Raw genomic sequence first — 49,607 nt, 5'->3', positions numbered from 1 at the left:
GGCGCCATGGATGGCGCCATCGAGCCCCCATGGACGGGTTTACGGCGTGTCCTGCCGGCCCACACCGCCCCGCCCAACCAGCAGAAAGCCAGAGCCGCTTTTGACGTTGCCGTTGCTGTTGCATTGAGCAGGTGCAGGGCTGCAAGCCCTGCCGAACCCCCCACTACGGTAGGGTGGGCCGATGCCGCGCTGCAGCTTGGCGTCGCCGCAGATTTGATTACACTTGAAACTTGTTTGCCCACGACTCCGGACACCCACCCATGAAGCTTGGTTCTTTGAAGGAAGGCGGCCGCGACGGCACCCTGATCGTCGTCTCGCGTGACCTGCGCCACGGCGTGCGCGCCACCGGCATTGCCGCCACCCTGCAGCAGGCTCTGGAAGACTGGAGCCACATCGCGCCGCGCCTGAACGCCCTGTACGAATCGCTCAATGCCGGCGACGCCGACGGCGTGTTCGACCTCGACCCGCAGGCCCTGGCCGCGCCGATGCCGCGCGCCTATGAATTCGTCGACGGCAGTGCCTACCTGCCGCACGTCGAGCGCGTGCGCCGCGCCCGTGGCGCCGAGGTGCCGGAGAGCTTCTACACCGATCCGCTGATGTACCAGGCCACCAGTGCCGGCTTCTACGGCCCGCGCGATGCGGTCAAGGTGGTCAGCGAGGAGTACGGTATCGACCTGGAAGCGGAGATCGTGGTGATCACCGACGACGTGCCGATGGCGGCCACCCCGGAACAGGCGGCGGGCCACATCCAGCTGGTCGGCCTGGTCAACGATGTCTCGCTGCGCAACCTGATTCCGGGCGAGCTGGCCAAGGGCTTCGGCTTCCTGCAGTCCAAGCCGCGCTCGGCGCTGTCGCCGGTGTTCGTCACCCCCGACGAACTGGGCGCTGCGTGGCAGGACAGCAAGGTGCACCTGCCGCTGCTGACCCACATCAACGGCAAGTGGTTCGGTGCACCGGAAGCGGGCGTGGACATGCAGTTCAATTTCGCCCAGTTGGTCGCGCATGCGGCCAAGACCCGTCCGTTGGGCGCCGGCACCATCGTCGGCTCGGGCACCATCGCCAATGAAGACACCAGCAAGGGTGCGTCGTGCTTCGCCGAGCAGCGCGTGGTCGAAACCCTGCGCGACGGCAAGCCGAGCACGCCCTTCATGTCGTTCGGCGACGTGGTCCGCATCGAGATGCTCGATGCCGCCGGTAACAGCATCTTCGGTGCGATCGAGCAGCGCATCGAACAGGCCGCCAAGCCCTGAGCATGGAGGCGGCCATGGAGATTCCGGTCGACGACGGCATCGTGCTGTACACCTACTGGCGATCCAGCGCCGCCTACCGCGTGCGCATCGGTCTGGAGCTGAAGGGCTTGGCCTGGGAGGCGCGGCCGGTGCATCTGGTGCGCGACGGCGGCGAACAACACCTGGACGCCTATCGCAGGCTCAATCCGCAGCAGCTGGTGCCGACGCTGCTGCACGAAGGGCATGCGCTGACGCAGTCGCTGGCGATCGTCGAGTACCTGGACGAGCGCTTCCCGCAGGTGCCGCTGCTGCCGGCCGATGCCGCCGGCCGTGCGCGGGTGCGGGCACTGGCCCAGCTGGTGGCCTGCGACATCCACCCGATCAACAACCTGCGGGTGATGCAGTACCTGGAGCGCAGTCTGCAGCTGCCGGCCGATGCACGCACGCAGTGGACGCTGCACTGGATTGCCGAGGGCTTTGCGGCGATGGAAGCGCTGTTGGCCAACAGCCGTGACACCGGCACCTTCTGCCACGGTGACCGCCCCGGGCTGGCCGACCTCTGCCTGCTGCCGCAGCTGTACAACGCCCATCGTTTCGGCCTCGACCTTGCGCCGTACCCGACCCTTCGCCGCATCGAGGCCGCCTGTCAGGCGCTGGACGCTTTCGACCGCGCGCGCCCGGAAAACCAGCCCGACGCAGCCTGAAAGTAGAGGGACGGAGGGGATCAAGTCGCAAGTGCATTCACGACTTAATCCCCTCCGTCCCCTTTTTGCAGCAGTTGCGCGAGATCATCGCGGAACAGTGCATAGGCCCGTTCGCGGCGCGCGCCATCGCCTTGCCGCAGCACCCACGCCGGGTGCACGGTGGCGTAGCCGCGGGTGCCTTCCTCCAGCGTGTGCCAGCGTCCACGGTCGCGCGACAGATTGAAATCACGGCCAAATACCGAGGCTGCCGCGGTTGCGCCCAGGCAGACGATGAGCTGCGGCCGCACGCGCGCGATCTCGCCCATCAGCCACGGCCGGCAGGCCTGGATGTGGCGGCTTTCCGGCCGCTTGTGCAGCCGCACCTTGCCACGCCGCTCATGGTGAAAGTGCTTCACCGCGTTGGTCAGGTACAGCGTGGCGCGATCGATTCCCAGCTCGGCCAATGCGCGGTCCAGCAACTGGCCGGCAGGGCCGGCGAACGGCTGGCCGCGCAGATCCTCGGTATCGCCAGGCTGCTCGCCGATCACCATCACCCGCGCATCGGCCGGCCCCTGGCCGAACACCGTCTGCGTGGCGGTCTCCCACAGCGGGCACTGGCGGCAGGCGCTGGCCTGCTGTCGCAGCGTCTGCAGGCTGGCGGTATCTGGGCGCGCTGTCGCAGCGTCCCCTCGCATGGGAATTCTGCGCTGGGGTGCCTGCGCGGGCCGGTCATGCATTTCCTGCACGCGATCGCCCGCATCGCGCACCAGGCGCGGCAGCAGCTGCGCCTCGGGCAGGTGGCGCCAGTATCTGGCCGGCATCTCCTGCATCATCATCCGGGTGTTGAGCCGGGCCGGATTGAAGATGCTGGCGTAATAGGTTTGCCACAGGGCCTCGCGCGCATCCTCGGCCGGAGCGTCCTCGCGGCGTGCGCCGGGGCCGAAGGCCAGCGCCTGTCCATCCCAGGCGACGCTGCGCGAAGGAGTGAGGATCGCCCAGCGCATGCCGGTGAAGCGGCGTGCGAAGAACGGCGCGACCCGGTCGACGATGTGGTGCTGTGGCTCGAACCAGGCGATGAACGCATCAGGTTGGCCGGGCAGCTCGCGGAAGCGCACGAATGCCTTCATCTTGTGCGTGTCACGGCGGACGGCCTGGGCCAATGTCATCGCACGCAGCACATCGGCATCGGCGGGATTGGTCAGCACCGTGCGTTCGCCATGGGTGATCCGCCACAGCAGCCGGTACAGCAGTGACAGGCGCTGCGGTTCGCCATGGCACAGGCAGGTGGCGGCCAGCTCCAGGAATTCGCGCGGGACGCCGGGAACGCTTGCCTGTGCCGCCACCGGTGCCTGCTGCACCGGCGGCGCATCCAGCAGCGATGCCTCGCCGCCTTCGAGCCAGTCCAATTGCTCGGGCCGCACGCCCCGCAGCAGCGCATCACGCGCGCCGTCGCGCCAGGCCTGCAGCGACCACGGCGGATCCACCCGCTGCGACCAGCGCGGCGCGTCAGGCTGCCGGCGGTGCATCGAACAGTGATCCCTGGCGCGGCGGCGGGGCCAGTTGTGCTCGCAGCGCGGCCGGGTCATCCAGTGCCTTGCGCGGGTGATGGTCGGCCAACAGCACGAACGGTAGCAGTTTGCTCATCGGCGCCTTCAGGCGGGCGATATCCGCCACGCGCAGGCGCCCGTGCCGGCGCGCCATCAGCAAGCGCTCTGCATTGCGCACGCCCAGGCCGGGCACCCGCAGCAGCATTTCCTTCGGTGCACGGTTCAGATCGACCGGGAAGCGTTCGGGATGGCGGATCGCCCAGGCCATCTTCGGATCGATGTCCAGATCGAGCATTCCGCCCTGGGTGGTGTCGGTGATCTCGTCCACGCCGTAGCCATAGAAACGCAACAGCCAGTCGGCCTGGTACAGCCGGTGCTCGCGTTGCAGGGGTGGGGGCTGCAGCGGCAGCTGCCGGCTGGCATCGGGAATCGGGCTGAACGCAGAGTAGTAGACCCGGCGCATCCGGTAACTGCCGTACAGGCTGTCGGCGCTGGCCAGGATCTGCTGGTCGTTGGCCCCGTCCGCGCCGACGATCATCTGCGTGCTCTGCCCGGCCGGGGCGAAACGGGGAGGGCGCGGGCGTGCGCTGCGGCTGGCCGTCGGCGCCACCGCTGCGGGGGCCTTGCGCGCCTCCTTGGCTTCCTCGATGCGCCAACGCAGTTCGCCCATCGCGCCGCGTATCGAATGCACCGTCTTCTCCGGCGCCAAGGCGCTCAGCCCGGCTTCGGTCGGCAGTTCGACGTTGATCGACAGGCGGTCGGCGTAACGCCCGGCGCTGGCCAGCAGTTCCGGCGAGGCCTCGGGAATGGTCTTGAGGTGGATGTAGCCGGCGTAGCGGTGTTCTTCGCGCAGTTGCCGGGCCACCTCCACCATCTGCTCCATGGTGTAGTCCGCATTGCGGATGATGCCGCTGGAGAGGAACAGGCCCTCGATGTAGTTGCGCTTGTAGAAGTCCAGGGTGAGCGTGACCACCTCGTCCACGCTGAAGCGCGCGCGTGGCACATTGCTGGACACGCGATTGACGCAATAGGCGCAGTCGTAGACGCAGAAGTTGGTCAGCAGGATCTTCAGCAGCGATACGCAGCGGCCATCGGGCGTATAGCTGTGGCAGATGCCCATGCCCTCGGTGCTGCCGATACCGCCGCTGGCGCGCGAATCGCGCTTGCCCGAGCCGCTGGAGGCGCAGGAGGCGTCGTATTTGGCGGCATCGGCCAGAATGGCCAGCTTGCGGATGGTTTCCATTGAGGAAACCTACGGATGAGGGGTCTCATTGGATGAGACGGCCCCTGAATTCTTCAGGAAAATGGGACGGAGGGGATTAAGTCGTAAGTGCATATACGATTTAATCCCCTCCGTCCCCTTTTTCGTGCGGTCAGAAGCCGTGGGTGATGCTGGGTGCGCCGGCCGAGAAATCCGCGTATGGGTCATGCTCGCCGCTGCTGCCTTCGGACAAGCGGAACTTCAGTGCCAGGCCATCGCGCGAGTCGGCCGCGCGCAGCGCTTCCTCCTGCTCGATGGTGCCGGCCTTGGCCAGCCGGAACAGGCACTGGTCGAAACTCTCCATGCCCTCTTCCAGCGATGCTTCCATCGCCGCCTTGATCTCGTGCACCTGGCCGCGACGCAGCAGGTCGCGGATCATCGGCGTGTTGAGCAGCACTTCGGTGGCCGGCAGGCGACGGCCTTCCTTGTTCTTCACCAGGCGCTGGCTGATCACCGCACGCAGGTTCAGCGCCAGGTTCATCAGCACGTTCTTGTGCGCGCTTTCCGGGAAGAAGTTGAGGATGCGCTCGATGGTCTGGTCGGCGTTGTTGGAGTGCAGGGTGGCCAGGCACAGGTGACCGGTTTCGGCGAAGGCGATCGCCGCTTCCATCGTCTCTGCGTCCAGGATCTCGCCGATCAGGATCACGTCCGGCGCCTCACGCATGGCGTTCTTCAGCGCGTTGTGGAAGGCATGGGTATCCAGCCCGACCTCGCGCTGGTTGACGATCGACATCTTGTGCTTGTGCAGGTACTCGATCGGGTCTTCGATGGTGAGGATGTGACCGGTGGTGGTGCTGTTGCGGTGGTCGATCATCGACGCCAGCGAGGTGGACTTGCCGGAACCGGTGGACCCCACCACCAGTACCAGCCCGCGTGGGGTCATGATGACGTCCTTCAGCACCTGCGGCAGGTTCAGCTCCTCGATGCTCGGAATCCGGCTGCGGATGGCACGGATGACCATGCCCACTTCGCCGCGCTGCTTGAACACATTGACGCGGAAGCGACCGGCATCGGGCAGGGCGATGGCCATGTTGAGTTCCAGCTCGCGCTCGAACTGCGGCACCTGGCCTTCGTCCATCAGCGAGTAGGCGATCTTCTTGACCATGCCCGGCGGCAGGCCGGTGTTGCCCAGCGGATAGAGCTTCCCCTCGATCTTGATGTAGACCGGTGCCCCGGTGGTCAGAAACATGTCCGAAGCGTTCTTTTCGGTCATCAGCTTCAGGAAGTAGCCGATATCCATTGCGAATTTTCCCCAACGAAACGGCCGACGCCCGTTGCCAGCACGGTGTCGGCTTGACGACAATGGCCGTGAACCGACAACCGGTACGGCCTCCCCAATGAAACGACTTAGCTTCGCACGAATGCGCCACAGCCTGTATGTGATGGCGTTTGCATTCGCACTGTCTGCCCCCGCCTGGGCGCAGGATGGCGCGATGGAACTGGCCCAGGCCCGGCAGGCGGTCGACAAGGCCACCCAGGCCGATGCCGACCAGTACGCCCCGGACCTGATCGGGCTGGCCCGGCAGGGGCTGGAGCAGGCCCAGCGCGCCGCCGGCGACCGCCGCGAGCGCAAGAATGCCCCGGCCATGGCCCTGCGTGCCGCCGCCGATGCCGACCTGGCCCGCGTGCGCAGCGAGGAAGCCACCGTGACCGCCCAGCTGCAGCTGCGCCGCAACGAGGTCAACCAGCTGCAACGCCAGCTGTCGACCGGGGAGGATCGCCGGTGAAGCCGATGACTGGCGCAACCCTGGCCGCGCTGCTGGCGCTGCCGACCCTGGCCGTGGCCGCCGACAACCCGATGGTGGCGCAGCTGAGCCAGCGCCTGATGGCCATCCAGGCCAACCCGGATACCGCTGAGCTGGGCGCCTTCGAGCGCATGCAGGCCCAGCAGGCCATCGCCACCCTGGACAAGGCCAAGCGCCGCGACCAGGAGCTGGCCACCTACCTGGCCGAGCGCCGGGTGGAGATCGCCGAGACGGCGGTGCGTACCGCGCTGGCCGCCCGCGAGGTCGACCGCCTGGAGCGGACCCGCAGCGACCTGCTGATCGAGGCCAGCCGCCGCGATGCCGCGCGTGCCCGGCAGGAAGCCGAACAGCTGCGCATGCAGGCGCAGATGCAGGCCGAGGAGGCTGAACGCCTGCGCCAGGCCGCCGAGGCCGAGACCCTGGCCCGCCAGGACGCCGAGAACGCCCTGACCAGCGTCGCCGGCAAGCAGCAGCAGCGCCTCAGCGCCGCCCAGCAGAACGCCGCCAAGCTCGCCCGCGAGGAAGCCGAGCTGGTGTCCGGTCAGAAGCTGCCGGGCTCGAAGTTCGATGGCCGCGGCGAGGTCTTCACCTTCCGTGGCGATGCGTTTGCCGCCGGCGCCTCCAGCCTGTCCGGCGGCGCCCGCAACCAGGCCAAGGCGTTGGCCGAATACCTGAACATCGGCAAGAAGGGCCGCCTGCGCATCGAGGCTTACGACAGTGCCAACGGCGTAGGCCAGAAGCGTGCCGAGGCCCTGCGCGATGCCCTGGTTGCGGCGGGTGTCGCGAGCAACCGGATCCAGCTTGCCGGCAAGAAGGCGGCCTCCACCCAGGCACGTTCGGCCGAGGTCATCATCGCCCCGTAATTGCTTGATATTGTTTGTTTTTCGTTGTGATGAGCATTCAGCCTGAACCCCGCCTCGGCGCGGTTCGGTCTTTTTGACGCAGGGGTCTTGTACCCCGCCTTTAGCAGGCGTAGGGTCAATCGTCCGGGACGCAATGCCGCGGACCGGACGATGGGAGGGCCGGGCCGATGCAAGCAGGGCGCGAACCGCAGCAGATCGACGTGCGCAGGCCAGTGCTGCAGGTCGTTGCAGGCGTCCAGGTGGCCATCGACCGGCGCTCCTCCATGAACAACGCCCCGTGCCTTGCGGCCGGGGCGTTCGTGTATCTGTCGAAGGAGGTCCATCATGTTTGAAGATCAGCCCCAGAGCGAGATCGACGCACGTCGCGCGCGTGATCCGGAGTTCAGGGCACTCCATGACCAGCACCGCAAGTTGAACAAGAAGTGCATGGACGCGGAGTTGGGTGTACTCCCGATCGATGATGTCACCCTGGGTCGCATGAAGCGCGAGAAGCTGCTGGCCAAGCAACGACTTCTGCGAATGTACGAAACACCGCTCCCAACGACGTCCCCCACGCTTTGACGCACCCCGTCACGCCTGGAACGGCGTGACCCGGCCATCGATGGCCCCGCCGGGCGCTCCTGCCCCGGCATCGCGGCACCGCCGATGAGGCGGCCGCGCCAAGGCACCACAGGCGGTGGTGCCTTGGCCTGCAGGCACAACTCACCGATGCGGGCGGTACCGGTCTCCTCGTCGATCCGGGGCCGTCCGCATCTCTTTCTGCGGGCTTGCGGCCCGTCTCCGCGCCGACCTGACATTCATCGCCATCCGACGGATAATCATCGGTCCGGCCCCCTGCGGCGCGAACCGAAAGTCCTCCGAATGCCCATTCATTCTTCCGTCCTCGAACTCATCGGCCAGACCCCGATCGTCAAGGCCCAGCGCCTGGACACCGGCGTCTGCGAGCTCTACCTGAAGCTCGAAAGCGCCAACCCGGGTGGATCGATCAAGGATCGCATCGGCCTGTCGATGATCGAGGCGGCGGAGCAGCGCGGCGACCTGAAGCCGGGTGCGACCCTGGTCGAGGGTACCGCCGGCAACACCGGGCTGGGCCTGGCCCTGGTCGCGCAGCAGAAGGGTTACAAGCTGATCCTGGTCGTTCCCGACAAGATGAGCCGCGAGAAGATCTTCAACCTGAAGGCGATGGGCGCCGAAGTCCGCCTGACCCGCTCGGACGTGGCCAAGGGCCATCCGGAGTACTACCAGGACCTGGCCAAGACCATCGCCGAGCAGACCCCGGGCGCCTACTTCATCAACCAGTTCGGCAACCCGGACAACCCGGCCGCGCATGAATTCGGTACCGGCCCGGAGATCCTGGAGCAGATGGGCGGCGACCTCGACGCCATCGTGTTCGGCTGCGGCAGCTCCGGCACCATGACCGGCCTGTCGCGTGCCTTCGCCAAGCTGTCGCCGAAGACCGAGCTGGTGCTGGCCGATCCGGTCGGCTCGATCCTGGCCGAATACATCAATGACGGCGTGCTCAACGACAAGTCGGGCAGCTGGCTGGTGGAGGGCATCGGCGAGGACTTCCTGCCGTCGATCTCCGACTTCAGCCGCGTCAAGAAGGCTTACGCCATCAGCGATGCCGAGAGCTTCCACACCGCGCGCGAGCTGCTGGGCAAGGAAGGCATCCTCGGCGGTTCGTCCACCGGCACCCTGCTGGCCGCTGCGCTGAAGTACTGCAAGGAGCAGACCACGCCGAAGAAGGTGCTGGTGCTGGTCTGCGATACCGGCAACAAGTACCTGTCGAAGATGTACAACGACTACTGGATGCTGGACAACGGCTTCCTGGAGCGCCCGCAGCACGGCGACCTGCGCGACCTGATCCTGCGCCCGTACGGCCAGCGCGACACCGTGGTGATCGGCCCGAACGACCTGCTGACCACCGCCTACCAGCGCATGAAGCTGTACGACGTGTCGCAGCTGCCGGTGATGGACGGTGACCAGCTGGTCGGCATCGTCGACGAAAGCGACGTGCTGCTGCACGTCTATGGTGACGAAGCGCGCTTCCGCGACACCGTCGCCACGGCGATGGTCAGCAAGCTGGACCGGCTGGACGTGAAGTCGCCGATCGAGGCGCTGCTGCCGGTGTTCGACCGCGGCCAGGTGGCGATCGTGATGGACGGCAACGCCTTCCTGGGCCTGATCACCCGTATCGACCTGCTGAACTATCTGCGCCGTCGCGTGCAGTAAGCCGTTGATCGCCGACGTTCGCTGCTGAATCCCGGTTTATCCGCGTCAAAGGTCGTTAAGGCCGCGCTGGTAGACTTCCGCACCTTCGATGGCGCCGCGTGTCGGCGCCCCTCAGGAAAGAACATGTCCAACGCTACTTCCCAGGATCGCGCCCTGGCCTTGGCCACGCTGGCCATCCACGGCGGCCAATCGCCCGACCCCAGCACCGGCGCGGTGATGCCGCCGATCTACGCCACCTCGACCTATGCGCAGTCCAGCCCGGGCGAGCACCAGGGCTTCGAGTACTCGCGTACCCACAACCCGACCCGCTTCGCCTACGAGCGCTGCGTAGCGTCGCTGGAAGGTGGCACCCGCGGCTTCGCCTTCGCCTCGGGCATGGCGGCCAGCTCGACCGTGATCGAACTATTGGACGCCGGCAGCCACGTGGTGGCGATGGACGATATCTATGGCGGCAGCTTCCGCCTGTTCGAGCGCGTGCGTCGCCGCACCGCCGGGCTGGAGTTCAGCTTCGTCGACCTGACCGACCTGGCTGCGTTCGAGGCAGCCATCACGTCGAAGACGAAGATGGTCTGGATCGAGACCCCGACCAACCCGATGCTGAAGATCGTCGACATCGCCGCGGTGGCCGCCATCGCCAAGCGCCATGGCCTGATCGTGGTGGTCGACAACACCTTCGCCTCGCCGATGCTGCAGCGCCCGCTGGAACTGGGCGCGGACTTGGTCCTGCACTCGGCCACCAAGTACCTCAACGGCCACTCGGACATGGTCGGCGGCATGGTGGTGGTGGGCGACAACGCCGAGCTGGCCGAGCAGATGGCTTTCCTGCAGAACTCGGTGGGTGGTGTGCAGGGCCCGTTCGACAGCTTCCTGGCTCTGCGCGGCCTGAAGACCCTGCCGCTGCGCATGAAGGCGCATTGCGCCAACGCGCTGGCCCTGGCCCAGTGGCTGGACAAGCACCCGGCGGTGGAGAAGGTGATCTACCCGGGCCTGCCGTCGCACCCGCAGCATGAGCTGGCGGGCAGGCAGATGGCCGGCTACGGCGGCATCGTCTCGATCGTGCTCAAGGGCGGTTTCGAGGCGGCCAAGCGCTTCTGCGAGAAGACCGAGCTGTTCACCTTGGCCGAATCGCTGGGCGGTGTGGAGAGCCTGGTGAACCATCCGGCGGTGATGACGCATGCCTCGATTCCGGTCGCGCGGCGGGAACAGCTGGGGATCAGTGATGCGCTGGTGCGGCTGAGCGTGGGTGTGGAGGATCTGGGGGATCTGCAGGTGGATCTAGAGAGGGCGTTGGCTGCCAGCGGCGGGGACGTCCGCTGAAATGACGCAGACCACTGTAAGCGTGTCGTTGCGCTACCGCGTGCTGCGTTGGTTGGCCAGCCTGGCCTGGTTGAAGTCGATCTACCACCTTCTGCCGGCGCGCCTGCGCAATCGGCTGACAGGGCGTCTGGTTGCGCTGCCGGGGCCGATCTACTGCCGTTTCGAGAACGAAGCGCAATGGGCCGAGCGCAGGCTGCCTGTGACCGACGCGCCGGTGCACTTCTTCGGCCAGCCCGATCCGTCCTGGCAGGGGCACGGCGTCAACGTGTTCGCCTACCTGCGTGGCCAGTTCGGCCTGGCCGAGTGCGCGCGCATGTACGCACGTGCGCTGCTGGGCACGCATTACCCGGCGGCCCTGGTGGATGTGGACATCAACCTGCCGCATGGTTGGGATGACCGCAGCCTGGACCAGTACATCGGCGATGACGCGCCGCATCGCGTGCATCTGGTGTTCATCAATCCGGACTTTCTGGAAGCCGCGCTGGAACAGATCGGCAAGGCGCGCCTGCAGGGCGGCTACATCATCGCCTGCTGGTTCTGGGAACTGGAGAACATTCCCAAGACGTGGCTGTCCGCCCTGGACAAGGTGGACGAGATCCTGGTGGCCTCGCGCTACGTCGGCGAAGCCTTCGCGCGCGTCACCGACAAGCCGATCCTGTGCGTGCCGCTGCCGCTGAGCGAGGTGGGTGACAGCGGCCTGCAGCGCCAGGACTTCGGCATCCCCGATGATGCCTTCGTGTTCCTGACGTCCTTCGATTTCAATTCGTACGTGCACCGCAAGAATCCCTTCGCGGCCATTCACGCGTTCCAGCAGGCGTTCCCGCGCGAGCGCCAGGACGTACAGCTGCTGATCAAGACCAGCAATGGCTACCGCCGGCCCGATCGCCTGCAGCTGCTGCTGGACGCGGTGAAGGATGATCCGCGCATCGTGGTCCGTGACCAGGTGCTGGACCGCCCCGACGTGCAGGCACTTCAGCGTTGCTCGGATGTCTATGTGTCTCTGCATCATGCGGAAGGCTTCGGCATGGGGCTGGCCGAGTGCATGGCCCAGGGCAAGCCTGTGATGGGCACGGCCTGGTCGGGCAACATGGAATTCATGGATGCCGACAACAGCGCGCTGGTCAACTACACGCTGGTCCCGGTGGCCGAGGGCGAATATGCCCACCATGAAGGCCAGCGCTGGGCGGCGGCCGACGTGGACGATGCGGCGCGCTGGATGCGCCGATTCGCCGATGAGCCGGAGCTTGCCCGTGCCATGGGCGAGCGGGCCCGTACCTCGGTGCTGCACACGCTTTCGCCCGAGCGGGCGGCGGCCGCGCTGATTGAACGTATCGAACAGATCCATCAACAGCGCGGCTTCATCTCCGGGGCAGGCGCGTCCACCGTGTCCCAGCAGGAGGGACAGTACTGATGCACAGCTATTCCTCTACCCTCAAGGACCTGCGCGAAGGGATCCGCGGCGCCAAAGTGTCCTTCCATATCGCCAAGGGTGACATCAAGGCGCGGTACCGCCGCAGCATCCTGGGGCCGTTCTGGCAGTCGCTGGCCACCGCGGTGGGCGTGGTCGGCCTGGGCCTGCTCTGGAGCCAGCTGCTCAACATCGAGCGCGAGAAGTTCATTCCCACCCTGACGGCGGGCCTGATCATCTGGCAGATGCTGTCGGGCATCCTGATCGAAAGCTGCGGCCTGTTCGTCCGGCAGGCCTCGATCATCCGCAACGTGGTCATGCCGCTGTCGGTGCACCCGATGAGTGTGGTAACCCGCTACATCGTCAACTTCGCCCACAGCCTGCTGGTGTTCGTGATCGTGGCGGTGTTCATGCGCATCGAAGTGAACTGGAACACGCTGCTGTTCATTCCTGGTCTGGCGCTGGTGGTGGTGAACATGCTCTGGCTGGCGTTCGTGTTTGGCGTGATGGGCGCCCGTTACCGTGATCTGGAGTACGGTGTGGCGTCGGTGATGCCGATGCTGTTCCTGGTCAGCCCGGTGATGTACCGCCTGGAATATCTGCCGTTCTCCTCGAAGATCCTCGAATTCAATCCCTTTACCTACCTGATCGAAGTCATCCGCGCGCCGATGCTGGGCCACGCCCCGTCGCTGCAGATCTACCTGGTGCTGGTGGGCATGGCCATAGTCGGCTGGTCGCTGGCGTTCTGGTTCCTGCACAAGGCCAAGCTGCGACTGCCCTTCTGGATTTGAACATGACTGCCAAGCTGAACTTCGAGAACGTCACCCTCCGTTACCCGATCTACAACTCGCACAGCCTGTCGCTGCGCCGCAATCTGGTGGGTATCGCCACCGGTGGCCGCCTGCTTGCCGGCAGCGGCCAGATTACCCAGGTCACCGCGCTGGACGGGGTGTCCTTCAGCCTCAAGCAGGGGGATGCGGTGGGCATCGTCGGCCATAACGGCGCGGGCAAGAGCACCCTGCTGCGCACCATGGCCGGCATCTATACGCCCCTGCAGGGTCGGATCGAGCGGGTGGGCCGGGTGGCGACCATGCTGGAGGTCGGCGCGGGCATGGACCCGGAGCTCTCCGGCTATGAGAACATCCGCCGGATGGGCCTGATGCTCGGGTTGTCGCTGAAGGAGATCGACTCGCGCATTCCCGAGATCGAGGAATTCACCGATCTGGGCGACTTCCTGCACTTGGCCGTGCGCACCTATTCGGCGGGCATGGCCATGCGCCTGATGTTTGCCGTGGCCACCTGCACCACACCGGACATCCTGCTTGTGGACGAAGTGTTCGATGTCGGCGATGAGGCCTTCAAGGAACGCGCCGCCCAGCGCATGCACAATTTCATCAAGTCCTCGCAGATCTTCTGCCTGGCGTCGCACTCGATGGATACGATTGCCGAATACTGCAACCGTGTCTTCGTGCTCAGCCACGGTACTCTGCGGGAAATCTCAATGGACCAGCTCAGGTCGGAAGGATATGGCGTTGAAAATCAAGCTGGGTAATGCTGTAAGTAGTGCTGCCGATAAGGCCGCGCAGTCGCGCTCAAGCGACGGTTTCCTAGCTCCGGGGGAGGAGCTGGTACTGAGCAGTTCCCCGTATGCCTGCATGGATCCTGTCACCATGCGGGGATTCGCCTTGCCTGAAACGGACGGGGTCTGGTCCAGCGCTGCGGTCAGTACGATCGATGTGCGCCTGCGCGAAGTCGATGCCAGCCGTCGTTACCGGGTGGTGATTGGCGCGATTGCGTTTGAAGGGGGCAGCCATCGGGCGTTGGTTTCGATCCGGGTTAACGGTGGGCCTGCCCATCAGGTGTTGGCCGGCGGATCGGGCTGGTCCTCGATCGTCGCGGATTGGGAGATACAGGTCGTCGGGAAGATTCCGATGGTCCGTATCGAGTTCCAGGTCGCCAATCCAATGTCGCCCAACGCGCTGGGTCTCGGTGATGACAATCGCCTCCTGGGATTCAAGGTTCGCTCGTTGCAGTTGCTCGATCTGGGGCCGGCCAGCACGGCGGTGGCGGCAACGCCCGTGCCCGTGCAGACCGTGGCAGAGGCAGAGATGCCAGAGGCCGCCGATGCGGGCGCCGTCGGGATCTTTACCCAGTCGCCGACGGAGACCATTCGCGCGCTTGCCAAGCGCGGCCCGATTCTGCGCATGCTGTTGCTGGACAAGAATCCTGTCGTTCGCCTGGTGCGTTGGATGCGACGGGTCAGCCGCAACATGGAGGAGATGCGTCGCCAGCTTGACCTGATCCGCATCGATTCCGCGCGGCAGACGCGTGAGCTTGGCGAACGCGTGGACAACATCGAGATCGATGCCCGTGTGCAGGAGCGCGAGCGTCGGCGTGCCGGTTCCAGCGTTGATGCGATCATCGAGCGGCTGGAGCTGAATCATGCTCGCCTGCTTGCCATCGAAGAGTCCGCGCACCAGGCAGGTCGCATGCATGAGCAGCATCGCGATGAGCATGCAGACAGTCTGGAGAGCATCATCGCCACGACCGACGGTCTTGGCCGTGATGTGGCCGCTGTACTGGACACTCTCAACACGACCCTGTCCGAGTCGATGCGGATGTTGCGTGAGTTCGAGGGCGTGGACAACAAGCTGGCGGGCATGGACCGGGCGCTGAAGTTGGTGCAGAAGCAGGGCGAGGATCATGCACGCCATGCGATTTCCGGTATACGCGAACTGCGCGAACAACTGCACCTGTCAGTGCAGCAGCAGCAGGTCCGTTCGGAGGCGGCCCAGGCCGGCATCGAGTCGAGCTTGCAGGGGATGATCGAGCGCCAGTGGTCGGAGTCCGACGAGCTTCGCCAGCACATGCATTCTACACTGCAGCAGCTGGAAAACCGCCACCAGCACGAGCGCGAGGAACTCAAGCGCCAGGTGCAGGACGTATTGACCGAGGGTGCGCGGGTGCTGGATGTGCGCAGCAGCGTGGACGCCGAAGTGCTACGCCATCACGTCCTTCGACTGCACGAACGGCTTGACCGGCTGCCGGTCATTGCACCAGGTACCGGTGCAGCGGTTTACACGATGGGCGATGCGGCCGCCTCGGAACAGACCCTCCAGCTGGTTGCCCAGTTGCACCAGAAGCTGGACAACAGCGAAATCGAGACCGGCCAGATTCTAGAGCTGCTGGTGGGCATCAAGGAGCGGGTCGAAACCCAGCAGCTGGTGCTGTCCAGTGCCACAGGGCGCCTCGCCTCCCCGTCCCAGCGCCGCGTGCTGCGGCGGCATGACGGCTGGCTGATCGCGGTTGGGTTCGGCACATTCTCCTGTGCCGAAAGTGACGACCTGCTGGCAATGTGCCTGCTTGAAAGTGGCGACGTCGAGCTTGGCCTGCGGTTGTTCCTCGAGCATGCGCTGAAGCCGGGCGATGTCTTCCTTGATGCAGGAGCCAACATCGGCCTGCATACCGTGGCCGCAGCGAATGTGGTTGGCCCGTCCGGCAGGATTTTCGCTGCCGAGGCGATGCCGCGCACCCAGGAGCACCTGCGTGCATCGCTGCGCCTGAGCGGGGTGGAGGACCGTGTACAGGTCCTGCCGGTCGCGCTGGGAGCCCACAACGAGGATGGCCGGGAATTCCACATCGGTGCCGTTGCCGGCCACAGTTCGCTGTATCCCCTTGACGGTGAGCTGGAGGTCGTTCGTGTGGATGTCAGGACCGTCGATGGCCTGTTGGGCGAGCAGTCGGTCGCGCTGGCCAAGATCGACGTAGAGGGCGCCGAGCTGGAGGTGCTGGCGGGCATGCGTCAACTGCTTGCCGCCAATCCAGCCATGGGAATCATTGCCGAGTACGCGGTATCGCACCTCGGGCGGTCGGGGACAAGTGAAGCTGAATGGGACGCCTTCCGCAGCGGGCACGGCTTCGATCTGTACCGGATCGATGATCTGACGGGCGCCTGCCTGCGCCTGGAGGGTTTCGCGGACCTGCGTGGATACGCCAGCTCGAACATTCTGCTGTGCCCACCGGCCAGCCTGCTACCGGCTGCCGTTGTGGCGGGTGGTGCCCAATGAGCAAGGTTGCTGTCATCGGCGCCGGAGGGCACGCCAAGGTGATCATCGATCTGCTGCGTGGCGGGGGCCATGACGTGGTTGCCTGCCTGGATGCGGGGCGCGTAGGCCAGATCGTCAACGGGGTTCCGGTTCTCGGCGACGAACGCGTGGAACTGCCCCAGCTCAAGGAGCAGGGCGTGGATGCGGTCTTCGTCGCCCTGGGGGACAATCGGCTGCGTCAAAAGGTGGTGGCGGCAATCGCTGCAGCCGGCCTTGAGATGATCCCGGCAGTGGGACGCTCCGCGGTGATTGCTCCCAGTGCCCGCATCGGTCGGGGCTGCGCCATCATGGAAGGCGCCATACTGAATGCGGACGCCGTAGTTCACGATTTTGCTATAATTAACACAAATGTGTCCGTCGACCACGACTGCGTGGTTGGCGCCTTCGCTCACATCGCCCCGGGCAGTACGCTTGCCGGTGGTGTGGAGGTGGGGAGCAGCGTCTTTCTCGGTGCAGGTACGAGAGTGATTCCGGGCATCAAGATCGCGGACGGCGCCGTTGTTGGCGCTGGTGGCGTCGTTGTCAGGGATGTCGGCTCAGCCGGGACGTGGGTCGGCGTGCCGGCACGGCAAATCAAGATAAAGGACTAATCAATGTTGGCGTCAAAGCGGATTCCGGTAGCAGTGCCCAGCCTCTCCGGAAATGAAAAGAAGTACGTGGGCCAGTGCCTGGATTCAACGTGGATCTCTTCGGCGGGTGAGTTCATTGGTCGTTTCGAGCAGAGCTTCGCGGACTTCTGCGGTGTTCGCCATGCGGTGGCGATCAATAACGGCACGACCGCCATTCACCTGGCGCTGGTGGCGTTGGGGGTCGGCGAAGGCGACGAAGTGCTGATCCCGACCTTGACTTACATCGCCACGGCGAATGCGGTTGCCTACTGCAACGCCAAGCCGGTCCTGGTCGACTCCGAGCCGGGCACCATGAACATGGATCCGGCCAAGCTGGAAGCCCTGATCACGCCCCGCACCAAGGCGATCATCGTGGTGCACCTGTATGGCCATCCGACCAACATGGGGCCGGTCATGGAGATCGCGCGCCGCCACAACCTCAAGGTCGTGGAAGACGCCGCTGAGGCGCATGGTGCCGAGTATCAGGGCACCCGCGTGGGTGGCATCGGTGATTGCGCCACCTTCAGCTTCTTCGGCAACAAGATCATCACTACCGGCGAAGGTGGCATGGTGACCACCAATGATGATGAGCTGGCCTCCCGCCTGCGCCTGTACCGCGGCCAGGGCATGGACCCGAAGCGCCGCTACTGGTTCCCGGTGGTGGGTTTCAACTACCGCATGACCAATGTTGCTGCAGCGATCGGCGTGGCCCAGATGGAGCGTATCGACGAAGCCCTGCAGGTGCGCCAGCGCGTTGCCGGCTGGTATGAGGCGGCCTTTGCGCAGCATGCGGATCTGGTCGAGCGTCCGGCTGTGGCCGAGTACGCCCACCATGTCTACTGGATGTACACCGTGCTGTTGACTGGCCTGAGCGAGCAGCAGCGCGATGAAGTGATGCGCCTGATGGATGCCGATGGGATCGAAACGCGCCCGGTGTTCTACCCGATGCATGTGCTGCCGCCTTACCTCGAAGACGGGGCCGCCTACCCGGTCGCCAACGACCAGGCTGCGCGTGGCATCAATCTGCCGACGCACGCCGGCCTCACTGTCGAGGACGTCGAGCGCGTCGTGGAAGCCCTGGTTTCGGCCATCGGCCGCGTGAGCGCCTGACCTTGCGTATTGCCATCTGTTCGTCCTTTGTACCGTTCGTCAATGGTGGAGCACGCTTCATCGTTGACTGGCTTGGAAGCCGTCTGCGCGAGCATGGCCACCAGGTGGAGATCATCTACCTGCCGATGGTCGAGACGCCGACTGAACTGCTGCAGCAGATGGCGGCCTATCGGATAATGAATCTGTCCGATTCGGTTGACCGGGTGATCACCACCCGGCCGCCGGCCCACCTGATCCAGCATCCGAAGAAGGTGGCGTGGTTCATCCATCATTTCCGCATGTACTACGACATGTGGGATACGCCTTATCGCGGCTTCCCTGATGATGCCCGCCACCGCGCCCTGCGCGGCGCGCTGGCGAGGGCTGATACCACGGCGCTGGCAGAGTCGCACCGGCTTTTCACCAATTCACAGGTGGTTGCCGATCGTGTCAAGCGCTACAACGGCCTGGATGCCGAGGTGCTGTATCCCCCCCTGTTCGATGTGTCCCATTTCCGGGATGCAGGCCAGGGCGACGAGATCGTGTACGTCTGCCGCATGGAGCAGCACAAGCGCCAGCACCTGTTGCTGGAAGCGTTCAAGTACGTGACCACCCCGGTCAAGCTGCGCCTGTGCGGTACCAGCAGTGGGCCCGGCTACACCAATGGTCTGCGCGCCTTCATCGTTGCCGAAGGCCTTCAGGATCGGGTTGCCTGCGTTGACCGTTGGATCACCGAGGAAGAGAAGGCTCAGTGGCTGTCCACTGCGCTGGCTGCGGCGTACCTGCCCGAGGATGAGGATTCCTACGGCTATCCGTCGCTGGAGGCGGCACAATCGGCGAAGCCGATCATCACCACCACCGATTCCGGCGGCGTGCTCGAGTTTGTCCAGCATGGCCACAACGGCATGATCGCCGAGCCGGACCCGCGGGCACTTGCCGAGGCCATCGACGCATTGTGGATGGACCGCGAGCACACCCGCCGCATGGGCGAAGCTGCCAAAGCGCGCGTGCAGGAATTGAAGATCAACTGGGACCACGTCCTGGAGCGTTTGCTGTCATGAAGGTCCTTGTTGTCAACAACATGGTGCCGGGACTGCGGGGTGGCGCGGAAGAACTCGCGGACCAGCTCGTCGTTCACCTGCGCCAGGCAGGGCACCAGTCCGAGCTGCTGCGCATCCCGTTCTCGTGGCAGCCGCCGGAACGGATCATCGATGAGATGCTGATGTGCCGCAGCATGCGCCTGCTCAATGTCGACCGGGTCATCGCCATGAAGTTCCCGGCGTACCTGCTGCCCTTCGACGAGAAGGTCTTCTGGCTTGCGCATCAGTACCGCCAGGCCTATGACATGTGGGATGCCGGCCACAGCAACATTCCCGATACTCCGGAGGGCCGGCAGATCCGTGCCGCGATCACCGAAGCGGACAATGATGCATTCTCGTTGGCGCAGAGCATCTATGCCGTAGGCCGCACTGTGCAGGAGCGGTTGATGCACTACAACGGCATCCCGTCCGAACTGCTGCGCGCCCCCTTGAACGATGCCGAGCTGTTTACCGGCGGCGAGTATGGTGATTACATCTTCGCTGGCGGCCGCATCAATGCCGGCAAGCGTCAGCACCGGCTGATCGAGGCGCTTGCGCAGACCCGGTCGCCGGTCAAGCTGATCATCGCCGGGCCGGCCGATACCCCGGCGGACGAGCAGCGCCTGCGTGCGCTGGTGGAGAGCCATGGCCTGCAGAGCCGTGTAAAACTGGATATTGGATTCCACCCACGTCAGGTCATCGCCGACTACGTGAATGGTGCATTGGCATGTGCCTATCTGCCGATGGCGGAAGATTCCTTCGGCTACGTGACCATGGAAGCCTGCCAGTCGCGCAAGGCGGTCATCACCGTGGACGATTCCGGCGATTTGACCGAGCTGATCAAGCAGGGGCTCAACGGCTGGGTGTGCGCCGACGATACCAGTGAGATCGCTGCTGCCATGACCGAAGCATTCGCCGCACGGGCGCAGACCCGTGAGCGCGGCAGCAACGCATACGACTCATGGACCCGCCTGGACATCAACTGGGCATCGACAGTGGAGAAACTGACGCGATGAAGATTGTCTGGGCCGGCCCCTACTGCGGACCATCGGCGATCGCTCGCTTCAGTGTCCACGTCGTTAACGCCCTGCGTGGGCTGGGCCACGATGTCGCCATCTATCGTACTGAAACCGGCGAGGCCGCTGCCTATCCGGCCTTGCCTGATCCGGTCGTCCTGCGTTCGGGCAGCGCGATGGAAGAAGAGTGGCTGCGTACCGCGGATCTGGTGTTCGCCAACATCGGTGATCACTACGGTTTCCACGGTGGCATCTTCGATCTGGCGCGCAAGCGTCCGTTCATCGGCATCATGCACGACTGGTTCGTTCTGAACCTGTTCTGGGACCGATTGAAGGCCGAGGGCCGTCCTCACGATGCGCCACGGATCATCCAGGGGCTGTATGGCCAGGAGGCCGGTGAGCTGTGTGCTGCGGCGACCTCCGAGACCATCATGCCGGTGGCCGCAGCGCATTTCCCCATGACCCAATGGGCCGTGTCGGATCTGCTGGGTTGCATCATCCACTCCGAGTTCTACCGGTCGAAAGTGCAGGCCCGTTGCCCTGGGCCGGTGCATAAGCTCTCGCTGGCCTATCCGGCGCCTGACGTACGGCAGGACCTGCGTTCAGCGGTGGACGATCACAGTCGCCTGCGCCTGTGCACGCTGGGCGTAGTGAATCCGAACAAGTGTGTCGACACAGTCGTACGTGCGTTGATGCTGGATCCCGCGCTGGCCGCCCGCACCGAATACCACGTGCTTGGAGGTATCAGTGACCAGGAGCGCAGGCGCCTGGAATCGGTCTGCGCGGAAGTTGGTTTCCGGGGCCTGGTGCTCGAAGGCCGGGTCAGCGATGAACGCCTTGTGGAAGGCATGGCAGAGGCCGACGCCATCTGCTGCCTGCGCGATCCAGCGCTGGAAGGGGCCTCGGCCTCCGCGATCGAGGGCATGCAGTCGGGGGTGCCAGTGGTGGTGTCCAATGCTGGTTTCTACGCGGACCTTCCCGATGAGTATGTGCTGAAAATCCCGCAGGGCGATTGCACGGAAGAGCTTCTGGCGCAATTGCACTTCGTTGACCGCGAACGCGGCGCCGCTCGTGAGATGGGCGCGCGTGCACGCGCCTGGGCTCGTGACGAATTCTCCGCCGTGCGCTATGCCATGGGGCTTGATGCACTGATGCCGGAGTTCATAGAAAGCGAACCCTACATTGCCACTGCCAGGGCGCTTGGCCGCGAGCTGGGGCGGCTGGGGGTGCCTGGCAACAGCCCCTCGGCAGGCAGGCTGGCTGGCATGCTCGACGGCATGTTCAGTCTCTGATGCGGTCCTCCCCTACGAATTCCCAATCATTCAGGAAAACAGCATGAAATCTGCAGTCATCACCGGTATCTCTGGCCAGGACGGCGCTTACTTGGCGCAGCTGCTGCTTGAGAAGGGCTACAAGGTCTACGGCACTTATCGTCGTACCAGCTCGGTCAACTTCTGGCGTATCGAAGAGCTGGGCATCGACAAGCACCCGAATCTGCACCTGGTCGAGCACGATCTGCAGGACATCGGCTCCTCGATCCGCCTGCTGCAGGACAGCGGTGCGACCGAGGTCTACAACCTGGCAGCGCAGAGTTTTGTGGGCGTGTCCTTCGACCAGCCGGTGCTGACCGCGCAGATCACTGCGCTGGGTGCGCTGAACCTGCTCGAGGCGATCCGCGCGGTCAACCCGAAGATCCGCTTCTACCAGGCGTCGACCTCGGAGATGTTCGGCCTGGTGCAGCAGGTGCCGCAGACCGAGCAGACCCAGTTCTACCCGCGTAGCCCTTACGGTGTGGCCAAGCTGTACGCTCACTGGATCACTGTGAACTACCGTGAGTCCTACGGCATCTTTGGTGCCAACGGCATCCTGTTCAACCATGAATCGCCGCTGCGTGGCCGTGAGTTCGTGACCCGCAAGATCACCGACTCGGTTGCCAAGATCAAGCTGGGCAAGCTGGATGTGCTGGAGCTGGGTAACCTTGACGCCAAGCGCGACTGGGGCTTTGCCAAGGAATACGTTGAAGGTATGTGGCGCATGCTGCAGGTCGAGGTGCCGGATACCTACGTGCTGGCCACCAACCGTACCGAGACCGTGCGCGATTTCGTCACCATGGCGTTCAAGGCGATCGGTGTCGAACTGGCCTGGAATGGCACGGGTCTGGACGAGGTCGGCACCTGCACGGCCAGTGGCAAGGTCCTGGTGAAGATCAATCCCAAGTTCCACCGCCCGGCGGAAGTTGATCTGTTGATCGGCAATCCGGAAAAGGCCAAGCGTGAACTGGGCTGGGAGCCGTCGACCACGCTCGAGGAGCTGTGCGAGATGATGGTCAAGGCCGACCTGCGCCGCAATGAGGCCGGCGCTTCGTTCTGATTCGCGGCACATTCTGCTGGCCTTATCGTTCGATCGCGGCAGGCAGGCGCTACGCGCCTGGCTTGCCGCGCTCCCTCCACAGCAGTTGATGGTCCGGAAAACTTGCATGAAGCCCATTGCAGCGATAACGGGAATCGAAGGATTCACCGGCCCCTATATGGCCGCGGAACTGGAGCGGCTTGGTTACCAGGTGAAGGGGATCAGTCGCAACCCTGTTCCAGGGCGCGACAATGAAGTCGCGGACATTCTCGACCCCGATGCGATCGGCGCGGTGATGAAGCGGCTGCAGCCGCAGGTGGTTGTCCATCTGGCGGGGGTTTCACACGTAACCCATCGTGATGTCTCCGCGATCTACCAAGCCAACATCATGGGCACGCGCAACCTGCTGGAAGCGCTGACAGAGCTGGGTACGGCGCCGAAAAGCGTGCTGCTGCCCAGCAGTGCCCACGTCTACGGAGCCTCTTCCAGTTGCCTGCTGGATGAGACGTCGCCGATGGCGCCATTCAACGACTACGCCATCAGCAAGGTGGCGAGTGAGCATGTCGGCACGTTGTACATGGACCGGTTGCCCATCATGCTGACCCGTCCGTTCAATTACACTGGAGTCGGGCAGTCGCCTTCGTTCTTCGTTGCCAAAGTCATCGACCACGCGCGCCGTGGCAGTACCGATTTGCGCCTGGGCAATCTTGATGTCGAGCGTGACTTCACTGATGTGCGTGATCTCGTCCGCTGCTACGGCATGCTGATCGAGCAGGGGTGCCGTGGCGATGTGGTCAATATCTGCAGCGGCATTCCGACCTCGCTGCGCAGCGTCATCGAAACTGTCAGCGAGATCTCCGGACTGGAGTTTGCGATTGAAAGCGATGCCGAGTTGATCCGCAGCCATGATGTCGATCGCCTTGCCGGCTCGAATGCCCGATTCACCACGCTGACGGGGGGGATTACCTTCCGGCCCCTGCGTGAAACCTTGCAGTGGATGCTGCACGCCTGAGTCATCCAGATACGGTGACCCGCCCCGGCGCCCGGGGTGGATCCCAATAAAAACGCCCCGGAGCGGAAGCTGCCGGGGCGTTTTTTTCAGGCTTTCAGGGCGATTACGGCGAGGTGGCCGCCGCGATCGGCGCACCCTTGTCGTCGCACAGGCCCTTGCCGTCGGCGCAGCGCGCAAACGGGCCGAGGATCAGCACCGGCTGCTTGAAGTTGAAGCCAAACCACGCCACGCCTTCCTGCACCAGCTCAACCTGGAGCTTGTTGCCGACCAGCAGGGCAGCCGGAACGGAGGCCTTCAGTTCCTGCGACTGGCCGACCTGCAGGTCACCGTTGAACACGGCCCGGCCGATGTCCTGGCCACGCTTGCCGTCGGCATTGCCCGGGTCCGGTACCAGCTGCAGCACACCGGCCGACACGTTCTGGCCGCCGGTGGCGGGCAGGGTGGCTTTGCCATTGTTGGTGACCTTGAAGGCGACGGTCAGGGTGTCATCGGCGGCGTTGTAGGTGGCCTGCCCGACCTGCTCGATCGCGATGGACACTTCTTCCTGGGTCAGCGGCTTGTTCTGTGCGGCGCTGGCCGCCGGTGCGTCTGCCGGTGCCGCTGCCTGCTGCGCTGAAGCCGGGGTTTCGCTGTCGCCGGAAGAACAGGCTGCCAGGGTAAAGGTGGAAGCCAGAATCAGCGGGAGTGCAAGTCTACGGTACTTAGTATTCATGAAATGCTCGATGAGCTGTTGGATTGAAGTGGTCGGATCCATCGACGGCAATCCTTCCAGGACGTGGAATGGTGGACATGCAACGAGGCGAATGATACAGCGCGGACTCACTTCGTGGGAGTGGGGGGGGCCGGGGCCAGATCGACCCAGTCGACCTGGATGCTCAACGGGGTCGGGTCCGCTGTCACCGGGCTGTCGAAGGCGATCACGTTGGTGCCAATCCGCAGCGCAGCGGCCGGCACATCCACGCTCAAGGTCGTGGCGTCATGCCAGTGGACGGCGAGCCACTGGTCGTTCACACGCACCTTGATCGACTCCGGGGTTGCCGGAGGGAAGATCTGGAGGACCCGCGCGGTCAGGGTGTAGGGACGGGGCGCAGGAAGCAGATCGAACTGCAGCGTGGCTTCCGGCAGGGTCTTCCACGCAACTGAACGCCAGATCGGCAGCAGGCGATGGTCGATGACCCAGCCGCTGCCGGTCCAGCCGGAACCGCGGGTCGGTTCTTCCATGCTCCACCAGCGACCGAAGTCCCAGCGGAAGCTGTTGCCGCCGCGGTGGCTCCGGAACTGATCGAATGCCAGAGGCCAAGGCTGGCGGCGCAGGATGTGACGATAGCGCTCGGCCAGGCTCGAATGTCCGGTTTCCAGCATGCGCTTGTACTGAACCCGTTCATCCGCGGGGACGCTGGAGGTTGTCGTTCCATCGGCCTCCAGCGTCACCACGACAGCCTGGTCGCGGCGCAGCAGGCGGCTCGGCGGTGCTTCGCCGGGCGTGCCCGTCATCGGTGCTTCGGTCAGCGTCCAGCCCTCTGCGGATTCCTCGCAGGTTCCCACGCGACCCTCCGCATTGGGGAGCTGCCAGATGCCCCCCGCAGGGCTGCAGATCACCGGCCGCTCGATCTGACGGTCATACAGGTAGGTGAGGGCCATCACCATGCCCTCCCGGACCATCCACACATCGTTCAGCTGATCGCGCTTGTCGATGATGACCAGGGTCTGGTCGGGACGGAAGGGCGGCGCGTTCTCGACGATATCGCCGAGCAGGACCTGTTGGGCATTCGACAGACGACGGTAATGCTCGAACTGGAACATTTGTGCGCCAAACGCCACCACCAGGGCGACAGTGGTCAGCACCACGCCGATGCCCCAACTGCGGCGGGTCATCGCGATCAGCACGGCCACGCAGAGCAGCGCACCACCGGGGGAAGCGCCGAGGAACGTGCGTTGTGAGATCAGCAGGTGCGGTAGCGAGGCGGCGAAGGGCAGGTAGCCCAGACCGATCATCACCAGTGCGATGATCGCCATTCTCACCACCGAGGCCGAAGTCGCGGCGATCTCAGCCACGCCATCTTCCTGCGGCAGGGGACGGCTGCTGCGCCAGACGGCGTAGCCAATCAGCACCGCTGAAAGCAGCAGGTACAGGCGGGTGCGGTACTCGTACCAGCAGATGGCAATCGCATCCAGCCAACCACCCAGCACGGTGCGCCCGAAGCCGACACCGATCACCCGTTGCAGGCGGTCCATCAGATCGATAGTCGGACCGACCAGGGTGTCCTGGTAGGTGGCGCCACTGCCCTTGACATACAGAACGTAGCCGATGTTGATCGCAACGCCGAGGATCCACCACGCGGTCACCCAGCGGTGGCGTTTGACCAGGCCCAACGCGCCACGGAGACCGAAGCGCGCATACAGCAACAACAGCGGGACCACCACGAATGTGAGCGCCGCCTCATAGGCAAAGGTTGCAAGCACCGCGCAGGGTACGGCCAGCAGCATTGCCAGGGTCTGCTGCCGGGACTTGCGCAGGGTGTAGCCATATGCGCATGCCGCCACGCCAAGCAGCGACAACGCGATGGACCAGTTGATGTGGAACGAGCGGAACGACAACTGCATGGTGTCCGCCGGGTAGAGCACCACCAGCAGGCCGAACACGACGGCCCAGCGTCGCGAGTGGGTAAGCCACCAGCCTGCCAGGCTGGCACCGATGCCCTTGAGCAGCAGCGACCCCATCAGCAGCAGATGCCAGTACGCGAAGGAGTTCCGATCCAGCATGTAGCCGATCGCGTGTGGCGCGATGGTCAACGGGCGAAGCCGATGCGCGGCCAGTGGACTTTCCGGGCCCACCCACACGAAGGGCTCGTGCAGGGTGAACAGGGCGAGCACGTCCCACTCCTCGATCAGGCCGGTGATGCTGAACCCGAACGGCAACCACAGCAGGACGATCATGATCGCGCAGGGAATTGCCAGGAACCCCCAGCGCTGCAGGAAGGTGGCGGGTTGAGTGAAATGAGTGCGGAGGTTCATGTAAAGGCTCGTTGCCGGGCAGGTGGGGCAGGCATCTCGCCTGGGATGCGGTTAGCGACCGGGACGCTGCAGCAGCGCCCGTGTCAGCAGGAATGAGACAGGAAGCGTAACGATGATGGAGATCAGTGGGCCAAGCGCGGGTGGCACCTGCAGATGGCCCACGGCCACTTTCAGGGTCAACGCCCCCAGTGCATAGACCACGACATAGATCAGCGGAAATACCGCGAACTTGAGCCAGCTGTGCCTTGCCCTGAACACATAGCGGGTGTTCAGGGCATAGCTCAACACGATGCCGGCGCAGTAGCTGACAAGATAGGCCGCTTGGTAATGGATGAAGCGCAGCAGCACCCAGTAAAGGACCAACGTTGCCCCCGTGTTCAGTGCACCGCCCACCAGGAACCGCAGGACCAGCACATGAAATGCAGGGCGCGCCGGTTCCGGTGGCGTGGGGGGGCGTGTACCGCGGGAATCAACCTGCGGCATTGGCCAGAGACTTGAACTCGGTGTAGTCGCGGATGTATTCGTCCGAATCGTAGGGCTCGGAAGCGAACACAAGCAGCACCGCGTCTTTGGAATACTTGTACTGCGTACCCCAGATCATCGGTGGCAGATGGATGCCCTGGTCAGGCGAGTTCAGCTCCACATCGATGCGACGGCTGCCGTCATCGGCCAGCACCCGGACCGAGCCCGAGACACAGACCAGGAACTGGTGGCAGCGCTTGTGGGCGTGCTCACCACGGGTTTCCTGGGTGGGAACGCCGTACACGAGGAAATAGCGCTTGGCATGGAACGGCAGGAAGCTGTCGAAGTCGCCTACCGACAGCGAGCCGCGCATGTCCACGAAGCTGGGCATGCGGTAGAGCTTCACGCCCGGCACCACGGTGTCGGAAACACCCTGCTTGCCCGCATCGGTGGCCGCTGCCGTCCCTTCCTTGTCCGACACGTAACCCACGATGCGCGCGGGGTTGCCGACCACTATCGCGTTCGGTGGCACCGAACGGGTCACCACGGCGCCCGCGCCGATCATCGCGCCGCTGCCGATGGTGGTGCCGGCCAGAATGGTGGCATTGGCACCGATGGAGGCGCCCGATTCCACCACGGTCCCGAGGAACTTTTCCGGATAGACCTTGCTGCGCGGGAACAGGTCGTTGGTGAAGGTGGCATTGGGGCCGATGAACACGTCATCATCCAGTCGCACGCCATCCCACAGTTGCACGCCGCACTTCACCGTGACCCGGTCACCGACCACCACGTCGCCTTCGATGAAGACACCATCGCAGATGTTGCACTCGCGTCCGATACGCGCACCCGGCAGCACGTGTGCGAATGCCCAGATGCGGCTGCCCTCACCGATCTGATCGCTCTCGCAGAGGGCATTGGGATGGACATAGTGGCTCACGGGAGCTCCTTCTCGAAAAGGTCGACGGATTGCAGGATGGAAAGCGGGCGAGCCTTGGTGTTCTCGAAGGCATGCCAGGCGTAGGTGCCGACGATGCCCAGCCCGAGGGAGTTGAGCGCGCCGAAGAAGAGGATGGTCAGCATGGTGCCGGCGTAACCGGGCACCGCGACTAGCCCGGACAGTTTGGCTGCCAGTACCAGCACACCGAGCAGGGCCGTGAACACAAGCGCCACCAGCCCTAGCGCGGTCAGCATGCGCACGGGCAGGTCGGTGAAGGCGAAGACGCTGTCGGACAGGTAGCGCAGTTTCTTGCGCAGCGTCCAGCCGCTCTTGCCGTGCTGCCGCTCGCGCCGCTGGTAGCTGACGAACGCGCGCTTGCCGCCCAGCCAGAACAGCTGCGCCAGCAGGCTGGAATGGGCTTCGTTGAGCCTCAGCAGGCGTTCGCGGAAGTCACGGCTGACCGCGAAGATGTCCACGCCCCCCTTGGGAATGTCCTTGATCACCAGACGGCGATAGACCTCCCAGAACAGGGTGGACGCCAGCTTGGAACCCATCGGGTCGTTGCGGGCCTCACGCACGCCGAAGGCGACGTCGTAGGTGTCCTGCACGTACTGCTTCCAGAAATTGATCACCAGCTCCGGCGGCTCCTGCAGATCCGCCGCCATCACGGCGGTCAGGTCGCTGCGGCTGAGCTCCAGCCCGGCGCGGATCGCGGGGAACGCACCGAAATTGCGGGTCAGGCTCGCCAGCTGCGCGCGGAACGTACAGCCGGGCAGCTTTTCGCGCAGCAGTGCGTAGCTGCGGTCGGGGCTGCCGTCGACGACGAAGATGGCCTCGAAGCTGCCTTCGACCGAGCTTGCGATGTACTCCACGGCATGCAGCAGGTCGTCGATCGATCCCTCGTTGCCGTAGATGGGGACGACCAGCGCGAGCGAAGGCGCCATGGCCGTCAGTACCGGTTGCACGCGGCGATGACCGTGTCGACTTCCGCGTCGGTCAGCTCCGGGAAGCAGGGCAGGGTCAGCACCTGCGCCGCATCGGCTTCGGTATGCGGCAGCGAGACGGCGTCGAAGCGGCCCTGGTGGCAGGGCTGGCGGTGATCGCACAGCGGGTAGTGCACCTCGGTCTGCACGCCGGCCGCCTGCAGGTGGGCCCGCAGCGCATTACGGTTGTCGCAGCGGACCACGTACAGATGTGCGACGTGCTCGTTGCCGACGGTGCCGATGTGGCGCACCCGATCAGAACGCAGGCCGGCGGCATAGCGGTTGGCGATGTCGCGCCGGCGCTGGTTCCAGCCATCGAGCAGCGGCAGCATGTGGCGCAGCAGGGCGGCCTGCAGTTCGTCCAGGCGGCTGTTGCGCCCGCCCGCCAGGCTGTTGGTGTACTTGGCCGTCCAGCCGTACTGGCGCAACTGGGTGGCGCGCAGCGCCAGCGCCTCGTCGGAGGTCACGATGGCGCCACCGTCGCCCAGTGCGCCCAGGTTCTTGGTCGGATAGAAGCTGAACGAGGCGATGTCACCGAAACTGCCGGCCCGGTGCCCGCCGCGCTCGGCACCATGGGCCTGCGCGCAGTCTTCCAGCACCTTGATGCCGCGGTCGTGGCACAGGGCGACGATCTCCTCGATCTGGGCCAACTTGCCGTACAGGTGGGTCACGATGACCACCTTGGGCAGCGGCGCGCTGTCCAGCACCGCCTTCAGCGCGGCAACGGACATCAGCCCATCATCGGCATTCGTATCGACGAATACCGGGGTGGCATCGCAGGCAAGGACCGCACTGGTGCCATACATCGCCGCGTTGGCGACCACTGCCACACGATCGCCGGTGCCCACCTCCAGGGCCTTGAGCGAGAGCTCGAGCGCGTCGGTGCCATTGGCAACGCTGATGCAGTGCGCCGCACCGCAGTAACGGGCGAATTCCTGCTCGAACGCCTTCACGTTCGGGCCCAGCACGTAGTAGCCGCTGGCGATGACGGTGCCGGCAAGTGACGACAGCGCGTCCTGCAACGGTGCAATGTGACGGGAAAGGGAGTTGACGGGAATCAGGGCGTCCATGGAGTCCGCAGGCAGGCAAGCAGGGGAAGGAAGGGCGGGCACTTACTGCGCACGGCCGTACTGGTCTTCAAAACGTACGATGTCGTCCTCGCCCAGGTAGCTGCCGGACTGCACTTCGATCAGCTCCAGCGGCAGCTTCCCCGGATTCTTGAGGCGGTGGGTGACGCCCAGGGGAATGTACGTGCTCTGGTTCTCGGTCAGCAGGATCACCTCCTCGCCGCGGGTCACCTCGGCGGTGCCGCTGACCACGATCCAGTGCTCTGCGCGGTGATGGTGCATCTGCAGGCTGAGGGTGGCGCCGGGCTTGACCGTGATGCGCTTGACCTGGAAGCGGGCGCCATTGTCGATCGAATCGTAGGCGCCCCAGGGGCGGTAGACCTTGCGGTGGGCGGCCGCTTCGCTGCGGCCATCACGCTTGATCTGGCCGACGATCTCCTTGACGTCCTGCACGCGGTCCTTGTGGCCCACGAACACGGCATCATCGGTTTCCACCACGACCACGTCCTGCAGGCCAACCATCGTGATCAGGCGGGTGCCGTAGGCGTAGCTGTCCTTGCAGTCCAGCGCGATCACATCGCCATGGCAGGCATTGCCATCGGCATCCTTGTCCGACACTTCCCACAGCGCCGACCACGAGCCCACGTCGTTCCATTCGGCATCGAGCGGCACCACGGCGGCATCGGCGGTCTTTTCCATCACGGCATAGTCGATGGAATCGTTTGGGCTGGCGGCGAAGGCCTCGGCATCCAGACGGATGAAGTCGTTGTCGCGCGCGGCCTTGTCCAGCGCGGTGCGGCAGGCGGCCAGGATGGCCGGCTGCAGCGCTTCGAGCTCCTTCAGGTAGCGCGAGGCCTTGAACAGGAACATGCCGCTGTTCCAGTAGTACTCGCCGGAGGCGACGTACGTCTCGGCGGTGGCCAGGTCGGGCTTCTCGACAAAACGATCGACCGCGTGCACGCCGTCGCCGGCGCTGGCCTTGATGTAGCCGTAGCCGGTTTCCGGGGCGGTCGGCACGATACCGAAGGTCACCAGCTTGCCGGCCTCGGCGGCCACGGCGGCCTGCTTCACGGCGGCATGGAACGCCGCTTCCTTGCGCACCACATGGTCGGACGGCAGCACCAGTAGCAGCGCATCATCGCCGTTGGCCAGCGCCTGCAGGGCGGCGATGGCGATGGCCGGGGCAGTGTTGCGGCCAATCGGTTCCAGAATCAGTGCCTGCGGCACGACCTTGCACTCACGCAGCTGCTCGGCCGCCATGAAGCGGTGCTCCTGGTTGGCCACCACGATCGGTGCGGCGCCGGCAATCGACGCCACGCGCTTCCAGGTGGCCTGCAGCATGGTGTCCTCGCCGACCAGCGGCAGGAACTGCTTCGGATAGGCCTCGCGCGACAGCGGCCACAGGCGCGTGCCGGAGCCGCCGGAGAGGATGACGGGAACGATGGGGAGCATGGGGATCCTTCCTTACTTAATGTTGGGGTGCGCTGCCGCCGATCAGGGCGGTCAGTTCTTCAGTGCGTTGCGCCAGAAGTGTGGCGTCACCCCGGGTTTCGATGTTCAGGCGAAGCAGCGGCTCGGTGTTGGAGCTGCGCAGGTTGAAGCGCCACTGCGGGAACTCGGCGCTGACGCCATCGGTGTGATCCAGGGCCGGGGTGTCCTTCTGGAAATGGGCGAGAACACGCGCGATCGTGGCCTTGGCATCGTCCACGCGGAAGTTGATCTCGCCGCTGCACGGGAACGCCTGCATGCGGTCGGCCACGAGTTCGCCCAACGACTTGCCGGTGCTGGAGACCAGCTGGGCGATCAGCAGCCAGGGGATCATGCCGGAGTCGCAGTAGGCGAACTCGCGGAAATAGTGGTGCGCACTCATTTCGCCGCCGTAGATCGCGTCTTCGGCGCGCATGCGCTCCTTGATGAAGGCGTGCCCGGTCTTGCTCATGATCGGTACGCCGCCGGCCTGCTCGACCATTTCCACGGTGTTCCAGGTCAGGCGCGGGTCGTGGATGACCTTGCCGCCGGGCTGGCGGGCGAGCAGGGCGGTGGCCAGCAGGCCGACCAGGTAGTAGCCCTCGATGAAGTTGCCGTCGGCATCGAAGAAGAAGCAACGATCGAAATCGCCGTCCCAGGCGATGCCGAAGTCCGCGCCATGCGCGCGCACGGCATCGCGCGTGGCCGCGCGGTTTTCCGGTAGCAGCGGGTTGGGGATGCCGTTCGGGAAACTGCCGTCGGCTTCATGCTGGATGCGGATGAATTCGAACGGCAGGTGTGGAGCCAGCTGGTCGATGACCAGTCCCGCGCCGCCATTGCCCGGGTTGGTGACGATCTTCAGCGGCTTCAGGTCGGCCACGTCGATGTAGCCGAGCAGGTGCTGGATATACGCCGATTTGTCGGCATCCTCCGTCACCGTGCCGGTGCCGTTGCCCAGCGGGGCGTCGGAGGCAGCGAAATCGCGGATATCGAACAGGCCGGTGTCACCGCTGATCGGCTTGGCGCCTTCGCGGACCAGCTTCATGCCGTTGTAATCCATCGGATTGTGGCTGGCCGTGACCATGATGCCGCCGGCCGCCTTGCGGTGGAAGGTCTGGAAATACACTTCCTCGGTGCCGCACAGGCCGATATCGATGACATCGCGACCGCTGGCCTTGATGCCTTCGATGGCCGCCTGCATGAGCTCGGGGCTGCTCAGCCGGATGTCGTGCCCGACGATGACGGGACCGGGACCGAGCAAGGTTGCGGTACCCGCTCCGATGCGTCGGGCCAGCGAGGCGTCGAGTTCATCCGGCACACGGCCACGGATGTCATAGGCCTTGAAACTCGGAAGCGTCATCAATGCGGTCCTTACGGGGGTGACCGCCGATTATAGCGACAGGCTCCGCAAAGGCGGGTGATCCTGTCCAGCATCCTTGCCGGTCGAGAAAAAGGGGGGGATCGCATAACCTCTTGATTATGCGATTCCTTTGCGCGGTGATCAGCCCAGCGCCTGTTCCAGCTGCGGCAGAATCGTGAACAGGTCCCCCACCAGGCCGATATCGGCGATCTCGAAGATCGGCGCATCGCCGTCCTTGTTGATGGCGACAATCGTGCCGGCGTCCTTGATGCCGGTCAGGTGCTGGATGGCACCGCTGATACCCACGGCGACGTACAGCTCCGGTGCGATGATCTTGCCGGTCTGGCCGACCTGCAGCTCATTGGGCACGTAGCCGGCGTCCACGGCGGCGCGCGAGGCACCCACGGCGGCACCGAGCTTGTCGGCCAGTTGGTAGATCACCTTGAAGTTCTCTTCCGAGCCGACGCCACGGCCGCCGGAGACCACGCGCTTGGCGCTCTGCAGGTCCGGGCGGTCGCTGCTGGCCGCGGCCAGGCCGACGAAACGGGTGTGGGCCGGCAGGGCCGCATCCACGCTCAGTGCTTCAACGCTGGCGCTGCCGCCCTGGGCGGCTTCCGGCCAGGAGGCGGTGCGCACGGTGGCGACCACGGTCTGGTCGGCCGGTGCTTCGACGGTGATGATGGCGTTGCCGGCGTAGATCGGGCGCTTGAAGGTATGGCTGCCTTCCACGGCCATCAGGTCCGAGACCTGCGCCACGCCCAGCAGGGCGGCCACGCACGGCATCAGGTCCTTGCCGAAGGTGGTGGACGGGCCGAACACATGGCTGTAGCCGGCGGCGGCCTTGGCGATCTGCGGGGCCAGCACCTGCGCCACCGGGTGTGCGTTGGCGGCATTGGCTACGGTCAGCACCTTGGCCACACCCGTGATCTTCGCCGCTTCGGCCGCGGCGGCGGCCGGGTCGGCGGCCAGCACCAGCACGTCGATCTGCGCGCCGCTGATCGCAGCGGCCGCACTGACCGTCTTGGCGGTGGCGGCGTTGAGCTTGCCGTCGTGGTGTTCTGCGATGACGAGAACCTTGCTCATTACAGCAACCCCTTCTGCTTGAGTGCGGCCACCAGTTCGGCGGCGTCCTTGACCATCACGCCCTTGCTGCGCTTGGACGGCGCGGCGTAGTGGGTGGTCTTCAGGGTATCGGCGGCTTCAACGCCCAGCTCGGCCAGCTGCAGGGTTTCCAGCGGCTTGGCCTTGGCCTTCATGATGTCCGGCAGCTTGATGAAGCGCGGCTCGTTCAGGCGCAGGTCGGTGGTGACCAAGGCCGGCAGGTCCACTTCCAGCGTTTCCAGGCCGGCGTCGACTTCGCGCACCACGGTGGCCTTGCCATCGGCGATGTCCAGCTTGCTGGCGAAGGTGGCCTGCGGGCGGCCCCAGATCGTGGCCAGCATCTGGCCGGTCTGGTTGGCGTCGTCGTCAATGGCCTGCTTGCCGAGGATGACCAGCTCCGGCTGTTCCTTCTCGATCAGCTTGAGCAGGGCGCGGGCGGCGGTCAGCGGCTGGATGGCCTGGTCGGTGACCACATGGATGGCGCGGTTGGCGCCCATGGCCAGGCCGTTGCGCAGGTGGGCCTGGGCGTCGGCCGGGGCGATCGTGGCAACCACCACTTCGCTGGCGATGCCCTTGTCGCGCAGGCGCAGGGCTTCTTCCAGGGCGATTTCATCGAACGGATTGGGGGACAGCTTGACGCCGTCGGTGACCACGCCGGAACCGTCCGGCTTGACCTGAATGCGGACGTTGTAGTCCACCACGCGCTTGTACGCGACGAGGATTTTCATCTGGTACGGGGTCCTTCAGTAACAGGGAGAACGTCCGGTCCTGCAACAGCAACCGGTTCGGGGGTGGGACCCCGATTCTAACTGGCCTTGATCGGCCATGCGAATGCGTATGGTTATGTTGCGATGCGACAGAAATGCGCCCGCGGCCGGGTTTCGTTCACCTGCCAAAGGGCGTCGTGAAGGCGGCCGCACTGTATGCTGTGCCGCTGTGTCGAGGCGCCTGCGGGCGCTTCACCGAAGACTTCACGATCAGGAGAACAGGTAGTGCCCACATGGCTTGTCACCGGCGGCGCCGGGTTCATTGGCGGTAACTTCGTTCTCGAAGCGGTTGCCCGCGGTATCAAGGTGGTCAACCTCGACGCGTTGACCTATGCCGGCAACCTGACCACCCTGGCCAGCCTGGACGGCAATCCCGACCACGTGTTCGTGCAGGGCGACATCGGCGACCGCGCGCTGGTGACGCGGCTGCTGGCTGAGCACCAGCCTGAGGCGGTGCTGAATTTCGCTGCCGAAAGCCATGTGGATCGCTCGATCGATGGCCCGGGGGCGTTCATCCAGACCAACGTGGTCGGCACCCTGGGCCTGCTCGAAGCCGTCCGCGATTACTGGAAGGGCCTGCCGGCCGGGCAGGGCGTGGCGTTCCGCTTCCTGCACGTGTCCACCGACGAGGTGTACGGCACCCTCGGCGAGACCGGCAAGTTCAGTGAAACCACCCCGTATGCGCCCAATTCGCCGTATTCGGCGTCCAAGGCCGCGTCGGACCATCTGGTACGGGCGTTCCACCACACCTACGGGCTGCCGGTGCTGACCACCAACTGCTCCAACAACTACGGCCCGTACCACTTCCCCGAGAAGCTCATTCCGCTGGTGATCGCCAAGGCGCTGGCCGGCGAGCCGCTGCCGGTCTACGGCGACGGCAAGCAGGTGCGCGACTGGCTGTTCGTGACCGACCACTGCGAAGCGATCCGCACCGTGCTGGCCAAGGGCCAGGTGGGTGAGACCTACAACGTGGGCGGCAACTCGGAAAAGCAGAACATCGAGGTGGTGCAGGCCATCTGCGCGCTGCTCGATGCGCGCCGCCCGCGCGCCGATGGCCAGCCGCGCAGCAGCCAGATCACCTACGTCGCCGATCGGCCGGGCCACGACCGCCGTTACGCGATCGATGCCTCCAAACTGAAGAACGACCTGGGCTGGGAGCCGGCCTATACCTTCGAGCAGGGCATCGCCTTCACCGTCGACTGGTACCTGGACAACCAAGACTGGGTCAACGGCGTGCTGGACGGCAGCTACCGTCTGCAGCGCATCGGCACTGCGGCCTGAACCCTGGAGACGAAATGACACAGCGTAAAGGCATCATCCTCGCCGGCGGCTCCGGAACCCGGCTGTATCCGATCACCAAGGGCGTCAGCAAGCAGCTGCTGCCGGTGTACGACAAGCCGATGATCTATTACCCGCTCAGCGTGTTGATGCTGGCGGGGATCCGCGAGGTGCTGATCGTCAACACCCCGCACGAACAGGCGCTGTTCCAGCAGTTGCTGGGCGACGGCTCGCAGTGGGGCATGGACATCCAGTATGCGGTGCAGCCGAGCCCCGATGGCCTGGCCCAGGCCTATCTGATCGGCCGCGATTTCGTGGCCGGCAAGCCGAGTTGCCTGGTGCTGGGTGACAACATCTTCCATGGACACGGTTTGAGTGACATGCTCCGTCGCGCCGATGAGCGCGATCAGGGGGCGACCGTATTCGGCTACTGGGTCAATGATCCGGAACGTTATGGCGTGGCCGAGTTCGACAGTAGCGGCAAGGTCATCGACTTGGTCGAAAAGCCGGCGAATCCGCGTTCGAACTATGCAGTGACGGGCCTGTACTTCTACGACGGCAATGCCAGCGATTACGCTGCCGAGCTGACGCCGTCGCCGCGGGGCGAGTTGGAGATCACCGATCTCAACAAGCGTTACCTTGATGAGCACAGCCTGCATTTGGAGGCGCTGGGGCGAGGCTATGCGTGGCTGGACACCGGTACACACCAATCGCTTCTGGAAGCGTCGAATTTCATCGAGACCATCCAGACCCGCCAGGGCCTGCAGGTCTGCTGCCCGGAGGAGATCGCCTTCGGCAAGGGCTGGATCAGCGCCGCGCAGCTTGAAGCGCTGGCTGCGCCATTGGCCAAGAACGCCTACGGGCAATACCTGAAGAAGCTGCTGCAGCGGGGCCTCGTGCCGTGAAGGTGGTTGAGACAAGGCTGCAAGGTTGCAAGATCCTCGAGCCGGCGGTGTTTGGCGACGCGCGCGGGTACTTCTTTGAATCCTGGAATGCGGGCCGATTTGCCGAGCATGGCCTGCCGGCTGCATTCGTGCAGAGCAACATATCTTCCTCCTCCAGGGGCGTGCTGCGCGGGCTGCACTACCAATGGCCGCGTTCGCAGGGAAAGCTGGTGACCGTACTGGAGGGTGAGGTTTACGACGTGGCCGTGGACATTCGCCGCGGTTCGCCCACGTTCGGCCAGTGGGAAGCGCTGGTGCTGAGCGCGGAGAACCGCAGGCAGTTCTGGATTCCGGAGGGCTTCGCACATGGTTTCGCGGTGCTCTCCGAGACCGCGCTGTTCCATTACCTGTGCACCGATGTCTACGTGAAGGAAGCCGACGCCGCGGTGCGTTGGAACGACGCTGACATCGCCGTGGACTGGCCGGTCAGTGCACCGACCCTGTCTGCCAAGGACGAGAACGCGCCTTTCCTGAAGGACATCGATGAAGACCGCCTGCCGGTCTACAGTCCGTGACCATTCTGCTGTTCGGCGCCAACGGCCAAGTCGGCCAGGAGCTGCTGCGCGCGCTGGCACCGCTCGGCAAGGTGATCGCGACCACCCGCAGCGGTGTCCTGCCCGATGGCAGCGCCTGCGAAACCGCTGATTTCGGCCAGCCCGTCAGTCTGCCGGCGCTGCTGGACCGTCTTCAGCCGTCGGTGGTGGTGAATGCTGCGGCCTATACCGCCGTTGATCGTGCCGAGCAGGACGTGGAAGCTGCGTTTGCGGCCAACGCGCAGGCGCCGGGCGTGATCGCATGCTGGTGTGCGGCGCATGGCGTGCCGTTCGTGCATTACTCCACCGATTATGTGTTCGATGGACAGGGTACTGCCCCGTACCGTGAGGACGAACCGACCGCGCCGCTGGGTGTCTACGGCACCAGCAAGCGTGATGGTGAGGACGCCGTACGGGCAGCGGCAGGACGTCACCTGATCTTCCGCACGGCATGGGTGTATGCCTCGCATGGTGCGAATTTCCTGCGCACCATGCTGCGTCTAGGCGCCGAGCGAGAGCAGCTGCGCGTGGTGGCTGACCAGGTGGGTACGCCGACGCCGGCGGCGCTGATCGCCGATGTCACCGCGCAGGCACTGCAGCACCCGGGGCAGTTGTCGGGCACCTGGCACCTGACCGCCAGTGGCCAGACCAGCTGGCATGGCTTTGCCGAGGCGATTTTTGCCGAGGCGCTGGCGACGGGCGTATTGCCGAAGGTGCCCGCCGTCGAGGCGATTCCCAGCTCCGAGTATCCGACGCCGGCCAAGCGTCCGACCTGGTCGGTGCTGGACAACCGTCGGTTGCAGCAGGATTTCGGCATCGTGCTGCCATCCTGGCAGGACGGGTTGAAGAGGGTAATGTCGGAGTTGATTCCGGCCAACGGCTGAGCCCGTGCTGTGCATGCAGGTTCGGAGATGTTGGAAGGCAAAATTCGCGCTTGGCCGGGCAGGTCAGGGCCGCTGTCCCCGTCGATCGGACGCTCCTCACCAAGCCAGCAAAAACAGCTGGAGCCATTCAGACTGCGGCTTTTTTGCTCCAGCCGAACAGGTCTGATTCTACGTTCCTCTGCGGGTGTTGGACGGCCGGCCCGGCCTGCGGGTACGTCTGGCCGGCAGGCCCGGCAGTGGCGCCAGCAGTGCCTGCACGTCTTCTTCGCTGAAGCGCGGCCCGGCGCTGCCACCGCCTTCGAGAATCGATTCGGCCAGCAGGGCCTTGCGCTCCTGCAGCTCGGCAATCCGCTCTTCGATGCTGCCTGCAGCGATCAACCGGTAGACGAACACCGGCTGCTGCTGGCCGATCCGGTGAGCGCGGTCACTGGCCTGGTTTTCGGCGGCGGGATTCCACCAGGGATCGAAATGGATGACGGTGTCGGCCGCGGTCAGGTTCAACCCCACGCCACCTGCCTTGAGGCTGATCAGGAACACCGGGATTTCACCCTGCATGAAACGCTGCACCGGCGTGGCCCGGTCCTGGGTATCACCGGTCAGGGTCACATAGGCCAGTCCCAGATCGTCCAGCGCCTGCGCGATCAGCGACAGCATGCCGGTGAACTGCGAGAACACCAGGATGCGACGACCTTCCTCGACCATCGGCGGCAGCATCTCGCGCAACAGATCCAGTTTGGCCGAGCCTGCAGCCCGTGCCGGTGCGTTGCCCGGCAGCAGGCGCGGATCGCAGCAGACCTGGCGCAGTTTCAGCAATGCATCCAGCACCACGATATGGCTGCGCGCCAGCCCGCTGCCGCTGATGGCCTCGCGCACCTGCTTTTCCATTGCCGCACGCACGGTTTCATAGAGATCACGCTGGCCGCCCTCCATTTCGACCGTACGGGTAATGAGGGTCTTGGGCGGAAGCTCCGACGCGACCTGGTCCTTGCGTCGGCGCAGGATGAACGGGCGCAACCGCTGCGCCAGCAGCTGGCCACGGCGATGGTCGCTGCCGCGTTCGATGGGGTGGCGCCAATGCTGGTTGAACTGCTTCTCGGTGCCGAGCAGGCCGGGCAGCAGGAAATCGAACTGCGTCCACAGTTCGCCCAGGTGGTTTTCCAGCGGCGTGCCGGTCAGACACAGGCGATGGCGGGCCTGCAACGTGCGCAGGGTGACGGCAGCGCGTGATTTCGGATTCTTCACCTGCTGGGCTTCATCCAGAATCAGCAGATGGTAGGCATAGGCCTGCAGCGCCTGCTCGTCGCGCCACAGCAGGGGGTACGTGGTCAGTACAAGATCGTGTTCGGGGATGGCCTCGAACAGCGCTTCACGTGCCGGTCCATGCAGGGTCAGCACACGCAGGGCAGGGGTGAAGCGTGCCGCTTCGCTCTGCCAGTTGTGCAGCAGCGAGGTCGGCACCACCAGCAGCGCCGGCTGGTCCAGGCGGCCACTTTCCTTCTCGACCAGCAGATGCGCCAGGGTCTGCAGAGTCTTGCCCAGCCCCATGTCATCGGCCAGTACGCCGCCCAAGCCCTGCTGGCGCAGGTACTGCAGCCACGACAGGCCCTCGAGCTGATAGGGGCGGAGCGTTGCCTCCAGCCCTGCCGGCGGCGGTACTTCGCTCGGTGCGGGTACCTGCATCAGCCGCTGCACGAGCGCCTGGGTATCCTTGCGGCCACGGAACTGCAGGCGCGCAGTGTCCTGCAGCGCCTGCAGGCGGCCACGGTCAAGCGCAGACAGGCGCAGCGGCGCGCCACGCTGGGCAAACAGGTCCGCCAACAGGGCCATGATCGGCTTGAGTCGTGCGGCCCGCAGTGCCAGGCGCGTGTTGTCGCCCGTCGTCAACAGGATGTTCTCGTCGTCGCCGATGTCATCCAGCTGGCCACGCATCCAGCGAGGGTCGGCCTGCAGCACCTGCTGCAGCAGCGGAACCATCGACACATCGCGGCCTTCCACCTGGATGTCCAGGCCCAGGTTGAACCAGCCCGCGTCTTCCGGGTCTGACTGGACGTCCAGGTCGATCTCCTCCACCCGGGTGATGCGATGGCGGAAATCCTCGTCCGCCTCCACCTTCCAGCCCAAGGCTTCCAGGCGCTGCACGTCGTCCAGCAGGAACCGTGTCCAGTCATGGGTACGCAGCTGGAACTGCGGGCCGGCGCCTTCCAGTGGCGCCCGCGGAGCCGTGTCGCGATGCAAGCCCACCGTGCGCAGCTCGGCCTCGCGCCGTGATTCCTCACCCAGGTCGCGGGGCAGCATTGCGAGCTGGCCCTCCGGATCGTGGGCGAACAGGCTCGGATCGTCCAGGAACCGCACGTGCTCGTCGTACTCGAAGGCCACGGTTGCGATATCGGCCCATTGCGAAGGGTCGCGGGGGCCGAGCCACGGCGGCCGAAATTTGATCGTATGCAGGCGCAGCACGGGGGTCATGGCGCTGATCTGCAGCGTAGGCAGTGTGTCGCCTGCACCGGGGCGCGGCAGCGCGGGGTCGATCTGTTGCAGCAGTTGCGCCACGATCGGTTCCTCATCGGGGAGCAGGTGGGGAAGGGCGAGGAACGCGTCCGCGTCCTCCGGCTTGACGTCCAGCAGGAGAAGGCCGACTTCACCGGAGACCGGATCCAGGTAACCGGCACTAGATCCCAGTACGAGGCCGTCCGCATCGCCTTCCACGCTCAGTGCCGGCGCCAGCAGCAACCTGCCGTGAGTCGTCTCTGCGCTCCACCCCAACGTACCGCGACGTGGTGCGCCGGGCCTGGCCGGCACGCGATCATGCATGCCACATGACACCCAGCCATGCCCGCTGGACACGATCGACTGCAGGATCGTGCCGACGTCGAACCACTCCGGCGGTTTTACCGACTGATGCAGGGCCCACAGCTGCGCCACCGCGGCCAGGTCGGCCTGCGTCAGGTAGGCGGGCGGTTCCAGCAACAGCTGAGGGGTGATGTCCTGCCACTTGTCGAACTCGATCGTATCGTCGAGGGCGTATTTGACGCGGCGGAGCAGGATGGAAGGCCGGTGATTGAACGTGGACAGCTCGAAGATGATGCCGTTTCTACGTGACCGGGGAGGCTGGGCTCTGACGGACTGCCAGCGTGACAGCTGTTCCAGCAGTTCGCGGCGTGGCGACTGGACCGGTTCGTGCTCCGACGCTGGATCGTCATCGCCCAGGTCTGCTGCGTCCAGCATGTGGGCGACCAGCACTGCCGCCACGTGCTTGCAGTGATGGCCGACAGGGCACGAGCATTCACTTTGCAGGCGGCTGCGAGGATGGCGCAGGCTGGCTTCCAGATCGATTTCCACCCGGTAGGGATATCTGGCCGAGCCTTTCACTTCGGCGATGAGCATTCCACTGGTCAGATGCATGTTGCGGACACCGGACAGGCAACGTTCGCTCTTTTCCAGTGTCCACGCGTCCATCCAGCGGAGCAGGTCTTCTTCGGTGTAGGTCTGGGCCATCAACGAGGGTGGGCCGGGCATGGGGCCGGCCATGGCAGGGGAACCGGGCATTCTACGGAACCCAGTGCGATGCCCGTGCAATGCTGCGGCGCATCCAGGCCCTTCGCCGCCCTCCAGCTAGAATGCGGTCATCCTCAACGTGCAGGGTAGTACAGCAATGCAGCAATCGACTTCCACCGGCAAGCGCAGCAAGCGCTTCGCCAGTGCGGCGGAGGCCCTGCAAGGGGTGGTCGCCGATGGCCAGACGCTGGCCGTGGGCGGCTTCGGCCTGTGTGGCATTCCCGAGGCATTGATCGCCGCGCTGCGCGACAGTGGTGCCAAGGGCCTGACCGTGATCTCCAACAATGCCGGCGTTGATGGTTTCGGCCTCGGCCAACTGCTGGAAACCCGGCAGATCAAGAAGATGATTTCGTCCTACGTGGGTGAGAACAAGGAGTTCGAGCGGCAGTTCCTGGCCGGCGAGCTCGAGCTGGAATTCAACCCGCAAGGCACCCTGGCCGAGCGCTTGCGTGCCGGCGGTGCGGGTATTCCGGCGTTCTTCACCGCCACCGGCTATGGCACGGTGGTGGCCGAAGGCAAGGAAACCCGCGAGTTCGACGGCAAGCACTACGTGATGGAAACCGCGCTGCGCGCCGACGTGGCGCTGGTCAAGGCGTGGAAGGCCGACGAGGCCGGCAACCTGGTGTTCCGCAAGACCGCTCGGAATTTCAACCCGACCTGTGCGATGGCCGGCAAGGTCTGCATCGCCGAGGTCGAGGAGATCGTGCCGGTTGGCGCCATCGATCCGGACCAGGTGCACCTGCCGGGCATCTACGTGCACCGCATCGTGCACAACGCGCATCCTGAAAAACGCATCGAACAGCGCACCATCCGCGCGGAGGGCAACTGACATGGCGTGGACCCGTGACGAGATGGCGGCACGCGCCGCCCGCGAACTGACCGATGGTGCGTACGTGAACCTGGGCATCGGCCTGCCGACACTGGTCGCCAACCACATCCCTGAAGGCGTGGACGTGTGGCTGCAGTCGGAGAACGGCCTGCTCGGTATCGGCCCGTTCCCGACCGACGCGGAAGTGGACGCCGACCTGATCAATGCCGGCAAGCAGACCGTCACCGCGCGTGCCGGTGCCAGCTACTTCGGCAGCCACGACAGCTTCGCGATGATCCGCGGCGGCCACGTCAACCTGGCCATCCTCGGGGCCATGCAGGTCACCGACAAGGGCGACCTGGCCAACTGGATGGTGCCCGGCAAGATGGTCAAGGGCATGGGCGGCGCGATGGACCTGGTGGCCGGCGTGCAGCGCGTGGTGGTGCTGATGGAGCACACCGCCAAGAACGGCGAGCACAAGATCCTGGCCGAATGCACGCTGCCGCTGACCGGCGTCGGCGTGGTCGACCGCATCATCACCGACCTGGCCGTGTTTGACGTCACCGATGCTGGTCTGGTGCTGGTAGAAGCGGCGCCGGGTGTCAGCGATGACGAACTGAAGGAAAAAACGGGCGTGGCGTTCGCGCGCCGCTGACGTTCCGGGGCGGCCTTCGGTCGCCCCCCCTTTCCCTTGGGGCGCCCATGCTGTTCCCCCACGACCTTCCCGATGCCGACGTCCGCCACCTCCCGGCCTGGCTGTCTCCCGCCGAGGCCGATGCCTTGCAGCGCGATCTGCAAGCCGGCGTGCCGTGGGAGGTGCATCGCATCCGCATGTTCGGCAGCTGGGTGGATTCGCCACGGTTGAGCTGCTGGATAGGTGATCCGCAGGCGCGCTATCTCTACTCGGGGGCAGAATTCGTGCCGCACCCGTGGCCGCCGTCCCTGCAGGGCATGCGCGAGCGCCTGCAGGACGATGGCTTCGGCCGCTTCAACAGCGTGCTGCTGAACCGCTATCGCAGCGGCGGCGACTATATGGGCTGGCACAGCGATGACGAACCCGAACTGGGCCCGGCCCCGGTGATCGCCTCGCTGAGCCTGGGCGCGGCACGGCGTTTCCTGCTACGCCGGCGTGATGATCCGGCGCAGAAGACCGAGTACCTGCTCGGCCATGGCGACCTGCTGGTAATGGCCGGGCAGACCCAGCGTTATTACCAGCACGCGTTGCCGAAGATGGCGCGCGTGCAGGGCGAGCGGATCAACCTGACGTTCCGCTGGATTGCGCCGCGCTGATCGATCAGCGCGTGACGGTCGGCTGGTCGGCCTGCCCGCTCACCAGCGTCCAGCCCACCACGTCCTGCGCCAGCTGCTGCAGGCCACGTTCGAAGGCGGCGGTGACGGCCGGCACGTCGGTACTGCCGACCGGCTGTGCCTGGCGGAAGGTACGGTCGGCGACCACGCGCTGGTCGGCGACGTGGATCAGTTTGGCGTTGACCTCGATCACCACCGTCGGCGTGGCCTGGCCTTGGTAGTCCGACTCGAAGCGGCGCACGTCGGTGGACAGCTTGTAGTCGGCGCGGATGCCGGCGGTGCTGCGGGCGACGCCGTGGATGCGTCCGGAATCCTCGAAGCCGCGCAGCAGGGTGTCCTCGATCATGTCGGTGGCCGGCTGGGCCCAGCTGGCGCCCTTGTAGATCTCCAGCTGCGACGGCGTCGGCCGCACGTTGATGCGCGGGCTGTCGACCATGCGCGCGGCGCTGGGCTTGGCCAGCACCAGCTGCCAGCTGGCCTGCGGCCACGCCGGATCGGCCTTCACCTGCACGGCGGGCGAGTACAGCGTCACCGCGGTTTTCTCGCTGCTGCCAAGGATGGAGCAGCCGCCCAGTAGGGTGACCAGCGAAGCGGCCAGCAGCAGGCGCGAAAGGGGCATCGGGCTCATTTGGGTTCGAACTCCTTCGGTGCGTCGCGGCCCAGCAGGTAGCGCGCGGGGTTGTTCTCGAGGCGGTCGCTGACCCGGCGCAGGTCGCGGATCAGGCCGCGCAGTTCGGTCAGCGTCGGGCCCAGCTGGCCGAGGCCATCATTGGCGAAGCTGTTGATCGCGGCGCGGTTCTCGCCAAGGATCGAATCGGCGTTGCCGGCGGCCGAGTCGAGCTTGGCCAGGGTGCCGTCCAGCTTGTCGATGATGCCCGGCAGCTGCTGCACCAGGTTCCTGTCCAGGCGCTCGATGGTGCCGTTGGTGGTCTTCAGCGTGGTGTCCAGGCTGCGGGCGGCATCGCGCGCGCTGAGCAGCAGCGCCTGCGTGCCCTGGTCACGGTCGGCCAGGCCGCCGCTGATCGTTTCCAGGTTGGCCAGTGTGGCGTTGATCGAGGCCACGTTGCGATCGCTGAGGATCTGATCCATGCGCTCGACAATGCGATTGGCGACGTCGGTGATGTTCTGCAGGGCCGACGGCGTGGTCGGGATGATCGGCGCCGGATCCTTGTTGACCGTGGTCAGCGCCGGCGACTGCGGCGTGCCGCCGCTGAGCTGGATGATCGATGGGCCGGTCAGGCTGGTGATCGCCAGCTTGGCACGGGTATCGGTCTTGACCGGGGTGGTCGAGTTCAGGCGGATGCGTGCGACCACCTGGCGCGGGTCGTCCGGCACCAGGTTCAGTTCGATGATCGAACCGACCGCGATGCCGTTGTACTGCACCGGGCTGCCCACCGACAGGCCGGTCACGGCCTCGCGGAACACCACGCGGTATTCCTGCCAGGTGCGGTCGGAGGAGTACTTGGCCGCCCACAGGCCGAAGGCCAGCAGGGCCAGGCCGGTGATCAGGGTGAACGCGCCGATCAGCACGTAGTTGGCTTTGGTTTCCATGGCTCAGGCACTCTCGATCTGTTCGCCGCGCGCGGCACGCGCACGCGGTCCGTGGAAGTATTCCTGGATCCACGGATGATCCAGTTTCTCGATGTCCGGCAGTGGCGCGTTGGCCACCACTTTGCGGTCGGCGATCACCGCCACCCGGTCGCAGATGGCGTACAGCGTGTCCAGGTCGTGGGTGATCAGGAACACGGTCAGCCCAAGCGCCTCCTGCAGGGTCTTGATCAGGCGGTCGAACGCGGCCGCACCGATCGGGTCGAGGCCTGCGGTCGGTTCATCCAGGAACAGCAGCGGCGGGTCCAGCGCCAGCGCGCGGGCCAGGCCGGCGCGCTTGCGCATGCCGCCGGACAACTGCGATGGCAGCTTGTTGATCGCATCGGCGGGAAGGCCGGCCAGCTTCACCTTCAGCAGCGCCAGCTCGTAGTGCCAGCGCTCGGGCAATTCGCGGTGGTGTTCCTTCAAAGGCACCTGCACGTTCTCGCCCACGGTCAGTGAAGAGAACAGGGCGCCGTCCTGGAACAGCACGCCGGTATTGCGTTCGATGTGCAGGCGGCTCTCGGCGTCGTCGGCACGCGCATCGCGGCCCAGCACCTCGATCTGGCCGGCGTCGGGCGTGCGCAGGCCCAGGATCGAGCGCATCAGCACCGACTTGCCGGTGCCCGAGCCACCCACGACGCCCAGGATCTCGCCGCGGCGCACGTCCAGGTCCAGGTCTTCATGCACGGTCTGGCTGCCGAAGCGGTTGACCAGCCCACGCACGCGGATGGCCAGGTCGTGGCCGTCGCCGTCCTGCATGGGTATTTCTTCGGGAGTCGGATGCGTGCTCATGTCACCAGTCCATGTGCATGAACCACAACGCCGCGAAGGCGTCGATGATGATCACCAGCGAGATCGTCTGCACCACGCTGGAGGTGGTGCGTTCACCGACCGACTGCGCCGTGCCTTCCACCTTCAGCCCTTCCAGGCAGCCGATCAGGCCGATCACCAGCGCAAACACCGGCGCCTTCGACAGGCCGACCAGCATGTGCCGCACTTCCATCGTCTCGTGCATGCGCGCGATGTACATCTGCGGCGGGATGTCGAGGTCGAACGCGCCGACAGTGATGCCGCCGGCCAGGCCCGCGATCATCGCGATGAAGGTCAGCAGGGGCAGGGTGACCAGCAGCGCCAGCAGGCGTGGCAGCACCAGCAGGTCGATCGGATCCAGACCCAGCGTGCGCATCGCGTCGATTTCCTCGCGCGCCTTCATCGCGCCGATCTGCGCGGTGAACGCACTGGCGGTGCGGCCGGCCAGCACGATCGCGGTCAGCAGTACCGCGAACTCGCGCAGGAAGGCGATGTTGACCAGCTCGACCACGTAGATCTCGGCGCCGAAGTCGCGCAGGATCGTCGAGCCGAGGAAGGCGATCACCGCGCCGACCAGGTAGGACAGCAGCGCCACCAGCGGTACTGCGTCCAGCCCGACCTGCTCCATCTGGTGCACGGTGGCGGTCAGGCGGAAGCGACGGGGTTCCTTGACCAGGCGTGCTGCCTTGACCAGGTTCTCGCCGAGGAAACTGCACAGCGCCTTGATGTTGTGGCCAGTGGCATGGACGCTGACACCGAGCCGTTCCAGCGCCGCCAGCACGCCGAAATCGCGCTTGGGCCGGGGCCGGTCGTCGGCCACTTCCTCGATGGTGCAGACCAGCGCCTGGTGGTCCGGCCGGAACTGCAACGCGTCCTCGCCAAGGTCGGCGCGATGCGCTACGCGCAGTACCTGCAGCACGCCGGCCGAATCCATCTTCTCGATGCCGGTGGCGTCGATGCCGGTCAGCGTGTCGGGAACGCCGCGCAGGACTTCGGCCGCGGCCAGCGCGGTCTTCAAGGTCCAGGTGCCGGACAGGCGGATCAGGCCCGGGTCATGGGCATCCTGTTCGAGCTGGGGGGCGTGGTTCGGGGTCACTTGGGCCATTCGGGTCGCAGCATAACCGTTCTGTCTGGGGCATCGCGTCGAACCCGGATGAATTTATCCAGTGCGGCCCGGCAGTAGGTAATACTACGGCGCATGTCCGCAGACGCTCACACGATCCCCACGCCCCAGGCCACCTACGCGCAGCGCGTGGCCTTTGTTTCCGAGATCGCCGGACGCCTGCACAGCTACGGCACCACGGCCCAGCGCCTGGAAACGGCAGTGGTGGCACTGGCCCGCCAGCTCGATCTGGATTGTGAACCGTGGTCGAATCCCACCGGTATCATCCTCAGTTTCAGCGACCCGGCACAGGCGATCGGCTCCAGCGACATCACCCGCGTGATCCGCCTGGCACCCGGCGAGAACGACCTGCACAAGCTCAGCGTCGCCGACCATATCGCCGAGGAAGTGGCCAACGGGCGGATGAGCATTGCCCAGGGCCACACCGCGCTGCGCCAGCTGGACAAGGATCCGGGCCGGCGCGGCAAGCTGCGCACCATTCTTTCATTCACCCTCGGCGCGGCCGGCGTGGCTGGCATGTGGAAGCTGCCGTGGCTGGACATCGCCACCGCCGGTGTCATCGGGCTGATGATCGGCCTGCTCGGCATGGTCACCGACCGTCGCCCGGCCACCCGCGAAGCGGCCGAGGCGCTGGCGGCGCTGCTGGCCGGCATGGTCGCAACCCTGGTTGCGTCCTTCGTCGGCGCACTCAACCTCAACACGGTGATCATCGCCTCGCTGGTGGTGTTGCTGCCCGGCATGTCGCTTACCAATGCGGTCAATGAACTCGCCAGCCAGCATTGGGTCTCCGGTACTGCGCGCTTTGCCGGCGCGTTGACCACCATCATGAAGCTCAGCGTGGGCGCGATGATCGCGGTGACCCTGGCCGATGTACTCGGCCTGGACCCGGTGATCCGCGCCACGCGGCCGCAGGGGCCGTGGGTGGAGTGGGGTTCGCTGCTGACCGCGGCATTCGCCTTCGCGATGCTGTTCAAGGCCAACCGGCGCGATTACCCGTGGGTGATCGCAGCCTCGGTGGCGGGTTACGCGATCTCCAAGTTCGGCGGCCATGCCTGGGGCGCGCCGGCCGGCATCTTCCTGTCAGCGATGCTGCTGACCGCCGGTGGCAATCTGTTCGGCCGCCTCGTTGGCCGCCCAGGAGCGATCATCCGCCTGCCCGGCATCATCATGATGGTGCCCGGCAGCACCAGCCTGCGCGGCGTGCTGACCCTGGTCCAGCAGCAGGACGTTGGCGCGGGCCAAAGCGTGTTCCTCACCGTGCTCAACGTGGTGATGGCGCTGGTGGCCGGCCTGCTGTTCGGCAACCTGCTGATGCCGGCGCGCAAAACCCTGTAGGTGTGGACCGTTGGCCCGCACACCGAAGAATGAAAAACGCCGGCTTCCGCCGGCGTTTTTCATTGCATCCCGATCCGGCCTCAGGCCTTCTTGATCAGGAAATCTTCCGGCTTCTTGTTGCCCTTGGCGGTCAGCTCGGCCATCCAACGCGGCTGCTTGCCACGACCGGTCCAGGTTTCCTTGGGGTTGGCCGGGTTGCGGTACTTCGGGGCAACCTTGCCCAGCTTGCGGCCGGCGGTCTTGGACGGTGCCTTGGCTGCCGGGGCGGCTTTGCGCGCGCGCGGTGCCGGGGCGCCGCCGAACAGTTCTTCGATGGTGTAACCCTCGGTCTTGGCCAGCTTGGTCAGCTGGGCCCGGACCTTGGTGATTGGCCGGCGCTTGGCGACGATGGTCTGCTGCTTCTTGGCGGTACGGATCAGGGCGCCCAGCTCGCGTGCCGACAGGCCGGTCAGGTCAATGCTCATTTACGGTTACTCCGGAAACTAAAATGTGGACGGGACGAGCCAGTCCATGGCGTCGCGGGACAGAATAAAGATGAATTAATCACAGCACAAATGCAGGCGGGTCATGGCCTGGCAGCATCCCGGCTGCATTGCGTCGATTTTGACCGGATTATGTCCGCTGCAATATTGCTCAACTGGGCGACAGGCAAAAAAAAAGGTTCTTCTCCCATCTGAGGGGAGAGGCTCACGGCCGACCCGCTAGATTGTGGTTGTCGAGACTACAAACTGGGGCC

The 49,607-nt window shown here is 65.2% G+C and carries 45 protein-coding genes; 26 read left to right on the top strand and 19 right to left on the bottom strand.

What is annotated here, in order from left to right:
- Window positions 1-260 precede the first annotated feature (260 nt).
- Window positions 261-1,250, top strand: a complete 990-nt coding sequence (locus tag O0K41_RS11235; protein ID WP_043033907.1) for a fumarylacetoacetate hydrolase family protein — start codon at window positions 261-263, stop codon at window positions 1,248-1,250.
- Between the two features lie 14 nt (window positions 1,251-1,264).
- On the top strand, window positions 1,265-1,933 hold the full coding sequence (gene maiA / locus O0K41_RS11230) for a maleylacetoacetate isomerase (RefSeq protein WP_005412156.1): 669 nt from the start codon (window positions 1,265-1,267) through the stop codon (window positions 1,931-1,933).
- A 44-nt stretch (window positions 1,934-1,977) separates the two neighbouring features.
- Here the strand turns inward: maiA and O0K41_RS11225 are convergent, their stop codons facing one another.
- The 3 genes from O0K41_RS11225 to O0K41_RS11215 all read right to left on the bottom strand — a co-directional run bounded on the left by O0K41_RS11225 (window position 1,978) and on the right by O0K41_RS11215 (window position 5,960).
- A complete protein-coding gene (locus tag O0K41_RS11225) occupies window positions 1,978-3,438 on the bottom strand; it encodes a UdgX family uracil-DNA binding protein (RefSeq protein WP_049449958.1) in 1,461 nt (486 codons plus the stop codon).
- On the bottom strand, window positions 3,419-4,702 hold the full coding sequence (locus O0K41_RS11220; protein WP_049449959.1) for a putative DNA modification/repair radical SAM protein: 1,284 nt from the start codon (window positions 4,700-4,702) through the stop codon (window positions 3,419-3,421). The genes O0K41_RS11225 and O0K41_RS11220 overlap by 20 nt, the downstream gene beginning before the upstream one ends.
- 130 nt (window positions 4,703-4,832) lie before the next feature.
- Complete coding sequence (locus tag O0K41_RS11215) at window positions 4,833-5,960, bottom strand: PilT/PilU family type 4a pilus ATPase (RefSeq protein ID WP_004141526.1); 1,128 nt, start codon at window positions 5,958-5,960, stop codon at window positions 4,833-4,835.
- Window positions 5,961-6,081: 121 nt separating this feature from the next.
- Here O0K41_RS11215 and O0K41_RS11210 point away from each other — a divergent pair, with 121 nt between their 5' ends.
- From O0K41_RS11210 to O0K41_RS11135, 16 genes are all read left to right on the top strand, one after another.
- Window positions 6,082-6,447, top strand: coding sequence for a DUF4398 domain-containing protein (locus O0K41_RS11210; RefSeq protein WP_005407961.1), 366 nt, complete (start codon window positions 6,082-6,084; stop codon window positions 6,445-6,447).
- Complete coding sequence (locus O0K41_RS11205) at window positions 6,444-7,328, top strand: hypothetical protein (RefSeq protein ID WP_164222699.1); 885 nt, start codon at window positions 6,444-6,446, stop codon at window positions 7,326-7,328. The genes O0K41_RS11210 and O0K41_RS11205 overlap by 4 nt, the downstream gene beginning before the upstream one ends.
- 324 nt (window positions 7,329-7,652) lie before the next feature.
- On the top strand, window positions 7,653-7,889 hold the full coding sequence (locus tag O0K41_RS11200) for a YdcH family protein (protein WP_005407964.1): 237 nt from the start codon (window positions 7,653-7,655) through the stop codon (window positions 7,887-7,889).
- 300 nt (window positions 7,890-8,189) lie between these two features.
- A complete protein-coding gene (locus O0K41_RS11195; RefSeq protein ID WP_005407965.1) occupies window positions 8,190-9,560 on the top strand; it encodes a pyridoxal-phosphate dependent enzyme in 1,371 nt (456 codons plus the stop codon).
- Between the two features lie 123 nt (window positions 9,561-9,683).
- Entirely contained in the window at window positions 9,684-10,877 is a 1,194-nt protein-coding gene (locus tag O0K41_RS11190) for a cystathionine gamma-synthase (RefSeq protein ID WP_123958200.1), read from the top strand.
- A 1-nt stretch (window position 10,878) separates the two neighbouring features.
- Window positions 10,879-12,288, top strand: a complete 1,410-nt coding sequence (locus tag O0K41_RS11185) for a glycosyltransferase family 4 protein (RefSeq protein ID WP_049449963.1) — start codon at window positions 10,879-10,881, stop codon at window positions 12,286-12,288.
- On the top strand, window positions 12,288-13,076 hold the full coding sequence (locus O0K41_RS11180) for an ABC transporter permease (protein WP_049449964.1): 789 nt from the start codon (window positions 12,288-12,290) through the stop codon (window positions 13,074-13,076). Before O0K41_RS11185 ends, O0K41_RS11180 begins: the two co-directional genes overlap by 1 nt.
- A gap of 2 nt (window positions 13,077-13,078) precedes the next feature.
- On the top strand, window positions 13,079-13,837 hold the full coding sequence (locus tag O0K41_RS11175; RefSeq protein WP_049449966.1) for an ABC transporter ATP-binding protein: 759 nt from the start codon (window positions 13,079-13,081) through the stop codon (window positions 13,835-13,837).
- Window positions 13,818-16,352, top strand: coding sequence for an FkbM family methyltransferase (locus O0K41_RS11170; RefSeq protein WP_161801717.1), 2,535 nt, complete (start codon window positions 13,818-13,820; stop codon window positions 16,350-16,352). Before O0K41_RS11175 ends, O0K41_RS11170 begins: the two co-directional genes overlap by 20 nt.
- Window positions 16,349-16,981, top strand: a complete 633-nt coding sequence (locus O0K41_RS11165; RefSeq protein ID WP_164222702.1) for a NeuD/PglB/VioB family sugar acetyltransferase — start codon at window positions 16,349-16,351, stop codon at window positions 16,979-16,981. Before O0K41_RS11170 ends, O0K41_RS11165 begins: the two co-directional genes overlap by 4 nt.
- 3 nt (window positions 16,982-16,984) lie before the next feature.
- On the top strand, window positions 16,985-18,109 hold the full coding sequence (locus tag O0K41_RS11160; protein WP_049449972.1) for a DegT/DnrJ/EryC1/StrS family aminotransferase: 1,125 nt from the start codon (window positions 16,985-16,987) through the stop codon (window positions 18,107-18,109).
- A gap of 2 nt (window positions 18,110-18,111) precedes the next feature.
- Window positions 18,112-19,149 (top strand): glycosyltransferase family 4 protein, encoded by a 1,038-nt coding sequence (locus O0K41_RS11155; RefSeq protein ID WP_049449973.1) that lies wholly within the window; start codon window positions 18,112-18,114, stop codon window positions 19,147-19,149.
- Window positions 19,146-20,183 carry a glycosyltransferase family 4 protein gene (locus tag O0K41_RS11150; RefSeq protein ID WP_049449975.1) on the top strand — a complete coding sequence of 346 codons (1,038 nt, stop codon included), beginning with the start codon at window positions 19,146-19,148 and terminating at the stop codon, window positions 20,181-20,183. Before O0K41_RS11155 ends, O0K41_RS11150 begins: the two co-directional genes overlap by 4 nt.
- The gene (locus O0K41_RS11145) at window positions 20,180-21,475 is read left to right on the top strand and encodes a glycosyltransferase family 4 protein (RefSeq protein WP_049449976.1); all 1,296 of its coding nucleotides are present in this window, start codon (window positions 20,180-20,182) and stop codon (window positions 21,473-21,475) included. Before O0K41_RS11150 ends, O0K41_RS11145 begins: the two co-directional genes overlap by 4 nt.
- A 43-nt stretch (window positions 21,476-21,518) precedes the next feature.
- Entirely contained in the window at window positions 21,519-22,553 is a 1,035-nt protein-coding gene (gmd, locus tag O0K41_RS11140; RefSeq protein ID WP_308304505.1) for a GDP-mannose 4,6-dehydratase, read from the top strand.
- Window positions 22,554-22,659: 106 nt separating this feature from the next.
- Entirely contained in the window at window positions 22,660-23,544 is an 885-nt protein-coding gene (locus O0K41_RS11135) for an NAD-dependent epimerase/dehydratase family protein (protein ID WP_065427938.1), read from the top strand.
- 103 nt (window positions 23,545-23,647) lie between these two features.
- Here the strand turns inward: O0K41_RS11135 and O0K41_RS11130 are convergent, their stop codons facing one another.
- The 10 genes from O0K41_RS11130 to O0K41_RS11085 all read right to left on the bottom strand — a co-directional run bounded on the left by O0K41_RS11130 (window position 23,648) and on the right by O0K41_RS11085 (window position 34,664).
- Window positions 23,648-24,256: a hypothetical protein gene (locus O0K41_RS11130; protein WP_123958203.1), complete on the bottom strand. Its 609-nt coding sequence runs from the start codon at window positions 24,254-24,256 to the stop codon at window positions 23,648-23,650.
- A gap of 107 nt (window positions 24,257-24,363) precedes the next feature.
- Window positions 24,364-26,559, bottom strand: coding sequence for a hypothetical protein (locus O0K41_RS11125; protein WP_049449983.1), 2,196 nt, complete (start codon window positions 26,557-26,559; stop codon window positions 24,364-24,366).
- Window positions 26,560-26,610: 51 nt separating this feature from the next.
- Complete coding sequence (locus O0K41_RS11120) at window positions 26,611-26,973, bottom strand: GtrA family protein (protein WP_065427939.1); 363 nt, start codon at window positions 26,971-26,973, stop codon at window positions 26,611-26,613.
- 55 nt (window positions 26,974-27,028) lie between these two features.
- A complete protein-coding gene (locus tag O0K41_RS11115; protein ID WP_049449986.1) occupies window positions 27,029-27,958 on the bottom strand; it encodes a WxcM-like domain-containing protein in 930 nt (309 codons plus the stop codon).
- The gene (locus O0K41_RS11110) at window positions 27,955-28,923 is read right to left on the bottom strand and encodes a glycosyltransferase family 2 protein (RefSeq protein WP_049449988.1); all 969 of its coding nucleotides are present in this window, start codon (window positions 28,921-28,923) and stop codon (window positions 27,955-27,957) included. The genes O0K41_RS11115 and O0K41_RS11110 overlap by 4 nt, the downstream gene beginning before the upstream one ends.
- Window positions 28,908-30,011 (bottom strand): DegT/DnrJ/EryC1/StrS family aminotransferase, encoded by a 1,104-nt coding sequence (locus O0K41_RS11105; protein WP_049449989.1) that lies wholly within the window; start codon window positions 30,009-30,011, stop codon window positions 28,908-28,910. The genes O0K41_RS11110 and O0K41_RS11105 overlap by 16 nt, the downstream gene beginning before the upstream one ends.
- Before the next feature lie 42 nt (window positions 30,012-30,053).
- A complete protein-coding gene (locus O0K41_RS11100) occupies window positions 30,054-31,460 on the bottom strand; it encodes a mannose-1-phosphate guanylyltransferase/mannose-6-phosphate isomerase (protein WP_049449991.1) in 1,407 nt (468 codons plus the stop codon).
- 16 nt (window positions 31,461-31,476) lie between these two features.
- Entirely contained in the window at window positions 31,477-32,835 is a 1,359-nt protein-coding gene (locus O0K41_RS11095; protein WP_088436271.1) for a phosphomannomutase, read from the bottom strand.
- Window positions 32,836-32,976: 141 nt separating this feature from the next.
- Window positions 32,977-33,918, bottom strand: a complete 942-nt coding sequence (locus O0K41_RS11090; RefSeq protein WP_049449995.1) for an electron transfer flavoprotein subunit alpha/FixB family protein — start codon at window positions 33,916-33,918, stop codon at window positions 32,977-32,979.
- Complete coding sequence (locus tag O0K41_RS11085; RefSeq protein ID WP_049449997.1) at window positions 33,918-34,664, bottom strand: electron transfer flavoprotein subunit beta/FixA family protein; 747 nt, start codon at window positions 34,662-34,664, stop codon at window positions 33,918-33,920. The genes O0K41_RS11090 and O0K41_RS11085 overlap by 1 nt, the downstream gene beginning before the upstream one ends.
- A 264-nt stretch (window positions 34,665-34,928) precedes the next feature.
- Between O0K41_RS11085 and rfbB the strand changes: the two genes are divergently transcribed.
- The 4 genes from rfbB to rfbD are packed head-to-tail and all read left to right on the top strand — an operon-like array spanning window position 34,929 to window position 38,342.
- Window positions 34,929-35,984, top strand: coding sequence for a dTDP-glucose 4,6-dehydratase (gene rfbB, locus O0K41_RS11080; RefSeq protein WP_049449998.1), 1,056 nt, complete (start codon window positions 34,929-34,931; stop codon window positions 35,982-35,984).
- A 14-nt stretch (window positions 35,985-35,998) separates the two neighbouring features.
- A complete protein-coding gene (gene rfbA / locus O0K41_RS11075) occupies window positions 35,999-36,886 on the top strand; it encodes a glucose-1-phosphate thymidylyltransferase RfbA (RefSeq protein WP_049449999.1) in 888 nt (295 codons plus the stop codon).
- Window positions 36,883-37,440 (top strand): dTDP-4-dehydrorhamnose 3,5-epimerase, encoded by a 558-nt coding sequence (rfbC, locus tag O0K41_RS11070; RefSeq protein ID WP_049450000.1) that lies wholly within the window; start codon window positions 36,883-36,885, stop codon window positions 37,438-37,440. Before rfbA ends, rfbC begins: the two co-directional genes overlap by 4 nt.
- Window positions 37,437-38,342, top strand: a complete 906-nt coding sequence (rfbD, locus tag O0K41_RS11065; protein ID WP_088436270.1) for a dTDP-4-dehydrorhamnose reductase — start codon at window positions 37,437-37,439, stop codon at window positions 38,340-38,342. The genes rfbC and rfbD overlap by 4 nt, the downstream gene beginning before the upstream one ends.
- Before the next feature lie 168 nt (window positions 38,343-38,510).
- Here rfbD and O0K41_RS11060 read toward each other — a convergent pair whose 3' ends face one another.
- Complete coding sequence (locus O0K41_RS11060) at window positions 38,511-41,837, bottom strand: DEAD/DEAH box helicase (RefSeq protein WP_088436269.1); 3,327 nt, start codon at window positions 41,835-41,837, stop codon at window positions 38,511-38,513.
- Window positions 41,838-41,994: 157 nt separating this feature from the next.
- On the opposite strand from O0K41_RS11060, the gene O0K41_RS11055 reads away from it, so the two are divergent.
- Genes O0K41_RS11055 through O0K41_RS11045 form a run of 3 tightly spaced genes read left to right on the top strand, consistent with a single transcriptional unit; the run spans window position 41,995 to window position 43,995 of the window.
- Window positions 41,995-42,726 (top strand): CoA transferase subunit A, encoded by a 732-nt coding sequence (locus O0K41_RS11055; RefSeq protein ID WP_088436268.1) that lies wholly within the window; start codon window positions 41,995-41,997, stop codon window positions 42,724-42,726.
- 1 nt (window position 42,727) lies between these two features.
- On the top strand, window positions 42,728-43,360 hold the full coding sequence (locus O0K41_RS11050) for a CoA transferase subunit B (RefSeq protein ID WP_088436267.1): 633 nt from the start codon (window positions 42,728-42,730) through the stop codon (window positions 43,358-43,360).
- Window positions 43,361-43,407: 47 nt separating this feature from the next.
- A complete protein-coding gene (locus O0K41_RS11045) occupies window positions 43,408-43,995 on the top strand; it encodes an alpha-ketoglutarate-dependent dioxygenase AlkB (protein WP_049450003.1) in 588 nt (195 codons plus the stop codon).
- Window positions 43,996-43,999: 4 nt separating this feature from the next.
- Here the strand turns inward: O0K41_RS11045 and O0K41_RS11040 are convergent, their stop codons facing one another.
- Genes O0K41_RS11040 through O0K41_RS11025 form a run of 4 tightly spaced genes read right to left on the bottom strand, consistent with a single transcriptional unit; the run spans window position 44,000 to window position 47,518 of the window.
- Window positions 44,000-44,641, bottom strand: coding sequence for an ABC-type transport auxiliary lipoprotein family protein (locus tag O0K41_RS11040; RefSeq protein ID WP_049450004.1), 642 nt, complete (start codon window positions 44,639-44,641; stop codon window positions 44,000-44,002).
- Entirely contained in the window at window positions 44,638-45,564 is a 927-nt protein-coding gene (locus O0K41_RS11035) for an MlaD family protein (protein WP_005408000.1), read from the bottom strand. Before O0K41_RS11035 ends, O0K41_RS11040 begins: the two co-directional genes overlap by 4 nt.
- Before the next feature lie 3 nt (window positions 45,565-45,567).
- The gene (locus O0K41_RS11030) at window positions 45,568-46,395 is read right to left on the bottom strand and encodes an ABC transporter ATP-binding protein (RefSeq protein WP_005408001.1); all 828 of its coding nucleotides are present in this window, start codon (window positions 46,393-46,395) and stop codon (window positions 45,568-45,570) included.
- 1 nt (window position 46,396) lies between these two features.
- Window positions 46,397-47,518, bottom strand: coding sequence for an ABC transporter permease (locus O0K41_RS11025; RefSeq protein ID WP_005408002.1), 1,122 nt, complete (start codon window positions 47,516-47,518; stop codon window positions 46,397-46,399).
- Window positions 47,519-47,611: 93 nt separating this feature from the next.
- Here O0K41_RS11025 and O0K41_RS11020 point away from each other — a divergent pair, with 93 nt between their 5' ends.
- Window positions 47,612-48,871, top strand: a complete 1,260-nt coding sequence (locus tag O0K41_RS11020; RefSeq protein WP_005408003.1) for a threonine/serine exporter family protein — start codon at window positions 47,612-47,614, stop codon at window positions 48,869-48,871.
- Between the two features lie 80 nt (window positions 48,872-48,951).
- Here the strand turns inward: O0K41_RS11020 and O0K41_RS11015 are convergent, their stop codons facing one another.
- Complete coding sequence (locus O0K41_RS11015; protein WP_005408004.1) at window positions 48,952-49,335, bottom strand: H-NS histone family protein; 384 nt, start codon at window positions 49,333-49,335, stop codon at window positions 48,952-48,954.
- Window positions 49,336-49,607 lie beyond the last annotated feature (272 nt).

The organism is Stenotrophomonas sp. Sm2128, assembly GCF_030985535.1.
Lineage (GTDB): Bacteria > Pseudomonadota > Gammaproteobacteria > Xanthomonadales > Xanthomonadaceae > Stenotrophomonas > Stenotrophomonas maltophilia.
The sequence above is the reverse complement of the archived record's forward strand: the minus strand, read 5'-3'. Positions and strand labels throughout refer to the sequence as shown.

What these genes read in the sequence shown, in the direction of transcription:
- O0K41_RS11045 (WP_049450003.1), top strand. Translation starts at nt 43,408, where the DNA reads ATGCTGTTCCCCCACGACCTTCCCGATGCCGACGTCCGCCACCTCCCG.
- O0K41_RS11100 (WP_049449991.1), bottom strand. Translation starts at nt 31,460, where the DNA reads ATGCTCCCCATCGTTCCCGTCATCCTCTCCGGCGGCTCCGGCACGCGC.
- O0K41_RS11210 (WP_005407961.1), top strand. Translation starts at nt 6,082, where the DNA reads ATGCGCCACAGCCTGTATGTGATGGCGTTTGCATTCGCACTGTCTGCC.
- O0K41_RS11135 (WP_065427938.1), top strand. Translation starts at nt 22,660, where the DNA reads ATGAAGCCCATTGCAGCGATAACGGGAATCGAAGGATTCACCGGCCCC.
- O0K41_RS11050 (WP_088436267.1), top strand. Translation starts at nt 42,728, where the DNA reads ATGGCGTGGACCCGTGACGAGATGGCGGCACGCGCCGCCCGCGAACTG.
- O0K41_RS11160 (WP_049449972.1), top strand. Translation starts at nt 16,985, where the DNA reads ATGTTGGCGTCAAAGCGGATTCCGGTAGCAGTGCCCAGCCTCTCCGGA.
- O0K41_RS11040 (WP_049450004.1), bottom strand. Translation starts at nt 44,641, where the DNA reads ATGAGCCCGATGCCCCTTTCGCGCCTGCTGCTGGCCGCTTCGCTGGTC.
- rfbA (WP_049449999.1), top strand. Translation starts at nt 35,999, where the DNA reads ATGACACAGCGTAAAGGCATCATCCTCGCCGGCGGCTCCGGAACCCGG.
- O0K41_RS11025 (WP_005408002.1), bottom strand. Translation starts at nt 47,518, where the DNA reads ATGGCCCAAGTGACCCCGAACCACGCCCCCCAGCTCGAACAGGATGCC.
- O0K41_RS11175 (WP_049449966.1), top strand. Translation starts at nt 13,079, where the DNA reads ATGACTGCCAAGCTGAACTTCGAGAACGTCACCCTCCGTTACCCGATC.
- O0K41_RS11150 (WP_049449975.1), top strand. Translation starts at nt 19,146, where the DNA reads ATGAAGGTCCTTGTTGTCAACAACATGGTGCCGGGACTGCGGGGTGGC.
- O0K41_RS11015 (WP_005408004.1), bottom strand. Translation starts at nt 49,335, where the DNA reads ATGAGCATTGACCTGACCGGCCTGTCGGCACGCGAGCTGGGCGCCCTG.
- O0K41_RS11095 (WP_088436271.1), bottom strand. Translation starts at nt 32,835, where the DNA reads ATGACGCTTCCGAGTTTCAAGGCCTATGACATCCGTGGCCGTGTGCCG.
- O0K41_RS11195 (WP_005407965.1), top strand. Translation starts at nt 8,190, where the DNA reads ATGCCCATTCATTCTTCCGTCCTCGAACTCATCGGCCAGACCCCGATC.
- maiA (WP_005412156.1), top strand. Translation starts at nt 1,265, where the DNA reads ATGGAGATTCCGGTCGACGACGGCATCGTGCTGTACACCTACTGGCGA.
- O0K41_RS11030 (WP_005408001.1), bottom strand. Translation starts at nt 46,395, where the DNA reads ATGAGCACGCATCCGACTCCCGAAGAAATACCCATGCAGGACGGCGAC.
- O0K41_RS11125 (WP_049449983.1), bottom strand. Translation starts at nt 26,559, where the DNA reads ATGAACCTCCGCACTCATTTCACTCAACCCGCCACCTTCCTGCAGCGC.
- O0K41_RS11055 (WP_088436268.1), top strand. Translation starts at nt 41,995, where the DNA reads ATGCAGCAATCGACTTCCACCGGCAAGCGCAGCAAGCGCTTCGCCAGT.
- O0K41_RS11130 (WP_123958203.1), bottom strand. Translation starts at nt 24,256, where the DNA reads ATGAATACTAAGTACCGTAGACTTGCACTCCCGCTGATTCTGGCTTCC.
- gmd (WP_308304505.1), top strand. Translation starts at nt 21,519, where the DNA reads ATGAAATCTGCAGTCATCACCGGTATCTCTGGCCAGGACGGCGCTTAC.
- O0K41_RS11085 (WP_049449997.1), bottom strand. Translation starts at nt 34,664, where the DNA reads ATGAAAATCCTCGTCGCGTACAAGCGCGTGGTGGACTACAACGTCCGC.
- O0K41_RS11215 (WP_004141526.1), bottom strand. Translation starts at nt 5,960, where the DNA reads ATGGATATCGGCTACTTCCTGAAGCTGATGACCGAAAAGAACGCTTCG.
- O0K41_RS11190 (WP_123958200.1), top strand. Translation starts at nt 9,684, where the DNA reads ATGTCCAACGCTACTTCCCAGGATCGCGCCCTGGCCTTGGCCACGCTG.
- O0K41_RS11225 (WP_049449958.1), bottom strand. Translation starts at nt 3,438, where the DNA reads ATGCACCGCCGGCAGCCTGACGCGCCGCGCTGGTCGCAGCGGGTGGAT.
- O0K41_RS11060 (WP_088436269.1), bottom strand. Translation starts at nt 41,837, where the DNA reads ATGGCCCAGACCTACACCGAAGAAGACCTGCTCCGCTGGATGGACGCG.
- O0K41_RS11145 (WP_049449976.1), top strand. Translation starts at nt 20,180, where the DNA reads ATGAAGATTGTCTGGGCCGGCCCCTACTGCGGACCATCGGCGATCGCT.
- O0K41_RS11185 (WP_049449963.1), top strand. Translation starts at nt 10,879, where the DNA reads ATGACGCAGACCACTGTAAGCGTGTCGTTGCGCTACCGCGTGCTGCGT.
- O0K41_RS11180 (WP_049449964.1), top strand. Translation starts at nt 12,288, where the DNA reads ATGCACAGCTATTCCTCTACCCTCAAGGACCTGCGCGAAGGGATCCGC.
- O0K41_RS11165 (WP_164222702.1), top strand. Translation starts at nt 16,349, where the DNA reads ATGAGCAAGGTTGCTGTCATCGGCGCCGGAGGGCACGCCAAGGTGATC.
- O0K41_RS11020 (WP_005408003.1), top strand. Translation starts at nt 47,612, where the DNA reads ATGTCCGCAGACGCTCACACGATCCCCACGCCCCAGGCCACCTACGCG.
- O0K41_RS11105 (WP_049449989.1), bottom strand. Translation starts at nt 30,011, where the DNA reads ATGGACGCCCTGATTCCCGTCAACTCCCTTTCCCGTCACATTGCACCG.
- O0K41_RS11200 (WP_005407964.1), top strand. Translation starts at nt 7,653, where the DNA reads ATGTTTGAAGATCAGCCCCAGAGCGAGATCGACGCACGTCGCGCGCGT.
- O0K41_RS11090 (WP_049449995.1), bottom strand. Translation starts at nt 33,918, where the DNA reads ATGAGCAAGGTTCTCGTCATCGCAGAACACCACGACGGCAAGCTCAAC.
- O0K41_RS11035 (WP_005408000.1), bottom strand. Translation starts at nt 45,564, where the DNA reads ATGGAAACCAAAGCCAACTACGTGCTGATCGGCGCGTTCACCCTGATC.
- O0K41_RS11235 (WP_043033907.1), top strand. Translation starts at nt 261, where the DNA reads ATGAAGCTTGGTTCTTTGAAGGAAGGCGGCCGCGACGGCACCCTGATC.
- O0K41_RS11220 (WP_049449959.1), bottom strand. Translation starts at nt 4,702, where the DNA reads ATGGAAACCATCCGCAAGCTGGCCATTCTGGCCGATGCCGCCAAATAC.